The sequence below is a fragment of the Streptomyces sp. NPDC057702 genome (genome assembly GCF_042799315.1).
Lineage (GTDB): Bacteria > Actinomycetota > Actinomycetes > Streptomycetales > Streptomycetaceae > Streptomyces.
This window is the reverse complement of the sequence record NZ_JBHVJC010000054.1, coordinates 1-43,486: the sequence shown is the minus strand read 5'-3', so window position 1 is coordinate 43,486 and position 43,486 is coordinate 1. Positions and strand designations below refer to the sequence as shown.

The window sequence follows — 43,486 nt, the reverse complement described above, 5'->3', positions numbered from 1 at the left end:
ACGACACCCCGCGCCCGCGCCACCCGGCGGGGCCATCGGGCGGGCCCGCCCGATGGCCCCCTCACCCGGCCGTCCGCCCGGCCGCCGCCCGGACGCCACTCGCACGCGTCGAGTCGCCCCCCGCCCCCGCCGGTTCCTCCGCCGCCACGAGCCGCGTGGTTCCCGTACGCGTGGTGCTCGTACGCGCGGCGCCCGGTCCGCCACCGCCCCTGACCCCACGTCGGACATGTCCCTGACATCCCGCAGCGTCGGATTCGCCCCGGGTGCGAGGGGTGCTCGTGAGGGGGCCGCTCCGCGACGGACCGCTCGGCGGCGGCGTGGACGGGCGAGGGGAGGGCGGGGCGCGGCGGGGACGCTCGCGCCGGAAAACCGCTGGAGCGCGCGCCTGGGGCGGGCGGGGCGCGAGGCGGACGGGACGGGGGCGGGCGGAGGCGCCCGAGCCGGGCGACCGCATCCAGCCGTGTCCAGCCGCGTCCGGCCGCATACGCGCTGCCCAACTCGCCCGCGTGACGGCCGTGTTGGGCTGCCCGCGCGATCTCAGCGCGGCCCGTACCGGCGGCCGGTCCTGGTGGACACGCGGGCCAGCGCGCCGCGCGGGGCGAACCTGGCCAGTCCGGTCAGGGCCTTGTAGCGCGGGTCGGGGACCGACAGCGACCTGCCGCGCGCCAGGTCCTTCAGCGCCGCCTCCACCAGCCGGTCCGCGTCCAGCCACAGCCAGTCGGGAATGTTGCCGGTGTCCATCCCGGCCCGCTGGTGGAACTCCGTCCGCACGAACCCCGGGCACAGCGCCATCAGCCGCACCCCCGCCTCGCCCAGGTCGCGCGCCGCGCCCTGGGTGAACTGCACGACCCACGCCTTGCTCGCGCCGTAGGTGCCGCGCGGTACGAACGCCGCGACCGACGCCACGTTCACCACCCCGCCGCGCCCCCGCTCCCGCATCGGCACCACGGCCGCCGTGGTCAGCCGCAACACGGCCTCGCAGTGCACCTTCAACATCGTCAGTTCGTCCGCCACCGGGACGTCGAGGAACTGGCCCTTGTTGCCGAACCCGGCGTTGTTCACCAGCAGGTCGATCGGCCGCTTGCGGTCCCCGAGCCGCTCCTCGACGGCCGCGATCCCCGCGTCCTTCGACAGGTCGGCCGAGAGCACCTCGACCTCCACGCCGTGCCGGTCGTGCAGCTCCGTCGCCTGCTCCCGCAGCCGCCCCGCGTCCCGCGCCACCAGCACCAGGTTGTACCCGGCGCCGTGCCCGCTGGCCTGTGCGGTGCCCTGCGCGGCCAGCCGCCGCGCGAACGCCGCGCCGATGCCCGCCGTCGCTCCCGTGATCAGTGCAGTCGTCATGGGGGAACGCTATCCGGCGACCCCCCGCGCACGAGCGGTGACCACCCACCCACCACCACCGCCCCGCGCGCGCCACGCCGCCCGCGCCTCGGCGATCCGGCCCACCCGCACCTCCGCGTCGCGCCCGCGCGCCGCCACCGCCTTCGAGCGCCAGACCCTAGGCACCGGCGCGCCGCGCGCCACCGCTCGCCCGCCGCAGCGCCTTCTCGTACGCCTCCGGATGCAGCGCCCGACCGGCCGCCAACACCCGGGGCCACAGCTCGGGTTCGCCGCTGTTCGCCCGGAACACGAACGCGACGGTCACCTCGTGCGCGGGGCGGTGGGCGATCTCGACGGGGTCCCCGGCGCTGATCTCGCCGGGCTCGATCACCCGCAGGTACGCCCCGGGCAGCCCGGCCCGCGTGAACCGCTTGACCCACTGCCGCTCGCCGAGGAAGCCCGCGAACGTACGGCACGGCGTACGCGGCGAGGTCACCTCCAGTAGCAGCGAACGCCCGATCCGCCAGCGCTCGCCGATCAGCGCCCCGTTGACGTCGAGCCCGCTGGTGGTGAGGTTCTCGCCGAAGACGCCACAGCGCAGCTCGCGCCCCAGCTCGCCCTCCCACCCGTCGAGGTCCTCGCGCGCGTACGCGTACACCGCCTGGTCGTCGCCCCCGTGATGGCGCAGGTCGCACACGGCGTCCCCGGCCAGCCCGCTGGCCCCCACCCCGCTGGGGCCGGGCGCGCTGACCCACACCGGTCCGGCGACCGGCCGCTTGTCGATGCCGGTGTGGTCGGCGTCGGTGTGCGCGGAACGCTCGGGGCGACCGACGTTGAGGGAGAGAAGGCGCATACGCGCACGCTAGGCGAGGCCCCTCAAAGCGTCGAGCGAATTTTCGCCTTTCCCCCCAAGGGTCCCTTATGCTCGAAGCATGATCGAGGCCCGTCACCTCCGAGTCCTGCGCGCGGTCGACGCCACCGGCTCCTACTCCGCCGCCGCACGAGACCTGGGCTGTACGCAACCAGCCGTCAGCCAGCAGATGAAGGCCCTGGAAGCGGCGGCGGGCACCGCGCTGCTGGTGCGCGCCGGGCGCGAGATCCGACTGACCGAGGCGGGCCGCGCCCTGCTGCGGCACGCGGTGGGCATCCTGGCCGGACTGACCGCCGCCGAGGAGGAGGTGGCCGCGATCGCCGGGCTGCGCGCGGGACGGGTGCGGCTGGTGTCCTTCCCCAGCGGCAGCTCCGCGCTGGTGCCGACCGCGTTGGCCGCGCTGCGCGCCGCCCACCCCGGCACCGAGGTCTCGCTCGTGGACGCCGAGCCGCCGCGCTCGGTCGAGCTGCTGCGGTCCGGCGACTGCGAGATCGCGCTGGCCTTCCGCTACCCGGGGGTCCACGGCGCCGACCCGGGGACCGCCGCGGAGTGGAGTGACCTGGCGGTCCGGCCGCTGCTGACCGACCGGCTGGTCGGCCTGGTCCCCGAGGGCCACCGCTTCGCCGAGGCCCAGGTGGTCGGGATCGGCGACCTGGCCGCGGAGCCGTGGATCGCGGGCTGCCCCCGCTGCCGCCGCCACCTGGTCGAGGTCTGCGAGGAGGCCGGCTTCACCCCCCGTATCGACTTCGCCACCGACGACTACCCGGCCGTGGTCGGCCTGGTCGGCGCGGGCCTGGGCGTCGCGGTGCTGCCCGAACTGGCCCTGGAGTCGGTACGGACCACGGGCGTGCGGACGGTACGCGTCGAGCCCGCCGTGCACCGCGAGGTGGTCGCGCTCACGCTGCCCGACCTGGTCCGCGTCCCTGCCGTGGCCGCCACGCTGGACCGGCTGGAGCTGGCCGCCGGGCGCGCGGCGCGCTACCCCGCGCAACGCGCCGCCCCCCTGGACGGCCCCCCGACCAGCACCCCCGACGGCCCGCCCGCCCACACCCCCGAGCCCGCCCGCGCCGGCACCGCGCCCACCGAGCCCATCCCCGCCGGAACCCCGTCCACCCGCCTCGTCCCCGACCACGCCACGCACTGACCCGCCCGCCCTCGCGGCCCGCCCGCCCGGCGTGGCCCGCTCGCGCCGACCGGCCCGGAGCCCGGGGCGCCGGCCGGTGCGTCCCGCGCGCCACACATCGCTCCCGCCGCGCTCCGCCGATCGGGTGGAATGCCGCGGCCGGGCGCGGCGGCCAGCTCATGCGGCACGGGGGGAGTTGCGGCGCGGCCGTGGGTGCGGGGAGGCTCACTGCGGCCGAGTCAGGAGGGGAAACGTTTCTGCTGAGCGGGGGCGGGGGAGGCGTCAGTTGGTCGACGTGCTCGACGCGGCGATGACGCGGTGCCGGGCGCGGCCCATCAGCTCCTCGCGCTCGTCCTCGGTCAGGCCGCCCCACACGCCGTAGGGCTCGCGCACCGCGAGGGCGTGGGCCGCGCACTCGGCGCGTACCGGGCAGCGCATGCAGACTTCCTTGGCCGAGGTCTCGCGCGCGCTGCGCGCCGCGCCGCGCTCGCCCTCGGGGTGGAAGAAGAGCGAGCTGTCGACCCCCCGGCACGCGGCCAGCAACTGCCAGTCCCACAGGTCGGCGTTGGGTCCGGGAAGGCGGGAGAAATCTGCCATTGCTATCCCCTTTGCTGGCGTTCCGATGCGGACGGGGTGTGGCGTGGTCGTACATCTTCTGTGTAAGCAGATGTAAATATGACTCATTGCGAATCTAGTCATAGACGCTGCCGAAATGAAGTAAAAGCCACCAAATAGGGCAAAGGATTCGAGAGAAGGTGCGGCCGGCGGGGCGTGGGCCGGAACGTGTCCCTCCCCTCACGCAGCGTGCCGAAGGGGGGTCTCTCGGCCCGTAACTCTTTCGGGTGACCGTCGTTGAGAGTGCAGGGCGGTTGATGAATGAAGCGTTCGGGCAGATGTCCGACGGATCGACCGCTCAGGTGACGAAACGTACCCAGCCTGGAGGCTCAAGGTGACGCGCATCAGCTCCGGGGGGCGGCCATGACGTCCGTCCTCGTCTGCGACGACTCCCCGCTTGCCCGAGAGGCGCTGCGCCGCGCGGTGGCGACCGTGCCCGGCGTCGAGCGCGTGACGACCGCGGCCAACGGCGAGGAAGTCCTCCGCCGCTGGGGCGCCGACCGGTCGGACCTGATTCTTATGGACGTACGGATGCCGGGGCTCGGTGGCGTGGAGACCGTGCGCCGCCTGCTGTCCGCAGACCCCGGTGCCCGCATCATCATGCTCACGGTCGCCGAGGACCTGGACGGCGTGGCCCTCGCGGTCGCCGCGGGTGCTCGTGGATACCTGCACAAGGACGCCTCGCGCGCCGAGCTGCGGGCCACGGTGACCCAGGCGTTGGCCGACCCGACCTGGCGGCTCGCCCCGCGCCGGCTGCGCTCGGCCGAGATGGGCGCGGCGCCCACGCTCACCGCGCGTGAGATCCAGGTGCTGGAGGGCATGAGTCACGGCCGCTCGAACGCCGAGATCGGTCGTGAGCTCTTCCTCTCCGAGGACACGGTCAAGACGCACGCGAGGCGGCTGTTCAAGAAGCTCGGCGCCTCGGACCGCGCTCACGCCGTGGCGCTCGGGTTCCGCTGGGGTCTGGTCCGCTAGGGACCGCCCGCCATGGATCGCCTGCCTCCCGCTCGCTGGGTGGATGACGCCGACGGTGCCGCTGACCGTGGGCGTCACCTCGCGAGGTGTGGTGATGGCGAGACGCTCCCCGTCCGCCGTGCGGTGGGCGGGGGCGGTGGCGGGAACGGGGGCCTCCGGAACCGATTTGAGTGGGTCATGCAGCCTCTGTCGCGGGCGCGTGACCAGCGAAGAGCCCGGGATCGCGGGCGACCGCGCGGGCTCTGGCGCCGCGGATGTGGCTGCCGCTTGTGTCAGTTCCGCTCGCGCTGCCGCATCCTTGAGGCATGGAGTTCCTCGGGGACGGCTTGGGTAGGCGTGAGGGGAGGGCGCGCGAGATGAGTGCGAACGCTCCCGCTTATAACGCTTCGACGTACAACCACGGGCGCGGTGCCACGGAAACCGCGGCGCCAAGGCACCATGGACCGATGCGTGACGACGAGAAGCCCGGGTCGGCTGTGGCCGCGGGACCTGGTGAGATCGGAGCTCTCGTCCGACGCGCCACCACGGGCGACGATCGGGCCACCCACGACCTCCTCGCCCTCGTGCACCCACTCGCCCTGCGGTACTGCCGCACGCGACTGTCCCGGCTGCCCGGCGACGCCCGGCACTTCGTGGACGACCTGGCGCAGGAAGTGTGCCTCGCGGTGCTCTGCGCCCTGCCCCGCTACCGCGACACCGGCAAGCCCTTCGAGGCGTTCGTCGTCGCGATCGCCGCGCACAAGGTGGCCGACCTCCAGCGGGCCGCGATGCGCCGCCCCGGCAGCACGGCCGTGCCCTCCGACGAGATGCCCGAGCAGCCGGACGACTCGCTGGGCCCCGAGGAGCGGGCCCTGCTCAGCAGCGACGCCGCCTGGGCGAAGAAGCTGCTCGCCAACCTCCCCGAGCACCAGCGCGAGCTGGTGCTGTTGCGCGTCGCGGTCGGGCTGACCGCGGAGGAGACCGGGCAGGTGCTCGGCATGTCGCCGGGCGCGGTCCGCGTCGCCCAGCACCGCGCGCTCAGCAGACTGCGGGCCCTGGCCGAGCAGTAGGCCCGCGCCCGACGTTCCCGCCCCCGCCCGACCTCCCGCCCCCGTTCGGCTCGCGTCACACCTGGCCGCCCGGGACTCGCCCGGGCCCGCTTCGGTCCGCGCCCCACCGCGCCGCCCCCACGCTCTCCCGGCCCGGCCGGGCCGGCGCGCCGACCGGTCGGGCCGGGACCGTCGGCCCGGGTCCGGGGGCGCTTGGACCGGGTGGAGCGGGGGACGAACGTCCGACGCGATCCGGGCTGACCGGCCCCTATGAGGAATGTGGCGTCCGGGTGGCCGGCGGACGGAATGTTGGGGTCGCCGAGGCCGTTAGCATGGGAGTCCGCGCCAAGGCAAGACCATCTGGAAGGGTGTCATGACTGACAACGTCGACGGAGTGCCTGAGAAGTTCGCGATGCTCGGGCTGACGTACGACGACGTGTTGCTGCTGCCGGGCGCCTCCGAGGTGCTGCCGAACGCGGTGGACACCTCGTCCCGGATCTCGCGCAACGTACGGGTCAACATTCCGCTGCTGTCCGCCGCGATGGACAAGGTCACCGAGTCGCGGATGGCGATCGCGATGGCCCGCCAGGGTGGCGCGGGCGTCCTGCACCGCAACCTCTCCATCGAGGACCAGGCCAACCAGGTCGACCTGGTCAAGCGGTCCGAGTCCGGCATGGTCACCGACCCGATCACGGTCCGCCCGGACGCCTCGCTGCACACGGCCGACGCGCTCTGCGCGAAGTTCCGCATCAGCGGCGTGCCGGTCACCGACGAGGCGGGCAAGCTGCTCGGCATCGTCACCAACCGGGACATGGCCTTCGAGCTGGACCGCAGCCGTCAGGTGCGCGAGGTCATGACGCCGATGCCGCTGGTCACCGGCCGGGTGGGCATCTCCGGCGAGGACGCGATGCAGCTCCTGCGCCGCCACAAGATCGAGAAGCTGCCGCTGGTGGACGACGCGGGTGTGCTCAAGGGCCTGATCACGGTCAAGGACTTCGTCAAGGCCGAGCAGTACCCGCACGCGGCCAAGGACGCCGAGGGCCGGCTGGTCGTCGGCGCGGCGGTGGGCGTGGGCGACGAGGCGTTCGACCGCGCGCAGGCGCTGGTCGAGGCCGGGGCCGACTTCCTCGTCGTGGACAGCGCGCACGGGCACAGCCGCGGCATCCTCGACATGATCGCCAAGATCAAGTCGAACGTCCACGTGGACGTCGTCGGCGGCAACGTCGCGACCCGCGACGGCGCCCAGGCGTTGATCGACTCCGGCGTGGACGGCGTGAAGGTCGGCGTCGGCCCGGGCTCGATCTGCACCACGCGCGTGGTGGCCGGCATCGGCGTCCCGCAGGTGACGGCGATCTACGAGGCGGCCCGTGCCTGTCACGCGGCGGGTGTGCCGCTGATCGGCGACGGCGGCCTGCAGTACTCCGGCGACATCGCCAAGGCGATCGCGGCCGGCGCTGACACCGTCATGCTGGGCAGCCTGCTCGCCGGCTGCGAGGAGTCGCCCGGCGAGATGGTCTTCATCAACGGCAAGCAGTTCAAGTCCTACCGGGGCATGGGCTCGCTGGGCGCCATGCAGTCCCGTGGCCAGGCCCGTTCCTTCTCCAAGGACCGCTACTTCCAGGACAACGTGCTCTCCGAGGACAAGCTGGTCCCCGAGGGCATCGAGGGCCAGGTCCCCTATCGCGGCCCGCTCGCCTCGGTGGCCCACCAGCTCGTCGGTGGCCTGCGCGCGTCCATGGGATACGTCGGCTCCGCCGACGTCGCCGAGCTCAAGGACAAGGGCCGCTTCGTGCGGATCACCGCCGCGGGCCTCAAGGAGAGCCACCCGCACGACATCCAGATGACCAGCGAGGCGCCGAACTACTCGCGCCGCTGACCGCCCACCTCGCGACGGTCCCGCTCAGCGCCACGGGCTCGACCGGCCCGGCCCCCGACGGCCGGGCCGGTCGGGCCCCGGCCGTTTCGGTGTCCGGGCGGGCCGGTAGCCGCTACGCTCGTCCGCGCCGGCCGAAGGGGGTCCGATGCTGTACGCGGTGAAGTTCACCGAGGAGGCGGCCCGGGTGCGCGATGAGCTTCCGCGTGATCGCCGGGCGCTGCTGGAGCGCGGCCTGTCGGTGTTGGCACAGGACCCGCGACCGAAGATCTCGGTGCCCATCTCCGGCGACGAGGCCACTCGATCGCTGGCGCTGACGCCGAACATCGGCATCGAGTACCTGGTCAGCGACGGCCTGTTGTTGGTGCTCGTCGTCCATGCCGTGGACTTCACGCAGGTGCTCGTCGAGGAGTGAGCGCGCGCCGTGCGCGGTGCGCCCTTGAACATCCCGTGCGCCCCCAGTGCCCCCGGTCGGGGATACTGGGGGCGTAATCCGTAGGAAGGGCCACACAGTGACTGAGATCGAGATCGGCCGCGGCAAGCGCGGACGCAGGGCGTACGCGTTCGACGACATCGCCATCGTGCCGAGTCGTCGCACCCGGGACCCCAAGGAGGTCTCGATCGCCTGGCAGATCGACGCCTACCGCTTTGACCTGCCGTTCCTGGCCGCGCCGATGGACTCCGTCGTCTCGCCGCGGACCGCGATCCGGATAGGAGAGCTGGGCGGGCTCGGTGTGCTCAACCTCGAAGGGCTGTGGACCCGGTACGAGGACCCCGAGTCGCTGCTCGCGGAGATCGCCGAGCTGGACGAGCGCACCGCGACGCGCCGGCTCCAGGAGATCTACCAGGCCCCGATCAAGGAAGAGCTGATCGGGCAGCGCATCAAGGAGGTGCGGGACTCCGGCGTGGTGACCGCCGCCGCGCTCTCCCCGCAGCGCACCGCGCAGTTCTCCAAGGCCGTGGTGGACGCGGGCGTGGACATCTTCGTGATCCGTGGCACCACCGTCTCGGCCGAGCACGTCTCCGGCGCCGCCGAGCCGCTGAACCTCAAGCAGTTCATCTACGAGCTCGACGTGCCGGTCATCGTCGGCGGCTGCGCCACCTACACCGCCGCCCTGCACCTGATGCGCACCGGCGCCGCGGGTGTCCTGGTCGGCTTCGGTGGCGGCGCCGCGCACACCACGCGCAACGTGCTGGGCATCCAGGTCCCCATGGCCACCGCGGTGGCCGACGTCGCCGCTGCGCGCCGCGACTACATGGACGAGTCGGGTGGCCGGTACGTGCACGTCATCGCTGACGGCGGGGTCGGCTGGTCCGGCGACCTGCCCAAGGCCATCGCCTGTGGCGCCGACGCCGTGATGATGGGTTCCCCGCTGGCGCGCGCCACCGACGCGCCGGGCCGGGGCCACCACTGGGGCATGGAGGCCGTCCACGAGGACGTGCCGCGCGGCAAGCGGATGAACCTCGGCGCGGTCGGCACCACCGAGGAGGTCCTGCTCGGCCCCTCGCACACGCCCGACGGTTCGATGAACTTCTTCGGCGCGCTGCGCCGCGCGATGGCCACCACCGGCTACTCGGAGCTCAAGGAGTTCCAGCGGGTCGAGGTGACGGTCGCGCCGTCCCAGCACGACCAGCGGTGACCTCGCGCTGACGCGGCCGTCCCCCTGACCGGGGGCCGGCCCAGGCGTTCGATCGGCCCGTACCCCGTGGGGGTGCGGGCCGATGTGCGTGGGTCCTGCGTGGGTCCTGTGTGCGAGGCCGTGGCGCGTGGGGTCGGTGCGCGGCGGGGCCCCGGGCGTCGGGGACCGGGCGGGGGGCGCGTCGGCCCGGCGTGGGACGTGCGACGTACGGGCGGCTCGCGGTGCGCGGGCCCGTGGGCGCGGCTCGCGCGTAGGAGCCGGGCGGGCGGGTGGCCGAGAACGCGCCGCGCCCCGCCGGATGGTTCCGGCGGGGCGCGGCGTGGGCGCGTGGGTGTGGGCCCGTGGCTCAGCGGTTGCCGAGACGGTAGGCCGTACCGAACGCGGCGACCGGCGACAGGGCCATGAAGATGTACGTCATGGCGTTGGCGTCTTCCTTCCAGATGCCGAAGAGACCCTCGGCACCCGGTACGTCGATCAGCGGGTCGTTGAAGTGGCTGAAGAAGATCTCGTTCGCCGACAGCGTCTCGACGCCGACGGAGGCGAACTGCTTCTCGTTGTTCTCCATCCAGTCGGCGGTGATCAGCGCGTAGCCGTACAGCTCGCCGAGGAAGATGGCACCCAGGGCGAGGACGGCGCCCACGACCCACAGGCCCTGGTTGCGCCCGCCCAGCTTGGCGACGACGAAGCCGACGAGACCGCCGAGCGCCACGCCCGCGTAGGCGAACTTGGTGATCTCCGGCTCCATGCTGTCCGTGTCCGCCAGGGCACTCAGCAGGAAGGCGTAGAGCAGCGCGCCGACGAGGGCGACACCGACACCGGCCAGGATGGCGAGGCCCGTGTTGCCCCGTGCGGGGGCGGGTGCGGGTGGCGGGAAACCACCGCCGTACTGAGGCTGCTGGGGCTGACCACCCGGGTGGGGCTGCTGCGGGTAGCCGTAGCCGCCCGGTTGCTGTGGGTACCCGCCTGGCTGCTGGGGTTGCTGGGGCTGCTGTGGCTGCTGCCAGGGCTGGCTCATGTGATCCCCCGGGGATGAAGGTGTGTTCGACCGCGCTCCGGGGATGGAAAAGGGTGGAGTGCGGTGGGTGATTTTCGAGCCACAAACTAACAGCTAGGCCGGACCGTCAGACAAGCTGAGGAGTTGTCCGTGACACGGCTGGGACGTGGCCGAGACAACCCAGTCCGCTATGTGCCCATTCGGCGCTGTCGGCCGTGAAGAGATGGTGGAGGGCATGCACGCCGTGCGACCGCCTGTGCGCCCAGGGCGGGGCGGGGCTCCGCGCGCCGATCGCGCGCCGGGGCGGCACCGTCTGGCGGGCGTTAAGCCGAGATAAGAATCCGGCATAGGGAATAATTCATCTTATGGCGCAAACTAAGTCGTTCAGCGGACGTGACATGGGTATCGACCTCGGCACCGCGAACACGTTGGTGTACGTGCGGGGCAAGGGGATCGTGCTCAACGAGCCGTCGGTCGTGGCCGTCAACGCGGTGGACGGCACGGTGTTGTCGGTGGGGTCGGAGGCCAAGCGCACCATCGGCCGCACGCCGTCCAACATCGTGGCCGTGCGCCCCCTGCGGGACGGGGTCATCGCCGACTTCGAGATAGCCGAGCGGATGCTCCGGCACTTCATCAAGAAGGTCAGCGGCGGGCGCAGGTTCTCCCGGCCCCGGGTCGTGGTGTGCGTGCCCTCCGGGATCACCGGCGTCGAGCGGCGCGCGGTGATCGAGGCCGCGTCGCAGGCCGGGGTGCGTCAGGTGCACCTGGTGGAGGAGCCGATGGCCGCCGCGATCGGCGCCGGGCTGCCGGTCGGCGAGCCCACCGGCAGCATGATCGTGGACATCGGCGGCGGCACTACCGAGGTCGCCGTGATCTCGATGGGCGGCATCGTCACCGCGCGCTCGGTCCGCACGGCGGGCGACGCGATGGACGCGGCGATCACCTCGTACGTCAAGAAGGCCCACTCCATGGCGCTCGGCGAGCGCACGGCCGAGCACGTCAAGATGGCCGTCGGTTCGGCGGCACCCACCGGCTACTGGTCGGCGCGGGCCCTGGAGGCGCTCGCCGAGGCGGCCGGCACGGACGTCGAGCTGCCCGGGGCCGGCGCGGCCGGCGCCGAGGACGCGGAGCCGGACGCCGAGCGCACCCAGGCGCTGCTGCCGCCGGAGCGCTGTACGGTGCGCGGCCGGGACCACGCCAGCGGCCTGCCCAAGACGCTGGAGCTGACGGCGGAGGAGGTGCGGCACGCGCTCTCCGAGCCGGTCGAGGCGATCGTGGGCGCGGTGCGGCAGACGCTGGACGAGACGCCGCCGGAGCTGGCCGGCGACATCATGGACCGGGGCGTGGTGCTCACCGGCGGCGGGGCGCTGCTGCGCGGGCTCGACACCAGGCTCAGCCAGGAGCTGGACATCCCGGTGCTGGTCGCCGACGACCCGCTGGACTGCGTGGCGGTGGGCACCGGGCGGTGTGTGGAGGACTTCGACGCGCTGCGCAAGGTGCTGGACGCGCAGCCGCAGCGCCTGATGCAGATGGCCCGGGTCTGAGCGGCGGGGGGCAGGGCCGTCCGGTCCGCCCGACCCCGGGGCCGGACGGTCGGGTTCCAGGCGGTCGGGCGCCGAGCGGTCGCGCTCCGGGCCCTCGGGGCGCGGGTCGTCGGGGCGCGGGCGGCGCGGGGGCCGGCGCGCCGGTGGTGGCCCCCGCGCCAGCGCCCGGGGTGTCCGGAGAGCGCGGGCCGCTCTAGTCGGGGGCCTCGGTGAGCGGGAGTTCGGCGCTGAGGCGGAAGCCGCCCTCGGGGGTGGGTTCCGCGCGCAGCGTGCCACCGGCGCGGGCCAGTGCCTGTGTCAGCGCGGTCAGGCCCTGGCCGGTGCCGGGCAGCGCGTGCCGGGGCTCGGGCGGCGGGTCGTTGTCGACGGTGGCGCGCAACGTGGCGCCCTCGCGCGTGACGCGGAGCCGGGTGGCGGCGCCACGGGCGTGCCGGGCGGCGTTGTTGAGTCCCTCGCGCAGGACCCGGGAGCACAGCCGCTGCGCCGGTTCGGGGGCGTCGTGGGCGGCGGCCGAGACGGTCACCTCCAGTGGCATGCCGTGGGCCCGGTAGGTGCGGAGCAGCGGTTCCAGCTCGTCCAGCAGGGGCTCGTTCGTCCGGGCCACGGCGGCCGGGCGGCGCAGCATCTCCAGGGCCACGCGCAGCTCCTCCATCGCCTCGGCCGCCGCGTCCGAGATGGCCCAGCACTTGCGTCGGGTGCGTTCGTCCGTGCCGTGCTGGACCTCGATGGACGCGGCCTGGATCGACATCAGGCTGATCCGGTGGCCCACCCCGTCGTGGACCAGCGCGCTGATCCGGGTGCGCTCGTCGAGCTCGCTGGCCCGGCGCTCGCTCTCCCACCGGGCGCGCCGGGAGCGTTCGGCGGCGCGTTGGGCGCGTACGGCGAGGCCGAGCAGGGCGGGGAAGACGAGTTCGCCGAGTTCGCTGAGGACCGGTCGCTGTTCGAAGAGGTCCGCGCCGTCCAGGGCGCGGCTGGTGCTCCAGGCGGCGACGGGTACCGCGATGGTGGCCAGGGCCAGCCAGGGGCGGCGGTGGCGTACGGCGGTGTAGGTGGCCACGTACAGCGGCAGGTGCTGGCCGCTGGCGAGGAAGGCGACGCTGGCCGCGCCCGTGAAGGCGACCGGGTGCGCGCGGCGGACGACGATGGCGGCGGTGCCCGCGAGCGCGATCAGCAGGGTGAGCCAGAGCTCGCGGACCAGCCCGAGGTCCGGGCCGAGCAGCGTCGAGGGGATGACGAAGGCCGCGGCGGCGGCGGCCAGCAGCGGGTCGCGGCGAGGGGACCGGGCCAGGGCCAGGAACCGCTCCTCCGCGTACGCGGCCAGCCGGCGCCCGCTCAGTCGCGGCATCGGTCCGCCCGAAGGGGTCGTGGGGTGTACGGGGCGTGCGGGGCGTCAGGGGTGTACGGGATGCGATCACGATAGAGGGAAAGTGCGCGGTGGTGACCGTTATGTCAGCGGTCTCACGGCGGTACGTACCGCACGGGTGGCGCTGTCCGCTCGCTCGCCGGCCCGGGGCGCGTCGTGGGCCGGGGCCCGTCGCGGGGGTCAGAGGCGGTGGGCCGCGCCGGCCGGGCTGGCGCCACGGGTGTCCAGGAGGAGCTGGGCCTTGGCGGCCAGGCCCTGGAGGTCGTAGGCGCGGTGATGCTGGAGCAGGACGGTCAGGTCGGCGTCGGCCGCCGCCTCGTACGGCGACTCCGCGCGCGGCACCGGGCGGCCGAGCGCGCGCCAGTGGGGCACGTACGGGTCGTGGAAGGTGAGCTGCGCGCCCAGTTCCATCAGGCGGGAGGCGATCTCGCGGGCGGGGGCGCTGGCCTGGTCGGCGACGTCGGGCTTGTAGGTGACGCCGAGCAGCAGCACCCGGGCGCCGCGCGCCGACTTGCCGTGTTCGTTGAGCAGGGTCGCGCAGCGCTGGGTGACGTAGCGCGGCATGCGGCCGTTGACCTCCTGTGCCAGCTCGACCATCCGCAGCGGGTAGCCCAGGGTGCGGCCCTGGTAGGCGAGGTGGCCCGGGTCCAGGGGGACGCCGGGGCCGCCGACGCCGGGCCCGGGGCGGAACGCCTGGAAGCCGAACGGCTTGGTCTCCGCGCAGCGCACCACGTCCCACAGGTCGACGCCCACGTCGTGGCAGAAGATGGCCATCTCGTTGGCGAGCGCGATGTTGACGTGCCGGTAGTTGCTCTCCAGGACCTTGACCGCCTCCGCCTCGCGCGGCCCGCGGGCGCGCACCACCCGGTCCACGATCCGTCCGTAGAAGGTGGCCGCGGCCTCCGTGCAGGCCGCGGTGAGGCCGCCGATGACCTTGGGGGTGTTGGCGTACCCGTAGGCGCGGTTGCCGGGGTCCACCCGGCTGGGGGAGTAGGCGAGGTGGAAGTCGCGGCCCGCGCGCAGCCCCGAGCCGTCCTCAAGGATCGGCCGCAGGAACTCCTCGGTGGTGCCGGGGTGGACGGTGGACTCCAGCAGGACCGTGGTGTGCGGGCGCAGTCGGCCGGCCAGGGTGCGGGCGACGGTGGCCAGCGCGGACAGGTCCAGGCCGCGGTCCGCGCCGAGCGGGGTGGGCGCGCAGATGACGGCCGTGCGGACGTGGCCCAGGACGGCCGGGTCGGTGGTGGCCCGGAAGCCGGCGGCCAGCATGCGGCGCAGGTCGGCCGGGGACGGGGGGCCGGCCCCGCCCTCCGGCGGGGTCGCGCCGGCGCCCGCGCGACCGTCGGGCACGCGGCCGGCGGCGAGTTCGGCGACGGGGTGCGGGTCGGGGTCGTAACCGATGGTGTGGACGCGGGCGGCGGTCGCGGCCTGGGCGAGCGGGAGGCCGAGGTGGCCGAGGCCGATGACGGCGAGATCGGCGCGCATGGGTGCCGTCCTTCCAGGGCGATTCCGGATGGCGCGAATTCAGACTAAGCGGAAATATGACCCATGGTGCGGATTGAGCGGCGAGCGGCGGGCCGCTGGCCGACCGGACGCCGGTCGCGGGCCGCACCGCCGGGACGGCGGCTGTCGGCCGCTCGCGAACGGTCGACCACCCCCGCGAGGCGGCTCAGGTGGGGCGCGGCCCGCGCCGGGTGTCGCCCCCGGCCGTGGGCGCGCGGGCGCGGGCCGGACGGGTGCGCCACGGGGTACGGGGTAGGCGGGAGGCGCGGGTGCCCGGTGGGTGGTGGGCGGCGCTGGTCACCCGGGTGGCGCAGGTGGCCGCCGCGGTGGCGCAGGCTGGCTGGCCGCGACCCGAGCGGTCAAAATCGTGCAGAAGTGAGCGGGACCCCGATCACAGTGGGAGGCAGTGGTGAGGACAGCGACCCTGGGACCGGCGGAGCGCGCCACGGCGCTCGCCCAGATGGCGGGGCAGGAGCTGGACGTGCTGGTCATCGGCGCCGGCGTGGTCGGCGCCGGCACCGCGCTCGACGCCGCGACCCGTGGCCTGGCGACCGGGCTCGTCGAGGCGCGGGACTGGGCGGCGGGCACCTCCAGCCGGTCCAGCAAGCTGATCCACGGCGGGCTGCGGTACCTGGAGATGCTCGACTTCGCCCTCGTCCGCGAGGCGCTGAAGGAACGCGGGCTGCTCCTGGAGCGACTCGCGCCCCACCTGGTCAAGCCGGTGCCGTTCCTCTACCCCCTCCAGCACAAGGGCTGGGAGCGCTGGTACGCGGGCTCGGGCGTGGCCCTCTACGACGCCATGTCCGTCTCCTCCGGGCACGGCCGTGGCCTGCCCGTCCACCGCCACCTCACGCGCGGCCGGGCCCTGCGGGTCGCGCCCTGTCTACGCAAGGACGCGCTGGTGGGCGCGTTGCAGTACTACGACGCGCAGATGGACGACGCCCGCTTCGTGACCGCCCTGGTGCGCACCGCCGCCTCCTACGGCGCGACGGTGGCCAACCGCGCCCGCGTCGTCGGCTTCCTGCGCGAGGGTGAGCGCGTGGTCGGCGCGCGGGTGGCCGATCTGGAGCAGGGCGGCGAGTTCGAGGTGCGCGCCCGGCAGGTCGTCAACGCCACCGGGGTCTGGACGGACGACACCCAGGCGATGATCGGCGAGCGCGGCCAGTTCCACGTCCGCGCCTCCAAGGGCATCCACCTGGTCGTGCCCAAGGACCGTATCCACTCCACCACCGGACTGATCCTGCGCACCGAGAAGAGCGTGCTGTTCGTCATCCCCTGGGGCCGGCACTGGATCATCGGCACCACGGACACCGACTGGGACCTGGACAAGGCCCACCCGGCCGCCTCCAGCGCCGACATCGACTACCTGCTCGAACACGTCAACTCCGTCCTGGCCACCCCGCTGACCCGGGACGACGTGGAAGGCGTGTACGCCGGGCTGCGCCCGCTGCTGGCCGGCGAGTCGGACGCGACCAGCAAGCTCTCGCGCGAGCACACCGTCGCCCACCCCGTACCGGGCCTGGTCGTCGTCGCGGGCGGCAAGTACACGACGTACCGCGTGATGGCCAAGGACGCCGTGGACGAGGCCGTGCACGGGCTGGACCAGCGCGTCGCCGGCTGCGTCACCGAGGACGTGCCGCTGGTCGGCGCGGAGGGCTACCGCGCCCGCTGGAACGCGCGCGCCCGCCTGGCCCGCCGCGCCAACCTGCACGTGGCCCGCGTCGAACACCTGCTGAACCGGTACGGCTCGCTGGCCGACGAACTCCTGGAGATGATCGCCGCCGACCCGCGCCTTGGCCAACCCCTGCCGCACGCCGAGGACTACCTGCGCGCCGAGATCGTCTACGCGGCCTCGCACGAGGGTGCCCGACACCTGGACGACGTGCTGACCCGGCGCACCCGTATCTCCATCGAGACCTTCGACCGTGGCACGCACAGCGCCCGCGAGGCGGCCGAACTGATGGCGCCGGTCCTGGGTTGGGACGCGGCACAGGTCGACCGCGAGGTGGAGCGGTACGAGAAGCGGGTGGAGGCCGAGCGCGAGTCGCAGCGCCAACCGGACGACCTGACGGCGGACGCGGCCCGGCTCGGCGCGCCGGACGTGCTCCCCCTGTGAGCGGCGGCGACCGCCCCGGCCGCGGCCGGCCACACCGCCGTCCGGGCACGGTCGCGCCCGAGGGAGACCGCCCCGCGCCCGGGTGCCGCCCGCTCGCGGAAGCCGCCCCGTCGGCTCCCGCGCGCGGGGCCACGCCCGGCCGAACGTTGGCCGAATATCCATGGAATGGCGGCGGAACGGCGAGCGTGGCGCCGCACCGGAGCCACGTCAACTGCCCCCGCTGAACTGGCAGTGGCGGGAAATGATCGCCCTCGCGCCCGCTGCGTACGACCCCCTGGCGTCGCACCTCGTGACCGGGGCGCGTCCACGGGTGCGCCGGGCCGGTACTTCCCCCGGTTCGCGGATGAGGGACAATGAACGCTCTGCCAGGGTGGGTTGATTGCAGAGGGGACGCATGTCGGAGGCGGAGCAGACGCAGGGCACGACCGGGCGCCTCCTCGCCGGGCGGTACCGCCTCGCCGAGGTCCTGGGCCGGGGCGGCATGGGCACGGTCTGGCGGGCCCGCGACGAGACGCTGGGCCGCACCGTCGCGGTGAAGGAACTGCGCTTTCCGTCAAGCGTGGACGAGGACGAGAAACGCCGCCTGATCACCCGTACGTTGCGCGAGGCCAAGGCCATCGCCCGGATTCGCAACAACGGCGCGGTCACGGTGTACGACGTCGTGGACGAGGACGACCGGCCCTGGATCGTCATGGAGCTGATCGAGGGCCGCTCCCTGGCCGACGTCGTACGCGACGACGGCGCGCTCACCCCGCGCCGGGCCGCCGAGGTCGGACTCGCCGTCCTCGACGTGCTGCGCGCCGCGCACCGCGAGGGCATCCTGCACCGCGACGTGAAGCCGTCCAACGTGCTGATCGCCGACGACGGCCGCGTCGTCCTCACCGACTTCGGTATCGCCCAGGTGGAGGGCGACCCGTCGGTGACCTCGACCGGCATGCTGGTCGGCGCCCCCTCCTACATCGCCCCCGAGCGCGCCCGTGGCCACCGCCCGGGCCCGCCCTCCGACCTGTGGTCGCTCGGCGGCCTGCTCTACGCGGCGGTCGAGGGCGTCCCGCCGTACGACAAGAGCACGGCGATCGCGACGTTGACGGCCGTGATGACCGAGCCGCTGGACCCGCCGAAGAACGCCGGCATGCTTGAGGAGGTCATCTACGGGCTGCTGGCCAAGGACGCGACGCGGCGGCTGGACGACGCCGGCGCGCGCCGGCTGCTGATGGCCGCGATCAACGCGCCCGACGACGTCATCGCCCGGCCCCCGGTCGTCGAGCCGACCCGCACCATGCCGCTGCCCACCACGCCGGCCGCCCCCGCGCCCCCGCCCCGCCCCGGCGCCCGCGCGACACCGCCGCCCCCGCCGCCGGTCCGCCCCGCCGGCCGCGCGCGGGGCGCCACCGGCCTCGCGGGTGGCGGTCACGGCGCGGCGCGCGCGGACGCGGCCACACCGCCGCGCCCGCACGTGGTCCCCGGGGCGCCGACCGCCCCCGGCGGCGCCTCACGGGCCTCGATCACCGACGTGGTGCCCAAGCGGACCCTGGTGATCGTCGTGGCCGTCGTCCTGCTGGCCGTGCTGGGCACGGTGCTGGCCTTCGCGGTCAACCGGGGGGGCGACAAGGACGACGCGGGTACGTCCGGCACACGGCCCACCGCTTCGAGCACCCCACAGGAGGCCGCCGAAGCGGACACCGACCCGACCGGTGACGGCGGCGCGAACACACCCACCACCGACGGGTCGTCGCCCGCCGGGCAGGACGGCGGGAAGAACCCGAAGCCGGGCGGGCTGCCGGCCGGCTACCAGCGGGTCAGCGACGGCAGGTTCCACTTCGCCATGGCGCTGCCCGAGGGCTGGCGGGGCCGGCCCATACCGGGCTACAGCGGCGGCGCGGTCTACAGCGCCGACGGCGGATTCCCGCGCGTGCAGGTCGACTTCAACGCCAAGCCGCTGCCCGACGCCGCCCAGGCGTGGCGCGGCGCCGAACCCGGCGCGTCCCGCTCGATGAAGGGCTACCGGGGCCTGGGCATCCACACCGTGCCCTGGCGCGGCTACCCGACGGTCGCCGACTGGAGCTTCGAGCGCGAGCAGCGCGGCCAGACCGTGCGCGTCCTCAACCGTGGCTTCAAGGTCGACGCCCACCGGGGGTACGCCGTCATGGTCACCTGTGCGAAGGACGCCTGGGCGGAGAAGGAGTGCACGACGCTGCGCCAGACCGCGCTGCGAACCTTCACCCCCCGCGGCTGACGGCCCGCCCGCCGCGCCCGCGCGGAGCCCGCACACCTCACGTGTCAGTCGGGTCGCGCGTTGCACCACCGCCCACGGGGCCAGCGGCATCGGGCCCGCGTCCCCCGAAGTGGCGGACTCGACGGACCAGTCGGCACGAAGCCGCCACGGCCCGTATCGTGAGAACGCGCGGACGGGGGTAGCCGTAAGGCACGAAGAACAAGACCGGATATGACGGTGACGCGCGGTGAGCCAAGGAGCACATCGCGCGCTGGGGAGGCGTCGTGGACGACTACGCGGGTCGGGTCCTCGCGGACCGCTATCGCCTGCCGCTGCCACCCGCCGACGAGTACGAGTTCGTGGAAACCCGCGCGTTCGACACCTACAGCGGCCAGGAAGTGCTGGTCAGGCAGGTGCCGTTGCCCGAGGTCGTGGACGCCGAAGTGGTCGGCGAGAGCGCTCCGTACGGGGCGGCCCGGGCCGGGCACGACACGTACGGCGGCGGTTGGTCGGGCGGCGGGCCGGACACCCGGCGTAGGCCGGCGCGGGTCGACCCGGCCGTGCGGCGCGCCATCGAGGCGGCCACCGCGGCCGCCCAGGTGCCCGACCACCCCCGACTCGACCAGGTCTTCCACGTCTTCGCCGAGGCCGGCAGCCTGTGGATCGTCAGTGAGTGGGTGCCCGCCCGGCCGTTGGCCGCGCTGCTCGCCGAGCGCCCGCTGTCCCCGCACCGCGCCGCCGAGGTCGCCGCCGACGTCCTGACCGCGCTGCGCGCCCTGCACGCGCACGGCTGGACGCACCGCAACATCACCACCCGCACCGTGCTGGTCTGCGACGACGGCCGCGCCATGCTCACCGGGCTGGCGGCGGGCGCGGCGGAGGAGGCGCTGTGCGGCTACGACCCGGTGCCCGAGGCACTGCGCGCCCCCCGCCCGCGAACGCCCCCGGACGACGAGGGCCCCGCCCGTGCCGAGGAGCCCCGCGCGCGAGCGCGCGAGAGCGTGCCCGCGCGCGTGGACACCGGCGCGATGCCCTCGCCCCGCCCCGGAGCGGGCGCCGACGCGCTGGGCGCCGACGCCGGTACCCCGGCGACCACCCCCGTCGTACGTCGCGGCCCCGCCGGTCCCGTCTACCGCGACCAGGGCCCGGCGGGCACGGCCCCGGGCGCCGCCGACGGCTCGGGCGAGAGACCCGACCAGCCGGGCCGCGCCACACCCACGCGCGCGCCGCGCGCGGGTGCCATCGCCGCCTACCGCGCCGGGGCACGGGCCGCCGCGCGCGGCGCCGTCGAGAACCCGGCCGACGCGGTGCCCGAGGCGGACCCGGCCACCCCGCCGGGGCCCGGCACCCCGTCGGGCCCGGGTGTCACACCGGACGCGGCGGCCCGGCCGTCGCCCGGCACCGAAGCGGTCGGTACGGGAGAGGCCCCTACCGACTGGTGGGCCGAGGACGAGGGCCGGCCGCTCTGGGACGAGGACGAGGACTTCGGCGTGCGGCCCGTGGGCCCGCGCGACGCCGACGCGGCGGGCGGGGCGAGTCCGACCGGCGCCACCGGAGCGGGCACGGCGACCGGGCCCCGGGACGCCGGCGAGGGCTATCGCGGGCCCGACTCCGCGCTGGCGGCCCAGCGGGCGCGGCAGGCACGCATCGTCGTGGTCGGCGCCGTCACCGAGCGCTGGGCGCCCGAGCAGGCCGGTCCGGTGTACGAGAACTGGCGGTTGGCTCCGCCCGTCGGCCCGGCCGCCGACCTGTGGGCCGTCGGCGTCCTGCTGTTCCGTGCGGTGCAGGGGCACGCGCCCTACCCCGAGGACAGCGCGGCCGAACTCGTCGACATGGTGTGCGCCGAGCCGCCGGCGTACGCCGAGGAGTGTGGCGCGCTGCGGCCCGTGGTCGAATCGCTGATGCGCCAGGACCCGACCGAGCGCCCGGACTTCGAGGAACTGCGCGGCTGGCTGCGGTCGCTGGTCAGGTCGGCCCCCGAGCCCGACGTCGGTAGCCGCACCGTCACCGTGCCGCCCGTCGGCATCGACGGGCCCGCCGACCCCAAGCGGCTGCCGATACTGCGCCGGCGCGGCGAACTGGTCCGCCGCCGGCGCCAGACCAGCACGCTGCACGGGCGCCACCGGCACAAGAAGGGCCGCCCGCCCCGGGTGCCCCGACAGCGCGAGGCGCCCCCCGGGTCGGCGCACCGGCAGGAGAAGCACCTGCGCATGGAGGCGCACGAGTCCGCCCCACAGCGCTCCCGCGAGCCCGGCGCCCGCCCCCCGCGCCACCTCGGCCGGCTGCTGCTGGCCCTGATACTGCTGCTGCTCGCGGGCGGGGTGCTGTACGCGATGCTCTTCATGCCCAAGGCCGAACAGGACGACGGTGCCGACCGTGGGTCCGGCGCCGCGCACAGCGGCGCTCCGGCCACGGGCACCAACGGTGGCAAGAACGGCGACGCGCCGCCCGTCGGCCAGCAGCCGCAGTCCGCCGACCCGACGGGCCTGGCCAAGGGGTTCGAGCTGCGCAAGGACCCCGACGGCTTCCAGGTCGCCGTGGCGAGCGGCTGGGAGCGCCGCCCGCCCAACGGCCGAGGACAGATCCGCTACCTCGGCGCCGACTACGAGCTGATCGTGGTGCCCGGCCGGGACAAGACCGCCGAGTACGGCGGCGACCCGATGAGGTACCAGCAGAACCTGGAGCCGGAGCTGGCCCCGTACCGCGACTCGGACTGGGCGTCGGCCACCGGCCTGCGCCGGATCGACGTGGGACAGACGGCGATGGCCGAGGGCGCGTTCGGCTGGAAGGACAGCAGCGGACGCCAGGTCTACGTCCGCAACCTCGCCATGATCATCAGTGGTCGCTACCACGTGGTCCAGATCGTCGGCCCGGCCGACGAACGCGCCGCTGTGGACCGCTACTTCGACCAGGCGGCGGCCACCTACCGCGCCACCCGCTGAGCGCTCCACCCGCGCCCTCCCGCCCCTTCCCGCGCGGCCGACCCGCCGTCCCGACCCGCCCTCACGCGCCGACGGGCTCTGCTCGGCCGCGTCGCGACGCGGCCGTACGGGGCGTGCGCGCGGCGCCGCGACGGGGCGTGCGCGCGGCGCCGTGTCCTCCCACCCCGGCCTGACGGGCGCGAAGCCGTCCGCGTCGGTGCGGCGGGGCGTGGGGCGCGATGAGAGCGGCGGGCCACGGGCGGCGAGTGAGGCCGTGCGCGGGCGCGTGTCGCGGAGGCCGGGTGGGGGCGCGTCACGGTCTGGGGCGGGGCGGATCGCGGGGGCCGGCGCCGTCACGGAGCGTCGATGCCGTGTTGTGTCCTTGGCGCGGCTCGTTACGCGGGGGAGTCGGCTTCGCCCTCGGGTACGCTCCGTTGGATGCGAGCTGTGCTGAAGCGCGACGACGCGGAGCGGGCCGGGCCCGCGGCCACGCCGGTGCGCACAGGTGCTGCTCGGACGGGTCGCGACGTACCTTCAGCGGCCCGTTGTTCGACTCCCCGCCATGCGCGTCGCACAGTATGCACCACCCCTACTCCTTGGCGCTGGAATATGTCTGAAGTGCTTGGTGAGGTGACTGTACGTCAACCATGCTGTCTCGTCGTGGGGTCACGTTGCGTGATCCCGGAGAGGCGCGAAGCGATGTGTCCACCGGTTCGGATGGTGTGAGCGGTGCAGGTGCTTCAAATGCAGATGGAGGTCCGGCCCGACCCGGCCGAGGTGGGAAGGGCGCGCCGTTGGGCGCGCTCCCGGCTCGCCCGCTCGGGGGTGGCCGTTGACGAGCCGCTGGCGGAGACGCTCGTCCTGTTGATCTCGGAGCTGGTGACCAACGCCGTGGTCCACACGGGATGTCCCGCCGTGCTGCGCATGCTCGTTCCCGATCAGTGCGCGCCGGGCGCCGCCGCGTCGGCCGTCGCGCACGGCGGGGGCGGGCGCGGTGCGCCGGGGCTGCCGGCGGGGCCCCCGGGCGCCCCTCCGGCCGGCTCCGGCGCCTACCCCACGGCGTGGGCCGGCGAGTCGGACGGCCTGGGTCCGACGCCCGTGCCGGACGCCGGTGTTGGGCTGCCGTCCGTGGCGACGGTCCGGGTGGAGGTCGCGGACGCGAGCACCTGCCCGCCGCGTCCCCGCTGCGCCGACGACGACGAGACGGGCGGACGTGGCCTGGAGTTGGTGGACGGCCTCGCGGACCGCTGGGGCTGGCAGCCGGAGGGCAACGGCAAGCGCATCTGGTGCGAGGTGGACCGGCAGGCCACCGCCGTGCCGTCCGCCGCGTACTCCGGTACGGAACATCCTGGTCACGCCGTGGAGCCCGACCCCGAGCCGTTCCACGCCGCCCAGGGCGGCGCACGCCGGGGCGCGTCGAGTGACGCGAGTGGTGCGGAAGCGCTCGGACCGGCTCCGGCGCTGACCGCCGGAGCGGTCGCCGCCCTTGACCGCGCGGTCGCGCTGGCGGGCGCGTGCGTCGCTCGGCGCCGGGTCGCGCGCCAGATGTGAATCATTAAGTCCAGACCAAGTGTTGACGTGACGTGTTCGACTGATCACTCTTGGGTGCAGCGATGCGCCGTGAGGGGACGCCGAGGACCACTCGCGCCTGGGTGTGTGTGGTGGCCCGCGAGTTGGTCCTCGGCGAGCGCGGATCGCGATCCGGCGCGCCACCAGGGCGGCGACGCCGGGCAGGGCTGGCGGTGCGCGGTGCCGTGCTCGGGGCGCGCACGTGCGCACCGCCAAGCCGTTCCGCTCCCGTCGGGCGCGGTCGGGGCGGTGCCCTGAGCGGTTCTCGCCGCCGTGGGTGGCGCCTTCGCGTGCGACGGGTGTGGGGTGTGCGGGGCGCCTTCGCGTGTGACGGGCGTTGGGTGTGCGGAGCGCGGCCCGACGGGCGTCCTTCCGGGTGTCACGCCTGCTGCCGCCTGTGGTTGTTCCGTCCAACCCTGGTGTGGGAAACGGTAGTTGCTGGCCTGGCCGGATGGGTGCGGGGCGGTGTGGACGCGTCGGGGGACACTGTTGGGCACCCTGCCCAGGCGTCCCGGCGGGGCCGGTTCGGTCGGCCTGGAGGCGCGGTCGTGGGGGCCGTGGTGCGGGGTGGGCTAGGGAGTGTGGGTGGGCGCGGCGTCGATGACCTCCTCCAGTAGCCGCCGCGAGGTCAGGAGCTCGTCGATCTGGCTGTTGATCCGATCCCGCTCGCGCCGCAACTCGTCGGCCAGCTCCGGCGTACACGGGCGCAGCACCCCGTCCCGCTCGCACACGCTCGGCAGCAGGCGGCCGATGACGGCGGTGGACAGGCCGGCGGCCAGCAGCGCCCGGGTGTATCGGACGAGCCGTACGTCGTCCTCGGCGAAGACCCGGTAGCCGTTGCCGAGCCGGTGCGGCTGGAGCAGGCCCTGCTGTTCGTAGTAGCGCAACAGCCGCACGCTGACCCCCGTACGCTCCGCGAGCTGGCCGATGCGCAGGGCCGTCGCCGCGACCGACGCGGAATCCGGCCGCGCCTTCGGCTCGCGTCCCGGCTCCGGTTCCCTGGCCGGCGCGGGCGGGGCCGTGGGCTCGGTCGGTGGCGGCTTCGGCGCGGACCGGGTGGGCGGAGTGCTGGGGGTGGGCGGGGTGGCCGGGGCGGACGCGCTGGTCGTCGGCGGATCGGCCGGGGTGGCGGGATCGGCCGGGGTGGTCGGGGTGGCGGGGCCGGTCCCGTCGGGTGGCGTCGGCCTGGCGGTGGGCGGGGTGAACGGGCTGATCGGGGTGGCTCCGTCGGTCGTCGTCGTGGTCGAGGTGGAGCCGGCGCGCTCGGCGCGTTGGCTGTCGCTGGTCTCCATGTGTGCGCGCCCCTTCTCCACTCGTCCGCTCGTTTGTGCGCCCCTGTGGCGCCCCTCGGGCCTCTCAAGTCTCGCTGGTCCCACACGTCACTCCAGCATCGAATTGTGAGGTCGAATGTCGTACGGAGGTTCTATCGTCCGAACATGGCTTACCGAGAACTCGCCACGCGGCCCGTGCTGCACTGGGCCGGTGTCGCCATCGCCTCCCGGATGCCGGTGGCGATGGCTCCGCTCGCCCTGGTGCTCCTGGTGCGCGAGCGGCCCGGTGGATACACGCTGGGCGCGGTGTTGGCCGCCGCGTACGTCGTCGGGGAGGTGGCGGGCGCCGTCACGCTCGGAGCGCGGCTGCGCCCCGACCGGGCCCGGCCGCACCTCTCGCTCGGCCTCGCCGTCGGCGCCGCCGCCTTCGCCGGGCTGGGGCTGGGGGCGTCGGCCCATCCGGCGGTCCTGGCCGGCCTGGCGGTGGTCGCGGGCGCCGCGCCGGCCGCCGCGCCCGGCGGCCTGCGCGCGCTGCTGACCGCTCTGGTGCCCGAGCGGCTGGGCGTGCAGGCGCTCAGCATGGAGTCCGTCCTTACCTATGGCGTGTGGACGGCGTCGCCCGCGCTGGCCACCGGCCTCGCGCTCGGCGTGCACCCGGCACTGCCCCTGTTGCTGGCCGCGCTTCTCGCGGCTGCCGCCGTCGCCGGGTTGTGGGCACTGCCCGCGGGGTGGGACGCGGACACGAGCGACCGCGACGGCGTGTCCATGCCGCGGACCCTGGCCGCCGCCTGGCCGGTCTACGTCACCGGAGCGGCGGCGCTCTCCCTGCTCGCCCTCGCCGAACTCGTCCTGCCGGCCCTGCTCGAACAGCGCGGCATAGCGATCGGGTGGGCGGGGCCGGTGCTCGCCGGATACGCGGTCGCCGCGGCCGTCGGGGCGTTCGTCTACGGGCTGCGGGGCTGGCCCGGGGCGCTGGGCACGCAGAGCTTCGTGCTGCTGCTCGCGGTCATGGCGTGCGTGGCGGCGGCGGCCGTGCTGCCGGGGCTCGCCCTGATCGCGGCGGCCATGCTGGTGGCGGGGCTGCTGCAGTCCGGAGTGCAGGTGACGCGCACCCTGTCGCTGCGCGCCGCCCTGCCCGCGAGCGCCCTCGCCGCGGGCTACTCGGTGATGTACGCGGCTGTCGGCGTCGGGTACGCGATCAGCGCGACCCTGTCGGGCGTGGTCCAGAAGGCGGCCTCGCCCAGCGTGGCGATCCTCGGCGGAGTGGGGTTCGCGCTGCTGCTCACCCTGATCGCCGGGGCCGGTGAGCGACGCACCAGTGCCCGGCGACGCGCGTCCGCCCCACCCGACCGCCCCGGGGTCGCCGTCGTCGAGGGGCCGGCGTCAGCGGGGCGGCCGGAGCCGATACCCACGCCGGTGCCGGAGCCGGCCACGGAGGGATGCGGCGTGAGCCCGCTGCCGATACCCGACGGCGGGGCCGCCGAGGGCACGGGGCGCGGCTGACGCCCCGCCTGGCCCGGGGTGGCACCGGCTTCCGCCTGTGGGACTGCGCGGTGCGCGGTGCCCTTCGGTTCGGCGACGCCGGGAGCCCGGCTCCGGCTCCTGGCTCCAGTTCCGGTGTCGGAGTGGGTGGGGACGAGCTTGACGCCCGTCGCCTTCTCCGTGGGCGCGTGGGGTGTGCGAGGGGCCGCCTTCTCCGTCGGCATGGGGTGTGTGGGCGGCGGTCACCGTCATCTCCGTCATCGCCGTCGCCTTCCCCGTCGGCGTGGAGTGCGGGTGAGGCTGGCTCCTTCGCCGCAGCGGGGCATGGGGTGGCCTGTGTCCAACACGGTACGAGAGAGATGGCGCGTCGCTGCCGGACGGTGACGGTGCCGTGCCTTGGGCGGGGCGATCCCGTCGTTGGTGCGGGGTGCGGGGTGCGGGGTGCGGGGTGCGGTTGGTCCCGAGGGTTCGGGTGCGGGTCAAGGGGCTTGGCCGCGCCGGCAGTCGGCGCGGTGGCGCCGCCTTGTCGCCGGTGCCGACGTGCGGGCGGGGGTGGGCTGGGCCTCGCCGCGTGTGCGGGGGCGGGCGCGTACGGGCTCCGCGTGGAGGGGTGGGCCGTGCGTGGCGCGGCGCGGTACGGGTGAGGGCCTCTGATCGGAGGCGCCGGCGACGCAACCGCTCGCGCTGGTGCCGGAGTCGGTGCTGAGCCGGTGGGGAGCTGGCGTTGAAGGTGGGTGGGTGCGGCTCGGGTGTGGCGGGGTGTCCCCGGTGCTTGCCGGTGGGTGCCGTACGCGGGGTTGTCGGCGTTGTCGGCGTTGTCCAGCGCGGGAGGAGTCGGGCCGTGGTGGTCGTGGGTGGGGCGTGGCCCGGCGGGTGATGGCTGTCTGCCGGGGAGGGGGCACGCACGTCGTGCCTCGTACGCCCCGCACCTGCTGGGCGGCGTGCGGGTGGCGTGGTCCCGCGCGGGGTGTGGGAGATGTGGGGGAGGGGGCTAGCGGAGCTCTCGGGCGGCTCGTTTGGCTATCCGGCGGGACTCGGCGGCCAGTTCGCGGAGCATGCCGCTGGCCGGGTTGGCGTAGCCCGTGAAGTACAGGCCCGGGGTCGCGGGGCGGCGGGTGCCGTGGGTGCGGGGGTGGCCCCGGGCGTCGAGGACGTCCAGATGGCCCACGAGGTCGTCGAGGCCGGGGCGGTAACCCGTGGCGGCGATGACCACGTCCGCGTCGACGCGGCTGCCGTCCACCAGGACGGCCTTGTCGCCGTCGAAGGACTCCAGCGCGGCCACGACCTCGACCCGCCCGGCCCGTACCGCCCGGACGATGCCCGTGTCGCGGACGGGTACGGCTCCCGCCCGGGCCCGCGAGTAGAGGCCGGCGCCGGCGGCCGGCGAGGGGCGGGGCAGCCCGTGCGCGGCGAGGTCGGGCCCGCACAGTCCGGCCCGCGCCGCCGCCACCTGGTCGGCCACCCGCACCGGCAACCGTCGGGCCAGCACCGCCGACCGTTGCGCCGACCAACCGAGGCGCGAGCGGCGCACGATGTGCGGTGCGGTGCGCATCGCGAGTCGGACCCGCCCGGCGCCCCCCTCGGCGAGATCGGTGGCGATCTCGGCGCCGGAGTTGCCCGCGCCCACGACCAGGACGTCCCGGCCACGGTAGGGCTCGGCGTTGCGGTAGTCGGCGGCGTGCAGCACCTGCCCGGCGTACTCGGCTCGACCGGGCCAGTCCGGCAGATGGGGGGTGTGGCTGTAGCCGGTGGCGACGACGACGGCCCGCGCGGCGAGTTCGCGCCCGCCGGTGGCGTGCAGCACCCACGGGGCGTGCCCGGCCCCGCTCTCCGCCGCGCGCTCGACGCGCGAGACCTCCACGCCGGTGACGCACTCCAACCGGTGGTGCTCGGCGTACTGCTCCAGGTACCGCACCACGTTGTCCCGCCCCACCCAGCGACCGTACGCGCGCGGGATCGACAGCCCCGGCAGCGCCGACATCCGCCGCGTGGTGTGCAACTGGAGCCGGTCGTAGTGGGCGCGCCAGGCGCCGGCCACCGCGTGGTTCCGTTCCAGGACGACGGCGCGTACGCCCCGTTCGCCGAGCGCGGCGGCCACAGCGAGCCCGCCGGGGCCGCCGCCGATGACGTACACGGGGGTGTGGGGGGCGGGAGTTCTGTCGGCCATAAGCGTGAGCGTAGTCGGATGATTGACGGGTTTCGGTCAAACCGGTACCGAATCGGTTGCGGAAGGATTACGGGCCGCGACCTGACCAGTGCCGTGCGTTCGCGCACCAGCCGTCCATCGCCGGCCGGGCGCGCTCTGGTCGACGCGTTCCCCGCGCCGATTTCGCCCGCTTCGCCGCGCCTTGTCGGGCTGAGGCGCTCGGGTGGGCCGCGCCGCCCCGCCGCGTTCCCCGCGTGGTGCGCGCCGCCAGCGGGCCGCGCGCCTCGCGCGGCCTCCGCGCCCCCGCGTGCTTCGATGCCATCGCGCGCGGGCGCGCGTGATGGGTAGGCGAGGGGCGCCGAGCGGCAACGGGGGCCGACACGAGCCCGGTCGGGGCCCGCTTACGACGCCGCCGGCCGAACGGGGTCCGCGGCGGCCGGGGCCCGGCGGGTCGCGGACGGTGGGGCGGGGGCCGCCTCGCCGCTGGCGGCGCGAGCGGAAGGACGGCCCCCGGTGGCCTGGGGCGCGCCTTGGCGGTGTTGAATGCGGAAGCCGAGGAACAGCTGATCGTGGGCAGGGCAGGGCAGGGCGGAACGGGAAGGGAGACGCGGATGCTGGAACCGGTCGAGTTGGAAATGTACGGACTGGTGTTGCGCCCCTGGGAGGAGCCGGACCTCCCCGCCATCGAACGCGGCCTGGCCGACCCGGAGTACCGCCGCTGGAGCGCCATCAACTCCCCCGTCGCCTACGAGAACGGCGCGTGGGACTTCCTGTACGCCCGCACCGACGGGTGGCGCCGTGGCGACACGGCCTCGTTCGCGATCACGGACCTGACGACATCCCAGGTGCTGGGCAGCGTGTACGCCGGCACGCTGGACTTCCACCATCGCAGTGGCCGGGTCGGGTACTGGGTGCTGCCCGAGGCGCGCGGCCAGCGGGTGGCCGCGCGCGGCCTGGAGACGATGACCCGCTGGCTGTTCCAGGACGTCGGCGTGCACCGGCTCGAACTGGGTCACGCGGTGGGCAACGACGCCTCGTGCCGGGTGGCCGACCGGTGCGCCTACCGCGTCGAGGGCATCTTCCGAGGCGCCATGGTGGACCTGTCGGGGACCCCCCGGGACATCCACGTCCACGCCCGCCTGGCCACCGACCTACCGCCGTACCGCTTCGGCCAGACGGCCGTCCCCTCGGCCGCCGACGCCGCCCGCGCCAACACGCCAGCCTGGGCGGCGACAAGCCCCCAGCCCTGACACCCCGCCCCCTCACCCGCGCCCCAGCGCCCCACACCTCAGCGCCCCACACCTCAACGCCCCACACCTCAGCGCGCCGCACCCCAGCACCCCGCACTCCAGCGCGCCGCACCTCAGCACCCCGTACGCCCCGCCCGCGCCGCGCGCCCACCCCGCCGCGCCCGGTCTCGCCGGGTCGCGGGCCCCGCCAGCCTTCGGGTCCCGGCCCGGTCCGCGCCTGCCGCGCCGCGCGCCCGCCGTACCCGGTCTCCCGACCGCGGGGTCCCGCTGCCCCCGAGTCCGCGCCGCGTACGGCCCCCCGCACGGCCCGTGCCTTGGCCGCGTGCGGCCCGCGCTCGCCGGGCCCAACTCCCCGCCCGCTCCGGGCGGTACGCCCACCGCGCCGAACCGGTACCCCGTCCTTCGCGCACGGTGGCCGCACTCCCCGTGCCTCGGCCTGGTCCGAGCGGTATCCCGGTCGACGGCTCCGACCGGCCTCCGGTCGACCCAAGCGCTCGCACCTTCCCCGCAGGCGCCGCCCTCCGGGGCTCCGACCGGTCTCCGGGCGCTCCGGGCAGGGGTACGGGTCAGGGCCAGAGCAGGTCGCGGTGCCAGCCGGTCGCGGTGGTGCGGTAGCGCAGCCGTACGTGGCGGCGGCGTTCGTCGCCCTGGAAGAACTCGACCTCGGTCGGGTCCAGGACGTACAGCGTCCAGGTCGGGGCCGGGGCGTCCGGTTCGCGCGCGGCCCGCTCCCATGCGGCGGTCGAGGCGCGGTCCAACTCCTCGTACGCGTCCAGCACCTCGCTCTGCCGGCCGACCAGAGCGGCGGCGAGGGCGCCGGGGGAGCGCCGGTGCAGGTCGGCGGCGCTCTCCTCGGGCCCGGCCGCCACGACCGGGCCCGTGACCCGGACCTGGCGGGCCACCTCGGGCCAGTAGAAGCCGAGCGCCGCGTGTGGCCGGGCGGCGAGTTCGCGGCCCTTGCGGCTGGTGCGGTGCGAGGCGAAGTGGAAGCCCGCCTCGTCGGCGTCGTGCAGCATCACCACGCGCGTGGACGGGTGACCCTCTCCGTCCGCCGTGGCCAGCGTCATGGTGTGCGGCTCCCGCGCCCCGGCCTCGGCCGCCTCGCGCAGCCAGCGCTGGAACAGGGGGAGCGGCGCGGTCGGCGCGGCCTCGGGGTCGAAGCGGGGCAGCGGGTCCTCCCAGACCCGCAGGGTGCGCAGGAGTTCGCGGAAGGCGCGCTGGTCGTCGTCGTTCGTCGCGGTCGTCACCCGCCCATCTTCCCCAGCGCCCGCCCCCGTCGCCCCGCGACCCACGGTCCGCCCCCGGCCCACGGTCCGCCATCCGATGCCCCGCGTCCCGGCCCGCCACCCGATGCCCCGGGATCCGGCCCGACGCTCCTTGCTCCCGCCCCGAGCCGCGAAGCCGTTGCCCCGCGCTCCGCGCACCTGGCCTCAGCCGCCGTCCGACCCGCCACATCCGTCGCCGGACCCCGAGCCCTGATGCCACCTCACGACCCGCGACCCCAAGCGTCACGGCCGGCCCCACACACCCGAGCCGCGCTGCCCCGGGCGCCCGAGGCCGACACACCCCGTGCCCCTCACGAACCACAGCCACGCCCCCGTGCCGCGCGGCCCGCTTCGGCCCCAAGGCCCGCCACCCCTCGAACTCAAGGCCGTAACGCCGCTCCGTCGCCCCACGCCGTCGCCCACACACCCGATCCGCACCACCACCGCCACCGTCTCCCCGAACGCCGCCACTCCGTGCCGACCGCTCGCGTTCCGTGACGCGTGGTGCGCGTCGCCCGGTCCGCGATCCGGGCTCGCCCGGCGGCCACCGGCGGCCCCCCCGGCGGGCCCATGCGGGGAGCCGCGTGCCGGGCCCGCACGCGGGATGCTGGTCGGGGGTTACTCGCTCGGTTGCTCGTCCGGGCGGGGGCCGGGGCCGCTGGCCACCGCGCAGCCCGCGTCCGGTCGTTGGGGCGGCCGGGTGTCGGGCTCGGGGTGGGGCGCGGTGGCGTACTGGCGGGCCAGCGCGACCACCACCGCCGCGTAGGGCGTCTCGCGTCGGGACGCGGTGAAGGGGGCGGCGCGGTCGGGGGCGTCGACGCGGTGGACCCGCACGGCGTGGCCGGTGGACTCGACGTGGTGGATCTCCCGCCAGGGCACGGCGTCGCCGTCCAGGAAGAGGTTGCCGGCGGACAGGGCGAACCGTCCGTAGCTCACCATGCCTCCGCGCCCCAGGCGGTGCGCGGCCCGGGGCAGCTCGTCGGCCGCGGCCACCTCGGCTATGCCGACCGCCGCGTCGCCGCTCGCGGCGTACAGCAACGCGCCGGACCGGTCGTGCACATGCGCCCAGTCGACGGCCTCGCCCGATCCGCCGTGCGGGGCGTACGCGCTCTCCCGGAAGGAGCTGACCCGGACGTCGGACCAGGGCAGGGCGCGGACGTCGGCGCCGTGCGTCAGTACGAAGCCATGCTCGAAACAGTGGAAGACGACGGGGGGCGGCCCCGTGCGCTCCTGCCAGACCATCGTGCCGATGGGCACCACCACGCTCAGCACGAGAAGGCCGACGCCGACGAAGCGGCCGACCGTGCCCAGCTCCTGGTCGGACGCCACGCTGGCCGCGGTCACGGCCGCGCCCAGCAGGAACATGAGCATGCTCAGGGTGCAGCCGAGGCAGGCCACGCCGTCACGCTCCGCCTTGGCGCTCCCGACGAAGCGACCAAAGTCGCGCCGGTCGGCCATGACCCGTACGCCGCCCTCGGGTAACGCCTTCGCCAGCTTCACGCTCGCCCCCGTCCCGCACTCCGTAGCTACCGGTTGTGATGCCGCGAGTACAGCACCATGTATAGCGCGCCGCACTGACAACCGCGTCGAACCCGGAAAACCCCCTGGCCACAGCGGTCCTGGACGGGCTGCCCCCGCCGTGCGAGCCGGTGCTCCGTCCCGGTTTCGCCCCGGTCGCGGCCGTCGGTCAGCGCCCGAGGCCACCGCCAAGTCGCGCCGTAGGTCCACCATTTGGGCAACTCGTGGCGCGTGCGCGCGGAAGGGCCCCAACGGGCTCGGGCGTCTCCGGCGGGCGCGGGCGGGTGGGGCGTCATGGCGTACGCCCGCTCGGGCCGCCGAGGTGTCACCGAGCCTTGCCCGCGCCGGGCGCGCGGGCTCTCCCGGAGCGCCGTGTTTCTCGGCGAAGTGGCCCCGAGGCCGCCGTATCGGGGGGTCGAAGGGGGCGCGGATCGTGCGGAGTTCGCGTCGTGCGCGGGCGTGCGCTGGTTTCCTCGGCGTCACCGAATGGGCACATCTCCCACCGTCTCGCGGTGGTCGTGTGAATGACGTCACCATGAAGTGCCGGATTACGTGCGGCAATTGGTCTGTACTTGATGCGCGGTATGGCGGCGAAAGGTCAATGAACGGGGCCAAAGGGGGCCGTCCATTAAGATCATCCGCTGTCAATTCCCAGGCTATGTCCGCATTTTGAGGCATTCGATATTGCGATGCCCTGGCAGAGATGTGACAGGGCGGTCGGGTTATTGAAATGACCATGGGGAACCGTGCACAGTCTTTGCGAGGGCAGCGGAAAACATCCCGCTGCCCGGCGTGATGGCAACAAATTCCCCCCACAACACGCACGCGAAGGGTTAACTCTTCATGGCATCTCACAAGCGCATGAGCAAGCGTCGGCTCACCCTGGCGATAGGCGCCGCCGCCGCGGTCGCCGCCGGGGCCTTCGTGGCCGTTCCGGCCGGCGCCACCGACGCACCCGCCGAGGGCACGGTCTACGGCGCGAACGCCAAGGGCGCCGTCGACGGCAGCTACATCGTCATGCTCAAGGGCGTCAAGGCCGCCGACTCGGGCAAGGACCTGGCCAAGGAGTACGGCGGCCAGCTCTCGCGCACCTACACCTCGGCCATCAACGGCTTCTCGGCCAAGGGCCTGAGCGAGTCCGAGGCCAAGCGTCTGGCCGCCGACCCGGCCGTGGACAAGGTGGTCCAGAACAAGACGTTCAAGGCCACCGGCACACAGGACAACCCGCCGTCGTGGGGCCTGGACCGCATCGACCAGACCGACACGCAGGGCGACTCGAAGTACACCTACCCGGACAGCGCGGGCGAGGGCGTCACCGCGTACGTGATCGACACCGGTGTGCGCGTCTCGCACAAGGACTTCGAGGGCCGCGCCACGCACGGCTTCGACGCCGTGGACGGCGACGACTCGGCGGACGACGGCAACGGCCACGGCACGCACGTGGCCGGCACCATCGCCGGCGCGGACCACGGCGTGGCCAAGAAGGCCAAGATCGTGGCCGTGCGCGTGCTGAACGACCAGGGCTCGGGCACCACGGAGCAGGTCGTCGCGGGCATCGACTGGGTGACCGAGAACCACCAGGGCCCCTCCGTCGCCAACATGAGCCTGGGCGGCGGGGCCGACGAGGCGCTGGACGCGGCCGTGCAGAAGGCCGTCGCCTCCGGTGTGACCTTCGGCGTCGCGGCGGGCAACGAGTCGACCGACGCCGGCCAGAGCTCGCCGGCCCGCGTCCCCGAGGCCATCACGGTCGCCTCCAGCACGGACGGCGACGAGCAGTCGAGCTTCTCCAACTACGGCGACATCGTCGACATCTACGCCCCGGGCTCGGACATCACCTCCGCCTGGAACACCGGCGACGACGCCACCAACACCATCTCGGGCACCTCGATGGCCACCCCGCACGTCGTGGGTGCGGCGGCCGTCTACCTGGGCGGCCACCAGGACGCCTCGCCGGAGGCCGTGGCCACGGCGCTGACCGAGGGCGCGACCCCCGACAAGATCAGTAACCCGGGCCAGGGCACGCCGAACAAGCTGCTCAAGGTGGTCGAGTAAGCCGCTGATCCGTTCCCCGCGCCACCCCGCCCCCACCGCGCGGACCGGGCCCGGCGGCACCGGGTCCGGTGGCGCGGAGCCCGACGCCGATCGGGCGGCCTGAGGGGCGGGTCGCGGGAACGGCCGTGAGCCAGGCCGCGGGCGGATTCCGGGTCGGGAGTGGTGGTACCGCGTGTGCCGCCACACCCGCCCGGATTTCCGCTTTCCACGTCCCGCGCGTTCGCCGTGAATTCCCCACGACCCGTCGTACGTCGGACGGCGACGGTGGGCTTTTCCGTCGCGAACGCCCAGCCGTCGGTTCCCGCGCACGGGTGACCGCCACGCGACGCGAACCCCGGCGCGGGACGCCGCGCCGGGGTTCTGCCACCGCGTGCCCGGATATCCGGACGCGCTCGATATCGGCAGGCACTCGGGAGCAGGTCGCTCCCGGGCCCGCTCGTTCCCCGTATCCGGACGTCCTCCGTGTCCGGTGGTGCTCAGCGCTTGGTGGGGAAGAGGCCGAGCCTGGCCTTACGGCCGGAGACCGACTTCACCCAGAGCTTGAGATTGTTGAGCTTGACGTAGCCGCCCGGGCTGGTGCTGCCGCTCAGGTGGACACCCCCCGAGTTCGCCGAGAACCCCACGGACCGGGAATTGACGTGCGTGACCTTGACCTTCCCGAATCCGAACTTCCTGCTGTTGACCTTGATGGTCTGGGACTTCGACACGGTGGTGTCGCACCGGCCGTCGTAGCAGGGCCCCTGCCCGGCAGCGTGCGCCACGGGCGTCATCACGCCGAAGCCCAGCGCACCCGCCATGGTCAGCGTCACGGCGGTCGTCGCGGCGCGCCGGTGCATACGCGTACTCATCAGTTGGTCCTCCTGCGTTCGGTGCGGGAATTCCGCGCGGCATTTCTAGCGCCACGTCACAGGGACCCGTCCCGAAGCCGAGCGGGGGCAGGAGGAGGCGGCCGGCGCGCACCGGGCGCGCGAGGCGTACGGCGTACGGAGCGTCGGAGCGCGGGACACGAGGGTGTCGGACGCCGGAGCGGCGGAGTGCGGGGCGCGGGGCGTACGGCAGGCGGGGCGTGGGGCGGCCGGGGGCGCGAGCGGGGGCGGGTGGCGCGGGCGGTACGGGCCGGCGGGCGGCGTGGGGCTCGGCCGTGGGGGCCTGACGGGCCTGGCGAGGGGTGGGGCAGCCGCGCGAGGTGCGGCGCGGGCCCGGTGGGGGGCGGTGCGGGTGGCGGTGCGCGGGCCGGCGCGTGGTGCCGCGCGGGCCTGCGGAGCGGAGCGCGCGGGGCGCCGTCCAGCGGTGGTTCGGTGCGGGGCGCCGGTTCTACCTGGGGGGCTTGCGACCCGTGACACCGAGGTGGACCAGCAGCGCCAGGTTGGGCTTGAGGTCGGCCTGCTTGACGCCCGAGCTCTGGAAGCCCTTCTGGTGCGCGGCCACGGCGGCCAGCATCGCCACCAGCGAGCCGGCCACGGCGGCGGGGCTCACGTCCTTGTCGACCTTGCCCTTGGCCTGGAGCTCCTTGATGGAGCCGGCCAGCGAACTGGTCACGGCGTTGATGAGCTTCATGCGGATCTTGTAGAACCGCTTGTCGCCCTCGGCGGCGCCCAGGTCCACGACCCGCAGGATGGCATCGTTTTTGCGCCAGAAGGAGAGGAAGCCGTCCACAAGCTCCTCGGCCGACTGCCAGCCGGCTTTCCCCACCCAGGAGCGGCCCGCGACGAGGTCGGTGAGGCCGGCACCCTCCTGGGCCGTCTCTTCGGCGATCTCAAGGACGGCGCCCTCGACGTCGGGAAAGTACTGGTAGAACGTCGCGGGTGAGGTTCCTGCCTTGCGCGCGACATCGATGACCTTGACGTCTCTGTACGGCGAGGAACTGAGCATCTCGCTGAGGCAGTCGAGCAGCTTCTGCCGCGTCGCCTGCCCGCGGCGCCCGGCCACTCGGCCGTCAACCGTGCGAACTTGTCCTGTCATGCCGTCAGCTTACCGAGGGGTGATCAGAGCGCGATCCGGCTGCCTGCAAATGGGGTGCGGGCCGGTCGTTGGCGGGAAAGGCCAGTTCAGAAGGGGTGGGGTGGGAGTATGTGGGGTGTTGGGCGGGGCGTCCGCCGCGCGCCCTGCGCTCGGCCGTATGGATGATTCCTGTTATCAACAGCCTGTGGATAACGCCGGTGGATAACTCGTGCGCGAGGTGTGGAGACGGCGTGTGCGATGGCCCTTCGCCTGCTGTTCGCCCTCCGTACGCGCACCGTCGGCGACCTCGTTCTCCCCGCTGCCGTAGCGCTCGTGGCGCCGCCGACCGCCATAGCGGGGCAGGCGGGATGACCGCTGCGCCGTTAGCGTGGCTGATAAGGCACTTGTCGAATGTCGGTCACTCTGTTCGGGAGGGCACCGCGTCATGGTCGTATCCCCGGAGCACCCGGAGCCCGCGGCGTTCTCGGAGGGCGTGCCCTGCTGGGTGGACGCGGCGCTGCCCGACGTCGCGGCGGGCAAGCGCTTCTACGGCGAGCTGCTGGGCTGGACGTTCGGCGCCGCCGCACCCGACTACGGCTCGTACACCCAGGCGTTCCACGACGGCGGGAACGTCGCCGCCCTGGTGGCCAAGCCTGACGGGCGGATGCCCACCGTCTGGAGCGTCTACCTGGCCACCGCGGACGCGGCGGGCGCGGCGGGCCGGGTTCGCGACGCGGGCGGCACCGTGATCACGGACCCGGTGCGGGTGGGCGACTTCGGCACGCTGGCCGTGGTCGCCGACCCCGACGGCGCGGTCTTCAACCTGTGGCAGGCCGGCAGTCACGCGGGGTTCGAGAAGCAGGGCCAGCCGGGCTCGTACGGCTGGGCGGAGGTCTACACCCGTACGCCCGAGCGCGTGGACGCCTTCTACGAGACGGTGTTCGGCCTCCGCGTCGAACCGGACGACGAGGCCGGACGGCCCGGCTTCGCGCGCTGGATCCCACGGGACCGGCCGGCCGGAGCCCGACACGCGGTGGGCGGGCGGGGTCTGATCTCCTCCGGGTACCCGGAGGAGATGCCCGCCCACTTCGTGACCTACTTCGTGGTGGAGGACTGCGACGTGGCGGTGGCGACCACCCGGCGGCTGGGCGGTCGGGTGGCCATCGACCCGGTGACCACGCCGCACGGCCGCTCGGCGGTGGTCGTCGACAACCAGGGCGCGAGCTTCGCCGTCATCGACACCCGCACCCGCGGCGACGCCCAGCCCCCCGCCGAGAGCGCGTCCGCGTAGCCCCGTCGAGTCCCTGCTCGACGGCCGGCCGCGGCGGTGTTCCCGCACCGGCCTCGCGCGCCCCGGACATGTGCCCCGACGGCCTGGCCGTGTGGTCGGGCGAACCGGTGGCCCGCGGGGCGGGGGAGCGGCACTGGCCCGCACGGGGGCCGTGGGTTGGATGGTGCGAGACGTGCTACTCATCCCGAACTACGCCAATTTGATGAGGTATCAGACCTCAAAGGGTGGGCATGGCAGGTGGCTTGGGTCACTCATCGCCGACTCCGCCGTGTCGCTGGGTGGAACCTCTGTTCTCATGGTGGGTGCGAGTAGTTGACCCGGTTTGGTTAGGTCTTAGGGGAGGGCACGTGCACTCACGGGGGCAATCGATCGGCACGGGTGAATGGGGACGGCACAGGGGGGCGGAGCACTCCACTCCGGACTTCTCTCTGCTGACGAAGCGAGAAGTAGAAGTCTTATTGCTACTGGCCGACGGGGAATCCAACCGTTCACTCGCGCGCCAGCTCAACATCGCCGAACGTACGGTGCGTGCCCATGTGACCAGCCTGATGCGCAAGCTGGGGGCTCGCTCGCGCGTCGAGGCCGCTCTGATGGTCTACAACCACCGTAACGCGCTGACGGTGGAAGCGGCATAGCTCATCTGGATCATGCCCGATCCGGCATGGCCGTTGCGGCTAGCCACAACGGCTATGCCGTAAAAGGCAATAGCGGTGATCTCGATTTGGCGTACACAGTATGTGTGGCAGAGCGACCTGTCGTCCGGGCGAGGCCCGGCGGCCATTCCCACGCGCCGATCGCGCGGCGCCGGTGGGTGGCTGGTGGCGGCACACACGAGGTGGCCCGGCGGTCGGTCGCGCAGGGGGAATCCGGGGAGGGGGAGCGGAATGCGCGCTCTGACGCATCAGGCGGACGGCAACGGGGTATTGTTCCCGGCTTTCGCGGTCGTTCCCTGAACTCGGTCGGTCACGGCGCCGTCATGCGGCGGGCACGCGGGCCCGACGGGCTCGGCCCGTCGCCTCGGCACCCGCCGCGCCGACCGCCGCCCGTCCGCGCTGACGCCGACCGGCACGCCGGGTCGCCACAGGCCGCGTCGTATGATCGCCCAGCGCGCCGGAACCGGTCGCCGCATGCCTCAACGCGCCACCGACAGGGGGTGTGACGCTGGGGCGGTCTTTCGTCACACGGGTCGGCACGATGACGGACGGGAGCCAGCAGCGCGACCGTTCGGTCCTGACATCGATGCCGAGCCGGGGCGCCGACCGCGGGGTCGGGCGCTGCCACGGTGTTCCCGCAGGGGGTTCGCCGCACCGGGGCACCGCACCCACCGGGCCCGCGCACCGCGCCACCCACAGGGCGCGACACGGGGTCCGCACCGTCGCGTCGCCGCGTACGGTCACCGATTCCGACGACTTCGTTCCGCACCGTTTTCCCGTTCACGTACGCCCACCATCCCGCGATCGCCTGGATTCACGGGCTTATCGGCCCGGCCGGGCCTTTCGGGACCTCACAGCAAAGCCCTCACCGCCCGAGTCCGTACGCCGTGCGTGCGGGGTCCGGTCGGGGGGCGGGCGCGGCGGTCTCACGCGAGGCCGGGCGGGCCACACCCACATACCCCTTTATGAGTAGGCAGGAGAGTGCGGTGACGCAGGTCAATCAGCAGGGGACCAGCACCGAGATCCTCAACCACGTCTTTCGATTCCGCCGCCTGATAGCCGGTCCTGACGGCGGCTGTGCGGAAAAGCCCTGCGAGGCGTGCCGGGCCCCACACGAAGCGAAGGTGCGGAAGTTCCTCGACGCGGGGGAGCCGTTGCACTTCGTCATTCCGGCCTTCCCCGCCAAGTCACCCAACGGTCAGAAGACCCTGGGCGCACTGCCCGACATGGGTGAGCGGCTGGCCCTGGAATTCCTCCAGTCCTTCTGCGACCACCTGACGCACTACCACCCGCCGGGCGCACGGGTCACCATCTGCTCCGACGGGCACGTCTTCGCCGACGTCGTCGGGGTCACCGACGAGGACGCGACCAGCTACCGGTCCGAGCTGGAGGCGATGGTCCGCTCCTTCGACGGCTCCTCGATCGGCTTCTACGCGCTGGCCGACGCGTACCACAGCACCGACTACGACGTGGTGCGCGCCGAACTGATGGCCAAGTACGCCGAGTCGCTGGAGAGTCTGAAGCACCGGGCCACGCAGGACGAGCAGGTGCGCGGGATGTTCAACGGCATCCACCGCTTCATGTTCGAGGACCGGATCGCGGTGAGCGAGGGCAAGAGTCGCTCCAAGGTCCGCGAGGAGGCCAAGCCGATCGCCTGGGAGGTGATCCGGCGCTCCAACGCCTGGAGCCGGTTGGTCGCCGAGACGTACCCGGACGCGCTGCGGCTGTCGATCCACCCGCAGCCGGTGCACTCCGAGAAGATCGGCTTCCACCTGGTCCGCACCCGGGACCGCTGGCTCACCCCGTGGCACGGGGTGGCCCTGGAGACCGGCGACGGAATGTTCCTGACCAAGCGCAGCCACGCCGAGGAGCTCAAGGCGTCGCTGGTGTGGCGGGCCAACCGGCCCAGCCACTTCGTCGCCCCGCACCTGACGCTGCAGGAGGTCATGTCGTAACGGCCCGCCCGGCCCCCTCGCGCCGCCCCGCACGCCGGCCCGCCGCCTGTCGGCGTGAGCGCTCGGGCCCGGGCCGGCCGCCCCGGGGCACCACGGCGCCTTCGCGCCACCGCGCCACGGCGCCTCGCGCCACGGCATCACGGCACCTTCGCGCCACCGCACCACGGTGCCTTCGCAGCACAGCGCCAGCGCCTTCGCACCATGGCGCCAGCGCGGCCCCGCGTCGCCGTCCCGGCGCCCGTCGGGGCTTCGGCGCACGTCGTCCGGGCGGGCCTGGCCAACGGGTCAGGCCCGCCCGTCGTCGTGGGGCGCGGACGTTCGGGCGGCCGGCGGCGGCACGAGCGGCGGCGGCAGCGGTACGGGCGGTGAGGCGTCGTCGTGTCGGGCCCGCCAGCCGTTGGCCAACACCTGGCGCAGCCCCTGGGTCAGCGCCGCGCGCTGCTCCTCCGTCAGGCCCGCGAGGAGCGGTTCCTCCGCCGCGTGGACCACCGCGTCGAGTTCGCCCAGCAACTCCCGCCCGCGCGTGGTGACGCGCAACTCGGCGGTGCGGCCCCGCCCCGCCGGCGACTGCCTGGCCACGGCCCCCGCCTGCTCCAGCTGCCGCACGGTGGCCTGCATGCTCTGCGCGGTGACCCCGGCGCGCCGGGCGAGGGAGCTGTACGACAGGCCGGGCTCGCGGGAGAGGTGTCCCAGCGCGCTCACATGCCGCAGCGAGAGCCCGCGTGCGCCCAGGGCGTGATCGATCTCCTCGCGCACCAGTCGCCCCGCGGTGAGCAGCAGCATGCCCGTGCGCGGCGTCACCGCCGCCGGGATCGCGGGTGGCGTACGGGGATGCTCGACCGGGCTCTGCCTCACGTACTCCCGCCCTCCGCCGCCCGTCCCGGGCGGCCACTCGTCGGCCGGGCCGCCACGAGGGGGGCGGCCCGTCATTGGTCAGCGGCGCGAATGCTAGCCTCGACGCGAGTTTAAGTCAGACTGAAACCAGGGGACGGCGCCACGCCAGGCGCCGCCGGGAGGGCGTGCCATGACCAAGCTCCTGCTCAGCATCCACGTGCTGGTGGCCGTGATGTTCATCGGCCCCGTCACGGTGGCGGCGAGCCTGTTCCCCCGCTTCGCCCGCCAGGCCCTGACGCCGGTCGGGGCCGGCGCGTCGGGGGCGTCGACGACCGAGGACGAGAGCGGCCCGGGTGCCGCGGCGGGCGAGCGCGCCACGGCGGCCGAGGGCGGGCGGGAGGCGGCCGTGGTGGCGCGGGCCGCCGAGCCCGTGACCGGCGCGGCGACCGGTGGTGGCGGCCCCCTGGAGACGGTGCGTTCCGTCGCCTCGGTGATGCTGCTGCACCGCATCAGCCGGGTCTACGCGCTGCTGAGCGTCGCCGTGCCGGCCTTCGGCCTGTTCACCGCGCAGAAGATGGGTGTGATGGGAGACACCTGGCTGATCGCCTCGATGGTGTTGACCGTCGTCGCCGCGATCCTGCTGGGCGTGGCCGTCCTCGGGTACCAGGACGCCGTCGTCACCCTCCTGGAAGACGAGGAGCGCGACGCGGGCGCGATGCGGGCGATGGCCGCGCGCCTGCCCAAGCTGGGCATGATCACCGGCCTGTTCGCGCTGACCTGGGCGGTCGTCGTGGTCCTGATGGTCGTCAGGCCCGGCTCCACGACCGGCGCCTGACCCCACCGGGCTCCCCGCCACCCCCGGCCCCCCGGCCGGAACTCCCCCGTCCGGCGCGCGCGTGCCCCGCTTCGCTTCGGCACTCACGGGCGCGGCGGGCACCCCGGCCGTGGAGGGGCCCGCTCCACTTCCCCTACCGGGCCGCGCGCGGCCCCCGCCATGGTCGAGATCGTCACCGATCCGCCCGGGACACGGCGAATTGCCCCCGGGTTCGCCCCCGACGCCTTCGCCAGAGAGAATGCGGGTTGCGTACCACCGGTGGGCTATGTCGGTGAGACGCTGCAAGGGGTCGTACATTTCCGGCCCCCACGGGGAGGTGGCAGGCAAGTGGAGCAGCTCACGCAGCAGGACCCGAGACGGATCGGCCCGTTCGAGGTTCTCGGGCGGCTCGGCGCGGGCGGCATGGGGCTCGTCTATCTGGCCCGCTCGGCCTCGGGTCGGCGCGTCGCGATCAAGACCGTACGCACCGAGCTCGCCGAGGACCAGCTCTTTCGCGTCCGCTTCACCCGCGAGGTGGAGGCCGCCCGCGCGGTCAGCGGCTTCTACACCGCCGCCGTCGTCGACGCCGACCCCCGCGCCGCCGTGCCCTGGCTGGCCACCGCCTACGTCCCCGCCCCTTCGCTGGAGGAAATAGTCAACGAGTGCGGGCCCCTCCCGGCCCAGGCGGTGCGCTGGCTGGCGGCCGGCATCGCCGAGGCACTCCAGTCCATCCACGGCGGCGGCCTCGTCCACCGCGACCTCAAGCCCTCCAACGTGCTGGTCGTCGAGGACGGACCGCGCGTCATCGACTTCGGCATCGCCTCCGGCGTCTCCAACACCCGGCTCACGATGACCAACGTGGCCGTCGGCACCCCGGCGTACATGTCGCCCGAGCAGGCCCGGGACTCCCGTAGCGTCACCGGCGCCAGCGACGTCTTCTCCCTCGCCTCCACCCTGGTCTTCGCCGCCACCGGCCACGCGCCTTACCACGGCGCGAACCCCGTCGAGACCGTCTTCATGCTGCTGCGCGAGGGCCCCGACCTGGCCGGCCTGCCGGACGAGCTGCGCCCGCTCATCGAGTCCTGCATGCAGATGACCGCCGAGGACCGGCCCACCCCCGCCGACCTGCAGGCCCAACTCGCCCCGCACCTGTTCGCGGCGGGCGACGACAGCGGCACGGCCTCCGCCTGGCTGCCCCACAGCGCCGTCACCCTCATCGAGGAGCGTCGCGGCGGCCGGGGCACCACCGCCCGTGGCGGCGGACACCAGGGCCGCAGCGCGGGCGGCGCCCCCGCCAGGTCCGCGCCCGCCGGCCAGCCCGGCGGCGGCAGCGGCTGGGGCCCGGCC

General features: G+C 74.3%; 30 protein-coding genes and 2 pseudogenes. 19 read left to right on the top strand and 13 right to left on the bottom strand.

Going from position 1 to position 43,486, the window contains the following annotated elements:
* Positions 1-537: 537 nt before the first annotated feature.
* The gene (locus tag ACFVFR_RS29725) at positions 538-1,341 is read right to left on the bottom strand and encodes an SDR family NAD(P)-dependent oxidoreductase (protein WP_383707318.1); all 804 of its coding nucleotides are present in this window, start codon (positions 1,339-1,341) and stop codon (positions 538-540) included.
* 157 nt (positions 1,342-1,498) lie between these two features.
* Positions 1,499-2,173 (bottom strand): MOSC domain-containing protein, encoded by a 675-nt coding sequence (locus ACFVFR_RS29720; RefSeq protein WP_383707316.1) that lies wholly within the window; start codon positions 2,171-2,173, stop codon positions 1,499-1,501.
* Between the two features lie 79 nt (positions 2,174-2,252).
* On the opposite strand from ACFVFR_RS29720, the pseudogene ACFVFR_RS29715 reads away from it, so the two are divergent.
* Positions 2,253-3,161 (top strand): annotated as a pseudogene (locus tag ACFVFR_RS29715) (LysR family transcriptional regulator); the annotation flags it as partial.
* Between the two features lie 435 nt (positions 3,162-3,596).
* Here the strand turns inward: ACFVFR_RS29715 and ACFVFR_RS29710 are convergent.
* A complete protein-coding gene (locus ACFVFR_RS29710) occupies positions 3,597-3,911 on the bottom strand; it encodes a WhiB family transcriptional regulator (RefSeq protein ID WP_383707314.1) in 315 nt (104 codons plus the stop codon).
* A gap of 381 nt (positions 3,912-4,292) precedes the next feature.
* Here ACFVFR_RS29710 and ACFVFR_RS29705 point away from each other — a divergent pair, with 381 nt between their 5' ends.
* The 5 genes from ACFVFR_RS29705 (at position 4,293) to ACFVFR_RS29685 (ending at position 9,445) form a co-directional block, all read left to right on the top strand.
* Positions 4,293-4,904 carry a response regulator transcription factor gene (locus tag ACFVFR_RS29705; RefSeq protein WP_003948568.1) on the top strand — a complete coding sequence of 204 codons (612 nt, stop codon included), beginning with the start codon at positions 4,293-4,295 and terminating at the stop codon, positions 4,902-4,904.
* 446 nt (positions 4,905-5,350) lie between these two features.
* Positions 5,351-5,953 carry a sigma-70 family RNA polymerase sigma factor gene (locus ACFVFR_RS29700; protein ID WP_383707312.1) on the top strand — a complete coding sequence of 201 codons (603 nt, stop codon included), beginning with the start codon at positions 5,351-5,353 and terminating at the stop codon, positions 5,951-5,953.
* A 352-nt stretch (positions 5,954-6,305) separates the two neighbouring features.
* A complete protein-coding gene (guaB, locus tag ACFVFR_RS29695; protein ID WP_383707310.1) occupies positions 6,306-7,808 on the top strand; it encodes an IMP dehydrogenase in 1,503 nt (500 codons plus the stop codon).
* A 145-nt stretch (positions 7,809-7,953) separates the two neighbouring features.
* On the top strand, positions 7,954-8,220 hold the full coding sequence (locus ACFVFR_RS29690; RefSeq protein ID WP_383707308.1) for a hypothetical protein: 267 nt from the start codon (positions 7,954-7,956) through the stop codon (positions 8,218-8,220).
* Positions 8,221-8,317: 97 nt separating this feature from the next.
* Positions 8,318-9,445: a GuaB3 family IMP dehydrogenase-related protein gene (locus ACFVFR_RS29685; protein WP_383707306.1), complete on the top strand. Its 1,128-nt coding sequence runs from the start codon at positions 8,318-8,320 to the stop codon at positions 9,443-9,445.
* Positions 9,446-9,791: 346 nt separating this feature from the next.
* Here ACFVFR_RS29685 and ACFVFR_RS29680 read toward each other — a convergent pair whose 3' ends face one another.
* A complete protein-coding gene (locus ACFVFR_RS29680) occupies positions 9,792-10,460 on the bottom strand; it encodes a hypothetical protein (RefSeq protein WP_383707304.1) in 669 nt (222 codons plus the stop codon).
* 344 nt (positions 10,461-10,804) lie between these two features.
* Here ACFVFR_RS29680 and ACFVFR_RS29675 point away from each other — a divergent pair, with 344 nt between their 5' ends.
* On the top strand, positions 10,805-11,983 hold the full coding sequence (locus tag ACFVFR_RS29675) for a rod shape-determining protein (RefSeq protein WP_383707302.1): 1,179 nt from the start codon (positions 10,805-10,807) through the stop codon (positions 11,981-11,983).
* Between the two features lie 193 nt (positions 11,984-12,176).
* Here the strand turns inward: ACFVFR_RS29675 and ACFVFR_RS29670 are convergent, their stop codons facing one another.
* On the bottom strand, positions 12,177-13,328 hold the full coding sequence (locus ACFVFR_RS29670) for a sensor histidine kinase (protein ID WP_383707300.1): 1,152 nt from the start codon (positions 13,326-13,328) through the stop codon (positions 12,177-12,179).
* Positions 13,329-13,526: 198 nt separating this feature from the next.
* On the bottom strand, positions 13,527-14,828 hold the full coding sequence (locus ACFVFR_RS29665; RefSeq protein ID WP_383707298.1) for a nucleotide sugar dehydrogenase: 1,302 nt from the start codon (positions 14,826-14,828) through the stop codon (positions 13,527-13,529).
* A 427-nt stretch (positions 14,829-15,255) separates the two neighbouring features.
* On the opposite strand from ACFVFR_RS29665, the gene ACFVFR_RS29660 reads away from it, so the two are divergent.
* The 4 genes and pseudogenes from ACFVFR_RS29660 to ACFVFR_RS29645 form a co-directional block, all read left to right on the top strand.
* Positions 15,256-16,962 carry an FAD-dependent oxidoreductase gene (locus ACFVFR_RS29660; protein WP_383707296.1) on the top strand — a complete coding sequence of 569 codons (1,707 nt, stop codon included), beginning with the start codon at positions 15,256-15,258 and terminating at the stop codon, positions 16,960-16,962.
* Between the two features lie 394 nt (positions 16,963-17,356).
* Positions 17,357-19,198 (top strand): serine/threonine-protein kinase, encoded by a 1,842-nt coding sequence (locus ACFVFR_RS29655; RefSeq protein ID WP_383707294.1) that lies wholly within the window; start codon positions 17,357-17,359, stop codon positions 19,196-19,198.
* Between the two features lie 263 nt (positions 19,199-19,461).
* Positions 19,462-22,119 carry a protein kinase gene (locus ACFVFR_RS29650; RefSeq protein WP_383707292.1) on the top strand — a complete coding sequence of 886 codons (2,658 nt, stop codon included), beginning with the start codon at positions 19,462-19,464 and terminating at the stop codon, positions 22,117-22,119.
* A gap of 708 nt (positions 22,120-22,827) precedes the next feature.
* Positions 22,828-23,103: pseudogene (locus ACFVFR_RS29645) on the top strand (ATP-binding protein); the annotation flags it as partial.
* A 1,136-nt stretch (positions 23,104-24,239) separates the two neighbouring features.
* Here the strand turns inward: ACFVFR_RS29645 and ACFVFR_RS29640 are convergent.
* The gene (locus ACFVFR_RS29640; RefSeq protein ID WP_383707290.1) at positions 24,240-24,959 is read right to left on the bottom strand and encodes a MerR family transcriptional regulator; all 720 of its coding nucleotides are present in this window, start codon (positions 24,957-24,959) and stop codon (positions 24,240-24,242) included.
* Between the two features lie 144 nt (positions 24,960-25,103).
* Here ACFVFR_RS29640 and ACFVFR_RS29635 point away from each other — a divergent pair, with 144 nt between their 5' ends.
* Positions 25,104-26,441, top strand: coding sequence for an MFS transporter (locus ACFVFR_RS29635; protein ID WP_383707288.1), 1,338 nt, complete (start codon positions 25,104-25,106; stop codon positions 26,439-26,441).
* A 970-nt stretch (positions 26,442-27,411) separates the two neighbouring features.
* Here ACFVFR_RS29635 and ACFVFR_RS29630 read toward each other — a convergent pair.
* Positions 27,412-28,587: a flavin-containing monooxygenase gene (locus ACFVFR_RS29630; RefSeq protein ID WP_383707286.1), complete on the bottom strand. Its 1,176-nt coding sequence runs from the start codon at positions 28,585-28,587 to the stop codon at positions 27,412-27,414.
* Between the two features lie 590 nt (positions 28,588-29,177).
* Between ACFVFR_RS29630 and ACFVFR_RS29625 the strand changes: the two genes are divergently transcribed.
* A complete protein-coding gene (locus ACFVFR_RS29625; protein ID WP_383707284.1) occupies positions 29,178-29,816 on the top strand; it encodes a GNAT family N-acetyltransferase in 639 nt (212 codons plus the stop codon).
* Between the two features lie 566 nt (positions 29,817-30,382).
* On the opposite strand, the gene ACFVFR_RS29620 is transcribed toward ACFVFR_RS29625, so the two are convergent.
* On the bottom strand, positions 30,383-31,063 hold the full coding sequence (locus tag ACFVFR_RS29620; protein WP_383707282.1) for a pyridoxal 5'-phosphate synthase: 681 nt from the start codon (positions 31,061-31,063) through the stop codon (positions 30,383-30,385).
* Positions 31,064-31,699: 636 nt separating this feature from the next.
* Entirely contained in the window at positions 31,700-32,581 is an 882-nt protein-coding gene (locus ACFVFR_RS29615; protein ID WP_383707280.1) for a hypothetical protein, read from the bottom strand.
* A gap of 861 nt (positions 32,582-33,442) precedes the next feature.
* Here ACFVFR_RS29615 and ACFVFR_RS29610 point away from each other — a divergent pair.
* Positions 33,443-34,651 carry a S8 family peptidase gene (locus ACFVFR_RS29610; protein ID WP_383707278.1) on the top strand — a complete coding sequence of 403 codons (1,209 nt, stop codon included), beginning with the start codon at positions 33,443-33,445 and terminating at the stop codon, positions 34,649-34,651.
* 476 nt (positions 34,652-35,127) lie between these two features.
* Here the strand turns inward: ACFVFR_RS29610 and ACFVFR_RS29605 are convergent, their stop codons facing one another.
* Both ACFVFR_RS29605 and ACFVFR_RS29600 read right to left on the bottom strand, forming a co-directional pair.
* Positions 35,128-35,499: a hypothetical protein gene (locus ACFVFR_RS29605; RefSeq protein ID WP_383707276.1), complete on the bottom strand. Its 372-nt coding sequence runs from the start codon at positions 35,497-35,499 to the stop codon at positions 35,128-35,130.
* Between the two features lie 466 nt (positions 35,500-35,965).
* Positions 35,966-36,613, bottom strand: coding sequence for a TetR family transcriptional regulator (locus tag ACFVFR_RS29600; protein WP_383707274.1), 648 nt, complete (start codon positions 36,611-36,613; stop codon positions 35,966-35,968).
* Positions 36,614-37,037: 424 nt separating this feature from the next.
* On the opposite strand from ACFVFR_RS29600, the gene ACFVFR_RS29595 reads away from it, so the two are divergent.
* The 3 genes from ACFVFR_RS29595 to ACFVFR_RS29585 all read left to right on the top strand — a co-directional run bounded on the left by ACFVFR_RS29595 (position 37,038) and on the right by ACFVFR_RS29585 (position 40,491).
* Positions 37,038-37,883: a VOC family protein gene (locus ACFVFR_RS29595; protein ID WP_383707272.1), complete on the top strand. Its 846-nt coding sequence runs from the start codon at positions 37,038-37,040 to the stop codon at positions 37,881-37,883.
* A 230-nt stretch (positions 37,884-38,113) separates the two neighbouring features.
* Positions 38,114-38,518, top strand: a complete 405-nt coding sequence (locus tag ACFVFR_RS29590) for a response regulator transcription factor (protein WP_383707270.1) — start codon at positions 38,114-38,116, stop codon at positions 38,516-38,518.
* Positions 38,519-39,522: 1,004 nt separating this feature from the next.
* Entirely contained in the window at positions 39,523-40,491 is a 969-nt protein-coding gene (locus tag ACFVFR_RS29585; protein ID WP_383707268.1) for an L-tyrosine/L-tryptophan isonitrile synthase family protein, read from the top strand.
* Between the two features lie 285 nt (positions 40,492-40,776).
* On the opposite strand, the gene ACFVFR_RS29580 is transcribed toward ACFVFR_RS29585, so the two are convergent.
* Positions 40,777-41,346 (bottom strand): MarR family winged helix-turn-helix transcriptional regulator, encoded by a 570-nt coding sequence (locus tag ACFVFR_RS29580; RefSeq protein WP_383707266.1) that lies wholly within the window; start codon positions 41,344-41,346, stop codon positions 40,777-40,779.
* A gap of 169 nt (positions 41,347-41,515) precedes the next feature.
* On the opposite strand from ACFVFR_RS29580, the gene ACFVFR_RS29575 reads away from it, so the two are divergent.
* Complete coding sequence (locus ACFVFR_RS29575; RefSeq protein ID WP_383707264.1) at positions 41,516-42,160, top strand: hypothetical protein; 645 nt, start codon at positions 41,516-41,518, stop codon at positions 42,158-42,160.
* Positions 42,161-42,487: 327 nt separating this feature from the next.
* Positions 42,488-43,486: serine/threonine-protein kinase (locus tag ACFVFR_RS29570; RefSeq protein WP_383707262.1), on the top strand; the 999-nt coding region annotated here is incomplete at its 3' end.

Excerpts from the sequence above, each read along its gene's own strand:
- ACFVFR_RS29725 (WP_383707318.1), bottom strand. The coding sequence starts at position 1,341 with ATGACGACTGCACTGATCACGGGAGCGACGGCGGGCATCGGCGCGGCG.
- ACFVFR_RS29720 (WP_383707316.1), bottom strand. The coding sequence starts at position 2,173 with ATGCGCCTTCTCTCCCTCAACGTCGGTCGCCCCGAGCGTTCCGCGCAC.
- ACFVFR_RS29710 (WP_383707314.1), bottom strand. The coding sequence starts at position 3,911 with ATGGCAGATTTCTCCCGCCTTCCCGGACCCAACGCCGACCTGTGGGAC.
- ACFVFR_RS29705 (WP_003948568.1), top strand. The coding sequence starts at position 4,293 with ATGACGTCCGTCCTCGTCTGCGACGACTCCCCGCTTGCCCGAGAGGCG.
- ACFVFR_RS29700 (WP_383707312.1), top strand. The coding sequence starts at position 5,351 with ATGCGTGACGACGAGAAGCCCGGGTCGGCTGTGGCCGCGGGACCTGGT.
- guaB (WP_383707310.1), top strand. The coding sequence starts at position 6,306 with ATGACTGACAACGTCGACGGAGTGCCTGAGAAGTTCGCGATGCTCGGG.
- ACFVFR_RS29690 (WP_383707308.1), top strand. The coding sequence starts at position 7,954 with ATGCTGTACGCGGTGAAGTTCACCGAGGAGGCGGCCCGGGTGCGCGAT.
- ACFVFR_RS29680 (WP_383707304.1), bottom strand. The coding sequence starts at position 10,460 with ATGAGCCAGCCCTGGCAGCAGCCACAGCAGCCCCAGCAACCCCAGCAG.
- ACFVFR_RS29675 (WP_383707302.1), top strand. The coding sequence starts at position 10,805 with ATGGCGCAAACTAAGTCGTTCAGCGGACGTGACATGGGTATCGACCTC.
- ACFVFR_RS29670 (WP_383707300.1), bottom strand. The coding sequence starts at position 13,328 with ATGCCGCGACTGAGCGGGCGCCGGCTGGCCGCGTACGCGGAGGAGCGG.
- ACFVFR_RS29665 (WP_383707298.1), bottom strand. The coding sequence starts at position 14,828 with ATGCGCGCCGATCTCGCCGTCATCGGCCTCGGCCACCTCGGCCTCCCG.
- ACFVFR_RS29655 (WP_383707294.1), top strand. The coding sequence starts at position 17,357 with ATGTCGGAGGCGGAGCAGACGCAGGGCACGACCGGGCGCCTCCTCGCC.
- ACFVFR_RS29640 (WP_383707290.1), bottom strand. The coding sequence starts at position 24,959 with ATGGAGACCAGCGACAGCCAACGCGCCGAGCGCGCCGGCTCCACCTCG.
- ACFVFR_RS29635 (WP_383707288.1), top strand. The coding sequence starts at position 25,104 with ATGGCTTACCGAGAACTCGCCACGCGGCCCGTGCTGCACTGGGCCGGT.
- ACFVFR_RS29630 (WP_383707286.1), bottom strand. The coding sequence starts at position 28,587 with ATGGCCGACAGAACTCCCGCCCCCCACACCCCCGTGTACGTCATCGGC.
- ACFVFR_RS29625 (WP_383707284.1), top strand. The coding sequence starts at position 29,178 with ATGCTGGAACCGGTCGAGTTGGAAATGTACGGACTGGTGTTGCGCCCC.
- ACFVFR_RS29610 (WP_383707278.1), top strand. The coding sequence starts at position 33,443 with ATGGCATCTCACAAGCGCATGAGCAAGCGTCGGCTCACCCTGGCGATA.
- ACFVFR_RS29605 (WP_383707276.1), bottom strand. The coding sequence starts at position 35,499 with ATGAGTACGCGTATGCACCGGCGCGCCGCGACGACCGCCGTGACGCTG.
- ACFVFR_RS29600 (WP_383707274.1), bottom strand. The coding sequence starts at position 36,613 with ATGACAGGACAAGTTCGCACGGTTGACGGCCGAGTGGCCGGGCGCCGC.
- ACFVFR_RS29595 (WP_383707272.1), top strand. The coding sequence starts at position 37,038 with ATGGTCGTATCCCCGGAGCACCCGGAGCCCGCGGCGTTCTCGGAGGGC.
- ACFVFR_RS29590 (WP_383707270.1), top strand. The coding sequence starts at position 38,114 with ATGGCAGGTGGCTTGGGTCACTCATCGCCGACTCCGCCGTGTCGCTGG.
- ACFVFR_RS29575 (WP_383707264.1), top strand. The coding sequence starts at position 41,516 with ATGACCAAGCTCCTGCTCAGCATCCACGTGCTGGTGGCCGTGATGTTC.